General features: G+C 49.9%; 44 protein-coding genes (1 of these 44 only partly in view). 7 read left to right on the top strand and 37 right to left on the bottom strand.

Translation table 11 applies throughout. The features are described 5' to 3' along the window. The 9 genes from RB297_RS02640 to RB297_RS02600 all read right to left on the bottom strand — a co-directional run. Window positions 1-291, bottom strand: partial view of a DUF4253 domain-containing protein gene (locus RB297_RS02640; RefSeq protein WP_375119645.1) — the start only. The gene continues 471 nt to the left of window position 1, outside the view; only the first 291 of its 762 coding nucleotides appear in the window; it begins with the start codon at window positions 289-291; its stop codon lies off the left edge, out of view. 163 nt (window positions 292-454) lie between these two features. Then, entirely contained in the window at window positions 455-1,936 is a 1,482-nt protein-coding gene (locus tag RB297_RS02635; RefSeq protein ID WP_375119644.1) for an S-layer homology domain-containing protein, read from the bottom strand. Window positions 1,937-2,069: 133 nt separating this feature from the next. Further along, the gene (locus tag RB297_RS02630) at window positions 2,070-2,765 is read right to left on the bottom strand and encodes a response regulator transcription factor (RefSeq protein ID WP_375119643.1); all 696 of its coding nucleotides are present in this window, start codon (window positions 2,763-2,765) and stop codon (window positions 2,070-2,072) included. Window positions 2,766-2,768: 3 nt separating this feature from the next. Next, on the bottom strand, window positions 2,769-4,241 hold the full coding sequence (locus RB297_RS02625) for a sensor histidine kinase (protein WP_375119642.1): 1,473 nt from the start codon (window positions 4,239-4,241) through the stop codon (window positions 2,769-2,771). A gap of 7 nt (window positions 4,242-4,248) precedes the next feature. Further along, window positions 4,249-5,469, bottom strand: coding sequence for an amidohydrolase (locus RB297_RS02620; RefSeq protein ID WP_375119641.1), 1,221 nt, complete (start codon window positions 5,467-5,469; stop codon window positions 4,249-4,251). A 167-nt stretch (window positions 5,470-5,636) separates the two neighbouring features. After that, a complete protein-coding gene (locus RB297_RS02615) occupies window positions 5,637-6,398 on the bottom strand; it encodes a class I SAM-dependent methyltransferase (protein WP_375119640.1) in 762 nt (253 codons plus the stop codon). 32 nt (window positions 6,399-6,430) lie between these two features. After that, window positions 6,431-7,027, bottom strand: a complete 597-nt coding sequence (locus RB297_RS02610) for a hypothetical protein (protein WP_375119639.1) — start codon at window positions 7,025-7,027, stop codon at window positions 6,431-6,433. A 121-nt stretch (window positions 7,028-7,148) separates the two neighbouring features. Continuing rightward, a complete protein-coding gene (locus RB297_RS02605) occupies window positions 7,149-8,123 on the bottom strand; it encodes a phosphotransferase enzyme family protein (protein ID WP_375119638.1) in 975 nt (324 codons plus the stop codon). 36 nt (window positions 8,124-8,159) lie between these two features. Beyond that, the gene (locus RB297_RS02600; protein WP_375119637.1) at window positions 8,160-8,723 is read right to left on the bottom strand and encodes an SMI1/KNR4 family protein; all 564 of its coding nucleotides are present in this window, start codon (window positions 8,721-8,723) and stop codon (window positions 8,160-8,162) included. A 178-nt stretch (window positions 8,724-8,901) separates the two neighbouring features. Here RB297_RS02600 and RB297_RS02595 point away from each other — a divergent pair, with 178 nt between their 5' ends. Beyond that, on the top strand, window positions 8,902-9,687 hold the full coding sequence (locus RB297_RS02595) for a M15 family metallopeptidase (protein WP_096775568.1): 786 nt from the start codon (window positions 8,902-8,904) through the stop codon (window positions 9,685-9,687). Window positions 9,688-9,885: 198 nt separating this feature from the next. Further along, window positions 9,886-11,349 (top strand): 4-hydroxyphenylacetate 3-hydroxylase family protein, encoded by a 1,464-nt coding sequence (locus tag RB297_RS02590; protein ID WP_375119636.1) that lies wholly within the window; start codon window positions 9,886-9,888, stop codon window positions 11,347-11,349. A gap of 84 nt (window positions 11,350-11,433) precedes the next feature. Here RB297_RS02590 and RB297_RS02585 read toward each other — a convergent pair whose 3' ends face one another. Together RB297_RS02585 and RB297_RS02580 are read right to left on the bottom strand one after the other, a co-directional pair. Beyond that, entirely contained in the window at window positions 11,434-13,518 is a 2,085-nt protein-coding gene (locus RB297_RS02585) for a DUF5054 domain-containing protein (RefSeq protein ID WP_375119635.1), read from the bottom strand. A gap of 206 nt (window positions 13,519-13,724) precedes the next feature. Next, entirely contained in the window at window positions 13,725-15,284 is a 1,560-nt protein-coding gene (locus tag RB297_RS02580; protein WP_375119634.1) for a HEAT repeat domain-containing protein, read from the bottom strand. A 145-nt stretch (window positions 15,285-15,429) separates the two neighbouring features. On the opposite strand from RB297_RS02580, the gene RB297_RS02575 reads away from it, so the two are divergent. The 3 genes from RB297_RS02575 to RB297_RS02565 all read left to right on the top strand — a co-directional run bounded on the left by RB297_RS02575 (window position 15,430) and on the right by RB297_RS02565 (window position 17,589). Next, window positions 15,430-16,302: a helix-turn-helix domain-containing protein gene (locus RB297_RS02575; protein ID WP_375119633.1), complete on the top strand. Its 873-nt coding sequence runs from the start codon at window positions 15,430-15,432 to the stop codon at window positions 16,300-16,302. A 125-nt stretch (window positions 16,303-16,427) separates the two neighbouring features. Continuing rightward, window positions 16,428-17,279: a serine/threonine protein kinase gene (locus RB297_RS02570; RefSeq protein ID WP_375119632.1), complete on the top strand. Its 852-nt coding sequence runs from the start codon at window positions 16,428-16,430 to the stop codon at window positions 17,277-17,279. Between the two features lie 100 nt (window positions 17,280-17,379). After that, a complete protein-coding gene (locus RB297_RS02565; protein ID WP_009592958.1) occupies window positions 17,380-17,589 on the top strand; it encodes a hypothetical protein in 210 nt (69 codons plus the stop codon). A gap of 68 nt (window positions 17,590-17,657) precedes the next feature. Here the strand turns inward: RB297_RS02565 and aac(2')-IIb are convergent, their stop codons facing one another. From aac(2')-IIb to RB297_RS02505, 12 genes are all read right to left on the bottom strand, one after another. Further along, on the bottom strand, window positions 17,658-18,386 hold the full coding sequence (gene aac(2')-IIb, locus RB297_RS02560; RefSeq protein ID WP_375119631.1) for a kasugamycin N-acetyltransferase AAC(2')-IIb: 729 nt from the start codon (window positions 18,384-18,386) through the stop codon (window positions 17,658-17,660). A gap of 171 nt (window positions 18,387-18,557) precedes the next feature. Next, window positions 18,558-19,934 (bottom strand): Na+/H+ antiporter NhaC, encoded by a 1,377-nt coding sequence (gene nhaC, locus RB297_RS02555; RefSeq protein WP_096775561.1) that lies wholly within the window; start codon window positions 19,932-19,934, stop codon window positions 18,558-18,560. A 235-nt stretch (window positions 19,935-20,169) separates the two neighbouring features. After that, entirely contained in the window at window positions 20,170-21,255 is a 1,086-nt protein-coding gene (gene asd, locus RB297_RS02550; protein WP_096775560.1) for an aspartate-semialdehyde dehydrogenase, read from the bottom strand. A 655-nt stretch (window positions 21,256-21,910) separates the two neighbouring features. Then, a complete protein-coding gene (locus RB297_RS02545) occupies window positions 21,911-23,509 on the bottom strand; it encodes an amidohydrolase (RefSeq protein ID WP_096775559.1) in 1,599 nt (532 codons plus the stop codon). Window positions 23,510-23,638: 129 nt separating this feature from the next. Further along, a complete protein-coding gene (locus RB297_RS02540; RefSeq protein WP_374705853.1) occupies window positions 23,639-24,874 on the bottom strand; it encodes an RICIN domain-containing protein in 1,236 nt (411 codons plus the stop codon). Window positions 24,875-25,222: 348 nt separating this feature from the next. Beyond that, window positions 25,223-25,726 (bottom strand): VOC family protein, encoded by a 504-nt coding sequence (locus tag RB297_RS02535; RefSeq protein WP_228468942.1) that lies wholly within the window; start codon window positions 25,724-25,726, stop codon window positions 25,223-25,225. A gap of 15 nt (window positions 25,727-25,741) precedes the next feature. After that, window positions 25,742-27,085 (bottom strand): helix-turn-helix domain-containing protein, encoded by a 1,344-nt coding sequence (locus RB297_RS02530; protein WP_375119630.1) that lies wholly within the window; start codon window positions 27,083-27,085, stop codon window positions 25,742-25,744. Window positions 27,086-27,397: 312 nt separating this feature from the next. After that, complete coding sequence (locus tag RB297_RS02525) at window positions 27,398-28,192, bottom strand: DUF2935 domain-containing protein (protein WP_192572155.1); 795 nt, start codon at window positions 28,190-28,192, stop codon at window positions 27,398-27,400. Window positions 28,193-28,330: 138 nt separating this feature from the next. After that, window positions 28,331-30,715: a polyprenyl synthetase family protein gene (locus tag RB297_RS02520; protein ID WP_375119629.1), complete on the bottom strand. Its 2,385-nt coding sequence runs from the start codon at window positions 30,713-30,715 to the stop codon at window positions 28,331-28,333. 91 nt (window positions 30,716-30,806) lie between these two features. Continuing rightward, window positions 30,807-31,583, bottom strand: coding sequence for an alpha/beta hydrolase (locus RB297_RS02515; protein ID WP_375119628.1), 777 nt, complete (start codon window positions 31,581-31,583; stop codon window positions 30,807-30,809). A gap of 153 nt (window positions 31,584-31,736) precedes the next feature. Continuing rightward, window positions 31,737-35,201, bottom strand: a complete 3,465-nt coding sequence (locus RB297_RS02510; RefSeq protein WP_375119627.1) for a glycoside hydrolase family 2 TIM barrel-domain containing protein — start codon at window positions 35,199-35,201, stop codon at window positions 31,737-31,739. A gap of 265 nt (window positions 35,202-35,466) precedes the next feature. Beyond that, window positions 35,467-35,880: a YugN-like family protein gene (locus tag RB297_RS02505; RefSeq protein ID WP_009592953.1), complete on the bottom strand. Its 414-nt coding sequence runs from the start codon at window positions 35,878-35,880 to the stop codon at window positions 35,467-35,469. Between the two features lie 485 nt (window positions 35,881-36,365). On the opposite strand from RB297_RS02505, the gene RB297_RS02500 reads away from it, so the two are divergent. After that, window positions 36,366-38,162 (top strand): hypothetical protein, encoded by a 1,797-nt coding sequence (locus RB297_RS02500; RefSeq protein ID WP_375119626.1) that lies wholly within the window; start codon window positions 36,366-36,368, stop codon window positions 38,160-38,162. Window positions 38,163-38,249: 87 nt separating this feature from the next. Here the strand turns inward: RB297_RS02500 and RB297_RS02495 are convergent, their stop codons facing one another. The 8 genes from RB297_RS02495 to RB297_RS02460 all read right to left on the bottom strand — a co-directional run bounded on the left by RB297_RS02495 (window position 38,250) and on the right by RB297_RS02460 (window position 46,946). Beyond that, window positions 38,250-38,708 (bottom strand): hypothetical protein, encoded by a 459-nt coding sequence (locus RB297_RS02495; RefSeq protein ID WP_192572160.1) that lies wholly within the window; start codon window positions 38,706-38,708, stop codon window positions 38,250-38,252. Between the two features lie 202 nt (window positions 38,709-38,910). Continuing rightward, complete coding sequence (locus tag RB297_RS02490; RefSeq protein WP_096775550.1) at window positions 38,911-39,261, bottom strand: DUF2512 family protein; 351 nt, start codon at window positions 39,259-39,261, stop codon at window positions 38,911-38,913. A 146-nt stretch (window positions 39,262-39,407) separates the two neighbouring features. Next, window positions 39,408-40,829 carry a sensor histidine kinase gene (locus tag RB297_RS02485; RefSeq protein ID WP_375119625.1) on the bottom strand — a complete coding sequence of 474 codons (1,422 nt, stop codon included), beginning with the start codon at window positions 40,827-40,829 and terminating at the stop codon, window positions 39,408-39,410. 3 nt (window positions 40,830-40,832) lie between these two features. Further along, on the bottom strand, window positions 40,833-41,540 hold the full coding sequence (locus RB297_RS02480; protein WP_213578213.1) for a response regulator transcription factor: 708 nt from the start codon (window positions 41,538-41,540) through the stop codon (window positions 40,833-40,835). Window positions 41,541-41,634: 94 nt separating this feature from the next. Continuing rightward, a complete protein-coding gene (locus RB297_RS02475; RefSeq protein ID WP_375119624.1) occupies window positions 41,635-43,842 on the bottom strand; it encodes a M1 family metallopeptidase in 2,208 nt (735 codons plus the stop codon). Between the two features lie 24 nt (window positions 43,843-43,866). Then, window positions 43,867-44,232: a YxeA family protein gene (locus RB297_RS02470; RefSeq protein WP_375119623.1), complete on the bottom strand. Its 366-nt coding sequence runs from the start codon at window positions 44,230-44,232 to the stop codon at window positions 43,867-43,869. Between the two features lie 25 nt (window positions 44,233-44,257). Then, on the bottom strand, window positions 44,258-46,192 hold the full coding sequence (locus RB297_RS02465; RefSeq protein ID WP_375119784.1) for an FtsX-like permease family protein: 1,935 nt from the start codon (window positions 46,190-46,192) through the stop codon (window positions 44,258-44,260). Then, the gene (locus RB297_RS02460) at window positions 46,179-46,946 is read right to left on the bottom strand and encodes an ABC transporter ATP-binding protein (RefSeq protein ID WP_375119622.1); all 768 of its coding nucleotides are present in this window, start codon (window positions 46,944-46,946) and stop codon (window positions 46,179-46,181) included. The genes RB297_RS02465 and RB297_RS02460 overlap by 14 nt, the downstream gene beginning before the upstream one ends. Window positions 46,947-47,099: 153 nt before the next feature. Between RB297_RS02460 and glsA the strand changes: the two genes are divergently transcribed. Then, complete coding sequence (gene glsA / locus RB297_RS02455; protein WP_375119621.1) at window positions 47,100-48,041, top strand: glutaminase A; 942 nt, start codon at window positions 47,100-47,102, stop codon at window positions 48,039-48,041. Window positions 48,042-48,151: 110 nt separating this feature from the next. On the opposite strand, the gene RB297_RS02450 is transcribed toward glsA, so the two are convergent. From RB297_RS02450 to RB297_RS02425, 6 genes are all read right to left on the bottom strand, one after another. After that, complete coding sequence (locus tag RB297_RS02450; protein WP_375119620.1) at window positions 48,152-48,829, bottom strand: serine/threonine protein kinase; 678 nt, start codon at window positions 48,827-48,829, stop codon at window positions 48,152-48,154. A gap of 158 nt (window positions 48,830-48,987) precedes the next feature. Next, the gene (locus RB297_RS02445; protein WP_375119619.1) at window positions 48,988-52,713 is read right to left on the bottom strand and encodes a non-ribosomal peptide synthetase family protein; all 3,726 of its coding nucleotides are present in this window, start codon (window positions 52,711-52,713) and stop codon (window positions 48,988-48,990) included. 46 nt (window positions 52,714-52,759) lie between these two features. Beyond that, entirely contained in the window at window positions 52,760-54,532 is a 1,773-nt protein-coding gene (locus RB297_RS02440) for a methyl-accepting chemotaxis protein (protein ID WP_096775540.1), read from the bottom strand. A gap of 490 nt (window positions 54,533-55,022) precedes the next feature. Next, entirely contained in the window at window positions 55,023-55,355 is a 333-nt protein-coding gene (locus RB297_RS02435; RefSeq protein WP_375119618.1) for a thioredoxin family protein, read from the bottom strand. A 39-nt stretch (window positions 55,356-55,394) separates the two neighbouring features. Continuing rightward, window positions 55,395-55,733 carry a bacillithiol system redox-active protein YtxJ gene (gene ytxJ / locus RB297_RS02430; protein ID WP_009591778.1) on the bottom strand — a complete coding sequence of 113 codons (339 nt, stop codon included), beginning with the start codon at window positions 55,731-55,733 and terminating at the stop codon, window positions 55,395-55,397. Window positions 55,734-55,857: 124 nt separating this feature from the next. Then, window positions 55,858-57,477 (bottom strand): histidine kinase N-terminal 7TM domain-containing diguanylate cyclase, encoded by a 1,620-nt coding sequence (locus RB297_RS02425; RefSeq protein ID WP_375119617.1) that lies wholly within the window; start codon window positions 57,475-57,477, stop codon window positions 55,858-55,860. Window positions 57,478-57,671 lie beyond the last annotated feature (194 nt).

Genomic DNA, 57,671 nt, shown 5'->3' with positions numbered 1-57,671 from the left:
GCCTTCTAATTCTTCCGGTTCCAGCGCAATATCCGTATAGGATAATCGCGAAGCCACGATTTTTCCCAACACATCTTTCATGCTTAACCGCTGAACCTGCTCCAGCTCCTTGTTCACGTATTCAGAAAGGGTTTCTTCTTCGCAGATCTCCTCCATCATTTCCACCAGATTGTAGCCGGGAGCGATGAGAATCTTGTGCTCCCCTTCCTTTGGGACAGGGAGCGTTAAGCCATCCAAATCCAAAACTTCAATATCACGTTCGCTTAAATAATTGGCAAGCTCTTCGACCATATGTACACCTCGAATATAGCAGATTTTGAAACCAGTATAAGTTCTTACCCTTAATTTTACAAATGATAGAACCACTTAGATAGTCACTTATAAACAAGTTCAAGAGGACGAGCTTTACGCTCGCCCTCTTGTATATGGACAGACATGTCCATGCTGTAATGGATTAATTGACGGTCAGGGCCGCATCGGTTTCTCCTGCCCACTCGCCTACCGGTTTGAGGGTATACGTCGATCCCGGCTTCAATTTACTTTCCTGCGTCAAATCGAATATGCCTACGGCTCCTTTTCGGCTTGAATATTTATAGGTCGCAATGTGTTGATTGCCGTCAGCGTCGGTCAATTCCACGCTCCGGCCGGAGAACAGCTCATCCCCCGGATCCTCGGACAACGTGATGGCAATGGAACTGTCGCTGACTGCCTCGGCTTCGATGATGTCCAGCGGAGCAACCGATCCTGCAACGAATGACAGGTTGTCGATCTGTGCCCAGTCCGAAGAAACGGTGTAGGTAACGCCCGGCGTCAACGTCTGGCCTTCCGGCAATCGGAATTTCGGCTCTTGCTTGCCGTCGGTGGATTGGGTGAAGGGTACGTATTTGGCCACGATGGGTTGTCCGCCTGCAGGCGTAATCGTAACTTCCCTGGCTTGACCAGAAGATATGATCTGATAGACCTTGCCATCGGCGCTGTTATTCTCATCCAATACGAAGGCATTGGCTCCGCGGCCTCCGCTATAAGCGGAAATAACATAACCGTAGTCGACGACGCCATTCTCCTTGAGCGCCTCCAATTCAAATGTATCCTGGGTGACCTGTCTGGCCTCGGTCATGTCCAGCTTCGTGCTGTTTCCTGTAAATGTACCTGCTGTTTTCCCTTTATAGGTCAGCGTATACGATGTCCCCGGTTTTTGAACGGAAGTTGGAACGATATAGGTGGAAATAGAACCCGTCTTCAGACGCGGCATATTCGTCAGGGCAAGACCGTCGTTAAATTTAAAATCTTCTTTGGCTTTGGCAAACGCCTCATCGTCCGATGTCAATGGAGCATCAAAGGTGACGATCAAGGTGATGGCATTCAGTGCGCGGACGCTCGTGATTTTTGCTTTTTCCGACGGTATTGCGTCATGTGCAATGCTGATCAAATAGGCAGCCTGACCTCGAGTGGCATGGCCCTCCTCGGAATAAAAACGTTGCGCCCAGTAATCCACGGACTTCGCATCTCGTTTCAGAGCCTTAGACACCATCTGTACCAGTTCAGCATGGGTAACGCTTCCCCTTGGATCAAAACGTCCGTCCGGTGCCTGCATAATATCTAGTGCTACCAGCTCAGTTGCGTACCGCTCATACCACGCGTTAGATTTCACATCCGTGAAGCTTGGCTCTGTCTGCCCTTTGCCTTCAAGACCAAACGCAAGCACCAGCATTTTCGCCAGTTCTGCCCGTGTGATCGGACTTGTTATCCCCATCGTGCCGTCTTGGTAACCCTGCATCACGCGCAGCTGGGACAGCCCTTGAACGGCTTGCTCTATATCTTGGGCAGCGAGCGGCGCTTGTGCAGCTTCGGCCTGCAGAACATGAAACGGAAGCGTCGCCGTTCCCAGTGCGGCGGCCAGCATCATGGCCGCCAGTTTATTCGAATACTTCTTCATAAGTAAGTCCTCCCTATCTTCGATGAATATGAACGATAATCGTCATATCTCCATGATAGATGAGAGTCCTAAACTCCCAAGAAATCCGGGATTAAACGTTTCGAAAATATTTATTAACAATTTCTAAACTCATTCAGACCGAAAAACGATAGCCCGCTCCCCATACCGTTTCAATGTACTGCGGATTGGATGGATCCAGCTCCATCTTTTCGCGCAGCTTTCGGACGTGAACGGTGACGGTAGCGATATCCCCGCTGGAATCCATGCCCCAAATCCGTTCGAACAATTCATGTTTGTTGAACACCCGGTTCGGATGGCTCGCCAGAAATTCAAGCAAATTAAATTCCCGGGTCGTAAACGCGACTTCCTGATTGCGTACGAACACCCTTCGCGCCGTTTTGTCGATGACCAGGCCCCGGATATGAATTTCCGAGCTTGGACTCGGACTTTGCTTGCCCAGAAGCCTTACATATCTCATCAAATGGGCTTTGGCTCTTGCGACTAATTCGCTCGGGCTAAAAGGCTTGGTAATGTAATCGTCGGCACCGAGATTAAATGCACGGATTTTATCGATCTCCTCATTCTTGGCGGATACGATCAGAATCGGGACCTCCTTGTTTTTCCTGATATGGCTGCACAACTCGTAGCCATTCATGCTGGGAAGCTGAAGGTCCACAATGATGAGGCTGTAGTCCTCGTTAAGCGCAAGCTTCAAGCCCTCGTCACCCGTATGGCATAAATCGACGGCAAAACCGTTCAGCTCAAAATAATCCCGCTCCAACTGGGCGATGGTCGTTTCGTCTTCGATGATGAGAATGCGTGTGGCCATGGGTTACCGCGTCTCCTTCCTGTTCGCTCGTTTCAGGGTAAAGTACAGGCTTGTTCCGACGCCAAGCTCGCTTTCAGCCCAGATTTGGCCCCCGTGTCCTTCAATGATCTGGCACGCAATCGCAAGACCCAGACCGCTGCCGCCTGTTGAAGAGTTGCGGGATGGCTCGGCCCGATAAAACCTTTCGAATATATAAGGGATCGCTTCCGGTGCGATGCCTGTACCGTTATCCCGGATTTCAACCGTTACCCATTCCGGAGACAGCCGGATCGAGATGCCGATGTTTTTTTGCCCCTTGTCCATGAAATTCTGGGCATTTCCAATGATGTTGAGCACGGTTCGCTTTAATTTCTCAAGGTCGGCAATGACTTCGACAGGATCACCGGGGCGTTCCTTCCACTCCAGCCGAATGTCCTTCTCCTCCAGAACATAGCGCTGCTCATCGATGCAGTCGTCAATGAAACCGATGATATCGACATGCTCGAACATAAAGGGCACCTGCTTCAAATCCAGCTTGGAATACAGAAACAGCTCATCCACGAGTTTATCCAGATCGATGGTTTTGGTGTAGATGATATTCACGTATTTATCCATCTTCTCGGGCGTATCCGCGACGCCGTCTCGAATGCCCTCGACATAACCCTTTATATTCGTTATCGGTGTGCGCAGATCGTGTGAGATATTGGAGATCAGCTCTTTTCGGTTCTCTTCGTCCCGGAGCCGGAGCTGAATCGATTCGTGCAGCCGCTTTCGCATATTCTCAAACGTTTCGTTCAGCTGGCCGATTTCGTCCTTCGAATGCATATCCAGGGAAAACTGAAGATTCCCCTCCTTGATGTGTTCGGCCGAATTTCGGAGCAAGTCAAGCGGTTTGACCACGCTGCGCGTAATCCAGCGATATAACATCACGTTCGCAACCACGATGATGCCGACGAGACTCAATACAAGGATGGGCAACAGCTTGCGCGTTACCTCGCCGAAAGGACTTCGCTCTCGGATCACGTATACGCTTCCCTTCGTCTCGTCCGAGAACCGGAAGTCGAATTTGGCATAAGCATAAAAGCGTTCCCCGATGCTCAGCGTATTGCGGATTTGATTGTTGTTCAGGTCGAATGGAGGGAGATTCGCTTCCAGCTCAGGCTGGTTTAACGTATTGGACTCGTAAACCTGAAGGCTTTCCTTACGCACGTACAGGCCTGCCCGCACGGTTCTCAGCTTAAAATCATATTCCTTCAGCAGCTCTTGATCCAGCAGACCGTCCGGTTCGTTCTTGGCAAGATATTTTAATTCAAGGAAGATAGACTCCTCTTGCTCGGTCAGCGGGTTAACCTGGTAGTGAACTTTATAAAAATCCCGAACCCCGCGAATGTCCCCGGTAGCCGCGACGGTAAACAAACTGGCAGTCAAGACGAACACCAACAAGCTGATGACCAGCATGCCGGTAAAGGACAGCAGCAGCTTGATCCTGATCGACATGCGTCGCCTAAAGCGAACCGGAGACGATGCTGCCCTTAAACATCGTCGCCACGCGCTTCGATCTTCTGGCAATGGCTTCGGCGGAACAAGAAGCTTCGACAAACACGATGCTGGCGGCGTCCCCGACCTGCGGCCATATCTGCTCGCCATCCGGACCAAGCGGCGTCATGCCGCGAGTGATATATTGAAGCGTACGTGCCAAAGAGCGTTCATCCACCCATCGGGACACCTCAGCCAGCCGGCCCGCGCGTTCCAGCACGTCCCCGTTTCCGAAAGGCGACCACACGTCAAAAATGTTATCGCATCCGACGGCTACCTCTACGCCGCACTCATGCAGCAAACCGACCGGCGGCATGTTGCGACCGATCGGCACGCTCGAAATAATGGCAACCCCTGCATCAGCCAGCATTTCCCCCATTTCGATGGCTTGCGACGTCGGGATATCGCCGAGTCCGAATGCATGGCTAATCGCCACTTTGCCCTGCAGGCCCGCCTCGATGGTCAGCTGTGCCAACCGCTTCATGGTGAAGGTTCCCAGATGATGGGCATCGTGCAAATGCAGGTCAATTCCCGCATTCGCCTCCACGGCAAGCTCTACCATTTCCTGCAGGGAAGCTTCGATATCACCATCCACCGTCGCCGGGTCCACCCCGCCTACCAAGCCTGCTCCGCCGCGAAGTGCTTGTCTCACCCATTCCTTTGACTTCGAGCGCAGCAAACCATGCTGAGGAAAAGCTACGATCTCGTAGGATAACTTTCCTTCAAATGCGCGTAATGCTTGTTGAACCGCTTCAAAGTTAGCCAAACCCGCTTCCGGATAAATATCGACATGCGTTCGTACATGCGTCACCCCGGACTCCAGGTACATCTGAAGCAGGCGTTCCGCACGGTCCTGCGTCCGGGTATCCAGGGCCGGAAGCGTTGCTTTCTCGATATCCAAACGCTCGAAAATGCTGGAGACCGGCGTTACGGATCGCCACCGGTCACCGAGCAGCGTTTTATCCAAATGGCAGTGCTTTTCGGTAAAGGACGGCAGAAGCAATACACCCTTCACGTCGTGTTGCGGCCATGAATCCGTGATGGTCTTGTCGGATGACACGATCTTCGCAATGTTCCCGTCCTCTATGAATACGTGGCAAATCTCCGTTTTTGTTCTCGTAATAACGCCTTCTTGAACTTCATAGCCGCTCTCTAAACGAGCATTCGTTAACCAAAATGCGGTACTCATATCCATCGTTCCTTTCCTTGCCAGATATACGATTATGCTATCATAGGAACATCTATATGGATAATATTAAAAAAATAGGATTCACTTAAGTTTTACATATACATATAAAAGAAAAGCCACCCGTTGAGGATGACTCTTCTGGTGAAGACATGGAAGTAGGCATGAGGTTAAAGCTTTATGGCTCTTGTCGCAATAAAACTGTTTGCATAACGGTCCAGCAATTTCTCGCCTCCGAAGGAATCCTCGTATAGCCCGGCAATCATAAATCCGGATTGAATCTGACCTCCCATTTGCTGTTCCAGCGTATGTCCGAATTCCAATGCTACCCCGCTTCTCACAATCTCTTCTTCCGTCGCATAATCCAGTTCAGAATAGGGAAGGTTGTGCTTCACCCGAAGCGTGCCCTGTTCTTCCAGTTCCCAGTCGAATAAATAAAAGACCGGGTTCATAAAGCCGCTAATCATTATGCCGCCAGGCTTCAACACGCGATATGCCTCCTGCCAGACCGGCTGGATATCAGGCACGTAAAGGTTAGATACCGGATGAACCAACAAATCAAAGCTCTCCGATTCAAACATGCTTAAATCCGTCATCGAACCGAGAACCGTCCGAATGGACAATCCGTCCCGTTCAGCAACAAATCGATCCTGCTCCAATTGAGATTCGGAGAAATCCAGCACGGTTACATTTGCTCCCGCAGCTGTCAATACGGGTCCCTGCTGCCCTCCTCCAGAAGCTAGGCAGAGCACATTCTTTCCGTTTAGTTCCGGAAACCATTCTTTGGGCACAGGCTTGGTTGAAGTGACGATAATAGACCAATCGCCCATTCTGGCTTTCCGGATTTCTTCGCTGCTTACAGGAACAGTCCACTGATTTTTCTGTTTGACTTTAAGCTCCCATTGGTCTTGGTTATGCTTGATAATCTCCATATGCAGATCTCCTATTATTGAATCATGGGCTTTCAGCTTGTATTCTCGGACCTTTGATCCAGCCAGGCTTCAAACTGTTCCGGCGTGCTTACGTTGTCTTCGAGAACCGCTGTATAAATATCGAAGCTTCGTACACTTTTTCCATATTCAGCAAGGCTTGCCCAACGATTTTTGATTCTCAAAATAGCTTCCCGGCGTTCCTGAGTCAGCCGTCCAGGCATCGTTATGATATGTTTCAAGTCAGGTTGTCTCTCCGGTTCATCCACGAACCAAATGTCCAAGGCCCATTCGTTACCGCGCTGTGATTTATATTTTAGTCCGATGTACAATCCATCGGGATACGCGGGATCCGTATTATAATCACCGGTATCGTTGATGAACTTCAGCTCCCGTACACCGGCTTGCAGCATGAGCTCCGATGCGATGTGTGCAGTTAATGGTTGATTCAGCCGGGAACATTTTACCGTCATGTCCAGGTCTCTCCATACCATCAATCCGAGGGCTGAGCTGCCGACACGCACCGGTTCGCCTGCTTGACTTAACAACTCGTAAAGTCGAAGTTCATCTGCTACCTCAGAAGCTTCCTCCTGGAGAGCCTCTTGTTGTAGTTGAAGTTCGCTTTCCGCCATACGGTGTTCACCTCTAATCATATCGTTGATATCTCATATGGTATCACCCGATCAGCGTGCTTTCCAAGGGATTGAATGCTTATAATTATCTTTCACGGATAAAGTGTGATTCGACATCGAACTATACGGAATAAAATATCCGTGCACCCGACAAATAAGGCGTGCAAAAATCGGCGCATAGCTTCGGCATTCGTTCACGCATCCATGCATGCACGGATTCATTCTCCATCTGAAAGACATAGTAGCCGATAATGGCAAGCAGCATGAAACCTTCTAATAAAACGAGCTTATGTTGTCCCGTATGATCATTGCCATAATACCCTTTCAGGAATGTATCCCGAAGCTGTGAAGGAACCATCATGGCACCCATGGCAACATCCGTGTAATGGTACCCTGGTCCGAAAAAACCAAAATCGATAAAACTCAGTTCTCCATCTGAGGTCATGATGATATTCCCCAAGCTTAAATCACCGTGGATAAGCCCCCAGGCCTCAACGTTACCACTGTCCACAAGGCGCGCGTTAACCAACGATATCGTTTCTTCAATAACGGAAACATCGGAGGAAGTAAACAAATCTTTCGCCAATCCTTGCTTTATAACTTCAATCATATATAGATTGTAGGCTATCCCCTGACTCGGACGCTTGTCCAAGCCCTCCTGCTCGTATGAGCCATAAAATTTGTGTAGCTCTGCAATGCGAGTCCCCAGCTTCTCGACCAGTACCGGGTCGCTTACGTCATCCTTCTGCAAGTCTCTTCCTTCCAGCCAGGTAAGCACGGAGCTGTTCCAACGCTTCCCCTCGTGTTCGAAAATCGTGATCAATTCACCTTTCCGATTACGCATAGGCCTCTGGACAAGCAGATGATCCCAGCCTGACAAGTGCTCCAGCATATGCAGTTCGCCCAGCAGACCGTCGTAGGTATGCTGCTGACCAGCCATGCCTTCTTTTAGCGGTTGATGAATGCGCATCAGATATGTGCTTCCGTCATGGCCTTTTACCTTGTACGTTCGATTTTCATTATGCCGAATAAAGGCAATTTCCGGTTCCCGGATGTCGTATTCATTCAAAATTTCCTGCAGCTGTTCAGTTCGCATTTGAAACTTCTCCTTATACTTCTGAAATGGAACCCGTCAGCCCTCCAGGAACGTATCGTCAAAACACGCTTTGAAATCCGGGTACAAAAATACTAGCGACTCTTTAAGTTCGGCCCGATCCGTGTGTTCTTCATCCAGATCAAACAATATTTCATGTTCGATCTCATAGATGGCTCCGATTCCCTCGCCGGCCTCTCCACTTACATCGATACACCAGATCTTGCCGTATTCGGAATCCCAAGTGAAAGGGAGATATCCCAGCCGGCACAACAAGGGATTGTACATGTTCCTGACGTTCTCCAGCGGCTCGTCTACCGGCTGTTCAGGTATGACGTCAAAGTAATGATGGTACGTGGAGATGAATGCTTTATACCACTCGGGAAAATTCAATCCATACGCTGCTTCCATCTCCCCAATCTGATCTTCGCTCACAATGGAAGGGACCAATTTCCATATGGACCATTCCTCATCGGTATCAACGGTCTTCATCTCCGCGGGAACGTCCGGCCGCATCCACCTGCAGAACCCATCCTCCGAAATTTCGCCGTATTTAGCGTAATAGGCCTCAAACCCTCGTTTGATATAATCGCGTATTTCCATGTATAAAGTCTCCTTATGTAGAAAATCGTCCCTTTTTCATATATTACTATAATCTATTTTCGGGTTATGATTAGATTCAATCTATTCTATTTTGTTTACAATTCAGAAACAATCCGGAGATTCTATCGATATAACTCTCTTATATACTCAATAGACAGCTAACGAGGAGGGACTACACATGCGCAATACTTTTATCAAAACAATCCTGCCATCCGTCATCATCGGTTCAGTCGTAACAAGTTTGGCTTTATCCGGGTTCCCGAACGGTTCCGGCTTGGATAAGGCGGAAGCGGCCGCAGCATCTTCTGCCAGCCTATCATTTTCGAAGTTTTTGGATAACAACGCCCCTAAACGGACGCTGAGGTCGGTTAACGGGATAAATACGGTCACCAATCTGTCCAGCACGGTTGTGCTCGTCAACAAACAAAGAAATCTACCATCGAATTATGTACCGCAAGATTTGGTCGTACCCCAAATTCCGTTCAGCTTCTCGGGACCAAGCCCCAAAAAGCAGATGAAAAAAATAGCGGCGTCTGCGCTCGAAAAGCTGTTCGCTGCTGCCAAACGGGACGGGATCGACCTCAAAGCCGTATCAGGTTATCGTTCCTATGCAACCCAAAAAGCCATATTCGCGCGTAACGCCAGTATCAAGGGCGAGGCTGTCGCTAACAAAACAAGCGCACGCCCGGGGCAAAGCGAGCATCAGACCGGACTTAGCATGGATATTTCCAGTGCTTCCGTAGGCTATGCCCTGGAGCAAAGCTTCGGAAATACGAAGGAAGGCAAATGGCTGAAGGCCAATGCACCGAAGTACGGATTTATCATTCGTTATGGAAAAGGTCAGGAGAAATTAACCGGATACTCTTACGAGCCTTGGCATGTACGCTATGTGGGCGTCTACATTGCCGGAGAAATTACGAGACAACAACTGACGCTGGAGCAGTATCTGGGTCAAGCCCGGTAATCGCAAATTTTATAAAAGCGGGCCCAAACGGGTCCGTTTTTTTTCGTATGAAGTCTTCCGGTCGCGCCTTCTGAGGTACATCCGCATATTTTGCAGCGTTTCCTGCGGACAATGTACTCCGCTTGGACGAAGCACGTACATTAACAGCAGTAGACAGGTTAGTTAGAGCTTACGATTTTCGCAAACGGGGTGAACAATGTGCCTATCAAATCAGGGAAACAGTACATCGAACGGATCGATCGGCAAAACATCAACCTTCGGTATAAAGGGGAGCTTATCCAGGGACCTTTATCCAAGCACCCTGCATTCCAGGGTATCATTCAGACCCAAGCGGAGCTTTACGATATGCAAGGCGAAGCGTGTTATATCGAGCAGATGACGTACCCCTCGCCCGATACCGGAGAACGGGTGGGCCTGTCTTTTCTCCCGCCGAGGAATGCCGAGGATTTGCAGAAACGCAGATTGATGATGGAACTTTGGGCCAAGAGGCACAACGGCTTTTTAGGCCGCTCTCCCGATTATATGAACACGGCGATCATGTCGCTGTACACGGCTGCCGATATACTGGAGGAACACAATCCGAAGTACGCGGAAAACCTCAGGGCCTATTACCGGTACTGTCGAGATCGTGATATTACGTTATCCCATGCCTTCATTCAGCCCTATGCTTGTAAAATGTCCGGACAGCAAGATGCTGCAGAGGACACGATTGCCGCCAAGGTGGTTGAGATCAACGATCAAGGCATGATCATAACCGGAGCTTTCATGATGGCAACGCAGGGAGCCACGTGCGAGGAAATGCTGGTATTCCCGTCGCCTTCGCCCACGTTGTTCCATAATGTCAATCCAACCGCATTCGCCTTTGCGGTACCGAACGATTTGCCCGGAATGACGTTTATATGCCGTGAGAGCTATGGTGCCGCTTCTTCCTATGATTATCCCTTGAGCGCCAGATACGAAGAGATGGACGTTCTCGTCATCTTTGACCACGTATTGGTCCCGCATGACCGGATCTTTTATTATGGGGACGAGGCCTATGCCGGACGTTTATTCGGCGAGAGTCGCTTTCACACCCATATTGCCCATCAAATGGCCACCCGTTATATCGCCAAAACCGAATTTATGCTTGGTTTGCTGGAGAGCTTGGCAGACGAGCAGAACGTTGGGCTCGAGCCCCAAATGATCGCCAACGTTTCAAAAATCATTGCATATCTCGAGACCTTCAAAGCCCTGAGATTGGCTTCCGAACTGGGCGCCAGCCGGGATAGATTCGGTTATTTCGTTCCATCGGCGGGCCCGCTTACCGCATCCAGCATGTTATTCCCCCAACTTTATCCCGAGATGGTGGAGATGATACAGCTGCTGGGTTCCAGCGGCCTGATTATGATCCCTTCCGAAATGGACTTCCAGTCGGATTCAGGTCCTTACCTGAACCAATATTTAAAAGGCTCGACCACGGAAGCGTTGGATCGAATCGCCTTGTTCCGCCTTGCCTGGGAGCTTGGCGCAGGCTCTTTCGGGGGCCGTCAAACCCAGTTTGAACGCTTCTTCTTCGGAAATGCGCAGACGGTAGCCTATCGCATGTATAACCAGTTTGAACAGCATGAGCAGCTGCGGAACAGGATTCAGGATTTTATCGCCAAGAACGATACTTCATCATGATTTGACGGTTTGGATGATTAGGCAAGAAAAAAAGATGCGAGCCCATAACTCACATCTTTCCGTTTCATTACAAACACAATGAGCTTACGAATGGGAATGCAGGCTCAAGCGGAACCGATACCTCATGTCGTCTTCGAACCACATCATAAAGTTTGTCCCCCATACGTTGTTGTGCAGGTTGAAATGAAATCCGCCGGTCAACGGAGCATAGGAGTTGTCGAATTGCAGCAGCCTCGGTTCCCCCGGGCACACAAGCGGCGCGTCCAAGGATTCAATGACCGCCGTTCCGTCCGCCCCCTCATAATATAAGCCCGAATTGATGCCATGCATGTTCCGGTTGCCGTCCTTGACGACGGATAACGGAGATATCCGCATTCCCAGCTTATCCATCGACCATGCGTGAGGATTATCCACAAGCGGCACAAACGATAACCAGCTTGCTTCCGGTAGACGGCATGCCGGTTTGCCCATCCAGCTTAGGCATACCTCAATGACGGGCTCATTCGCATGGAACGAATAGAATACGTTAATTTGGCGTGGAGCCCCGTACTGATTGCTGAGAACCTCCGGCAGCTTCATTTCTGCGGTCACGATATCATAATCGGCATGCCTCTCCAGGTGCAGTGTTCGCAAGGACGCGGTGTACCGCTGATGCTCCGGCCTCGGTTTGACATACTCGATTCCCGGCTTGCCGAAATCGTTGTCCGCCCAGCCATGATGTATATCCAGATTCGTCATGTATTCTTTGAAGAAACGGTTGTAGTTTTCTTGGCCGAAGGTTTCATACATATAAGTGCCAAGTCTCTGATGCTCTCCCGCCCATGCCTTTCCGGATCGATCCATCAATCGGTTAATCGAACCGTCGGCAGCGAAGCTCACCTGAAACTGGCCTAATTCGTAAAGCTCGTTCGTTTCGATCGGCTGTTTATGCTGCACCGGCTCCGAGTTAAGGACGGTATGCTGCGGACTCATCCGATCCAGCTCGGTTCTCGCTTCAGCCGCTAGCGTCGTGGGCAGCGATTGAAGAGCTTCTTCAAGATAATCCCGCTGCTCCTGCCAGGAACTCTCGTAATGGCTGTACGATCTGGTGCCGTTTGCCTGCTGGCATAGGTAATCGAATTTCTTCCGTGTATTGTCTTCAACAATATCCCGTGCTCTTGCAGCGGCTAGATCAGCCGAGGAATAATTCACGAAATCGACGAGATACACGGAATTGTTCAGCCCCCAAGTATGCTCGGGAATCAACATCAGACGGTTGCAAAATCGAGCGTACGCCTCACTGTCCCTATCCAATCGACCAGCCTCGATCCAGCGATCCCGAAGCCTTAACAATTCGCGGTAGCGGGCGATTTTCCAAGGATCCGAGGCAATCCCGTGTATCCAGGAGTCCCCGATCTCTTCGCTGACGACAGGCAATCGGTCTTTCACCGCTTGAAGCCGCGCGGCAAAAGCATCCAATGTCGAGGCCATGATCTCCGCCCCCGGATATTCCCTTCGCAGCTGTTCGAATAATGCCCGGATCTCCTCCATCGTGGATGGACCATGATTATCGTGGGTATGGGCAAAATACAAGGCATCCTCCAGCCCTTCCATCTGATAGGGCTTACCATAACTATCCGCATAATGTACGATAATCTCCGAGCCGTCGGAAGCACGCCATACAAACATCTCCGGCACCTTGGGATTTTTGGAGACCATGTTAACGCCTAAATGTAAATATTGTATGCCGTGTTTTGCCAGCAGAGGCACCATGGCTAGGGTATGGCCCGGAACGTCCGTCATTTTTGCGGCAATCGTGGTTTTTCCGTACTTTCGGTCCAAATCGCCCGAAATGGACAGCCCGAATTCGAATAAACCGGCATCCATGATCTCGGTATGCGTTGTAAACGGCAGCCCGTGCCATACCATGCGTCCATCCCCAATGGCTTTTTCCATGCGCGCCCGCATGTCGGGAGAAGCCGTTTGCAGAAATTCATGGATTAACCATGAGCCGGTGGTCCATACGAATTTTACATCCCCCTCTTCATTCGCCAGCTGTTCGGACAGCTCCAAGGCCTGGGGTATGAAATGTTCCATATATCGGTCGATTACGTTCTTTCCCAAATCGGTAAACCCGATGTCCAGATGGGTCTTGAATACGACATGAACTCTTTTGATTGATGCTGCCATGCATGACCGCCTCCTTCAACAATGATCGGCTAATGCCGAACTTTGAGCCCATTTTACTAGAGCGCATCGAGCAAGTCTTTGCATGATAGGGTCATGCTTTTGCAAAATAAGGACACCTAGCGTGAATAGAGCCAGAGTACGGGCAAGCCGAAAAGCCCTCTCATTTCGGCTTGGAATGAGAAGGGCTTGTAAGGAAAATGCGGATATCAGAACGTGCTCGCCTTCGTTGTGTCCGGACACCATCTGGCCGGTCGGTAATATCGGATCAGGACCTCCATCGCTTCGGGTGTCCGCAGATGGGTAAGCGTTTCGAAGGCATACGCCCTGACGTAACGATCCTTGCTGAGAAGCGCTTGCTCTAGCGAATGGATGACGATGGGAACATCCTGTGGCGAGGCCGTTCGCAGCAATGACAAGGCTGCCGTATATCCGAGTTTGTTCAGGATATAACTTTGCTGCGTGTTGTCGTTATCCCGGGTTTCCGCTGTTCCGTCCCCCTCTTGCAGTATCGACTCTTCCAATATGTTGGCCAAGGCCTGGCACATTTCGCCTGCCTCACTCCCCATCATGCCCAGCGCTTCGATTGCGTTTCGACGAACCCAATCGCTCGGGTCCTGTAAGCATGCAATCAATGCAGACGAAACCTCACGCGTCGAAGGCACAATCGCCCCTAACGCAAAAGCAGCAAGCGCTCTGCGCTTCTCGTCCGAATGTTCGAGCAGTGTCAGCAGTCCTGGAACGGCTCCAGCGCCGGCACTCTGCAGTCCGTAAGCCGCTCTTTCCGCGATTTGCCTTGTACCTTCGGACATAAGGCGCAGCAATTCATCGGTTCCTGCGGATCCCAGCCGGCCAAGCGCATAACCGGCATTCAAAGCTACCGGCTCCTTGTCATTTAACATTCGGCCCAGTTCCGGAGCTAAGGAAGCGGCCTTCTCTCCTAACATTCCAACTTGATCCGCCGCCCTGGCGCGAATGACCTCGTCCTCGGATTTTAATTCTTCGGCCAATGGCTCGATCGGGACTTCGTCTTCCGTTGCCGAGAGGTTCTCCTGACCCGGTTCGCCGCGCATCCAGTTCCATACATCCCTCCAAAGATTCAAGTGCGCGTAAGGGGTTCCCCCCGTTAGGTTCATTTCGGTCCCTAGATGATTCCAGCTCGGCGATTCCGGCGCACGCAATCGAACGAATTGAAACTTCAGCATGTATCGATCCATGCCAGACACATTAAGCGAAGCTTTGTGCCACAAATCAAAATGCACCAAAACCATCGTCCCCGCTTTGCCGGTCGGGAGTATCGTCTCGCCTTGATCGCCTACGAACTTATCGTAGTATGCGGTACCGGGCATGATGGCGGTAGGTCCCATTTCCTCGGTGATATCCTGCATGTAATAAAATATCATCGCCCACCAAGGTCGGTGACTGCGCATGCTGGACCAGTAACCGTCTTTATGCCACTGCCCGCCCCCCGGCAGCGGATCGCCTGGCTGATTGTAATGGCAATGCCGATGCGGATGCATGTAGTATTCCGGTCCGAGCACGCTCGTCAAAGCCCCTTGAACGACCGGTGTTTCGAAGAACTGCTGAATCTCGGGTACGCGGGGCAGGATGTTATTGCCGGGATTTCCTTCCTCGTGCAGTACGGCGTTGATTTTATCCCTGACTTCAGCATGCAGCTGATCCGGCAATTCGTTATGAAGCACCACATACCCCTTCATGATAAACTGACAGATTTGTTCATCCGTCAACAGCCATTGACTGTCCAACATCTCAATTCCCTCCTCAAGCATGAAATGAATTAGTGTTAGTATAGCAATGGCCGCGATCCCTGTATTTACATAAACGTCAGGCTTTTGTACAATCGTCATGCGAATATTAATAGAATCTTTTCTTGAAGGATGTGGAAATGAATACGTGGATTTTGCCGTCTTCCATCCCTATGTGCTGTATGCCACCAGATACCCCTTTTCCAAAGGTCAAAGCAATAACAACCGCCACTGTTATTCGTCATCCCTTTATCTCATTACCGAGGGTCGGGGCATCGTTCGCACCCGTGGGCGAACGCACATCACCGACCCAGGTTCCCTTGTGTACATACCGGCAGGTCAGCCGCATGATTGGATAGCGGACAGAGTGGATCCCATGGTCCATGTGTGCTGTTATTTCGACTGGGCCCATGTGGACCGCAGGCATTTGGCCGATCACCCCAGCGTAATATGTTATGACATGGCCCAACTGAATCCTTCCTATGTAGGTCCTGCTTTTCCTTACGCCCTACCCGAGTTCATGAGAGTAGAGAAAGTCAGCCTATGGAGCGATTGGTTTGAAAAATTCTACACCGGGAACCAGTATGAAAATGAGCATACCTATATGCGCAGCGTGAAGACGCAGAGCCAATTCCTGCAATTCATTGAATACTTCCTTGCCTTCGCCCTGCAGGACGAGGCGATACCCGATCACAGAATGAACAAGCTGCTGCAGCGTTTGGATCAGGATATCCTTCACGGCAAACTGCGGCCATTGGAAGCATATTATGAGGAGCTCCGGATCAGCAGAGGTTATTTCTTCGAATTGTTCAAGCGTTCGACGGGGCTGCCGCCGACGCAGTATATTAACCAGTTTCGCATCCATCGTGCCAAGGAGGATCTGCGCAATACGGACATCAGCATTACCGAGATCGCCGAGAAGTTCGGCTTCTCATCCATCCATTATTTTTCGAAGCTGTTCCGTCAACTTAACGGACTGTCGCCCCTGGAGTATCGGAAACATCAGATGGAAGCCGACTGACGAACGAACTTCGCCCCAATCCGATGTATACCTCGATGCGTAACATCGCTTATAATGTACGATAATCAGGAATGGCACACGCTCAGAATGAGGCGAAGGACCTAAACAGGAGAGGTTGGAATATAATGCGCTTTTTATCGAACCTCGGCTCCTTTATCAACGCATGGCGGGATTACCCGGCTGAAGAGAATACGGTGCTGGGGAGTCGCTACACCGTCCAAGAAATGATTGGCGAAGGAAGTTACGGCATCATCTATCAATGTCGGGATCAACAGAGCGGTCATATAGTCGCCGTCAAACAGTCACGGCCAAGCAAAGGCGATTACGCCAACGAATTGCTGAATCGGGAAGCCGTGATATTAAGCACCCTTCAGCATCCGCAAATTCCGGCATATCGGGATTTTTTCACGGACAGCCGCCATTCGTATCTGGTCATGTCTTATATGGACGGGGATACGCTGGAGGATTTAATATTCGAACATGGCATGAAATACGGGGAAGCCGAATGTTTCCATATCGCGCTGCAGCTTCTGGAACTGGTCCGTTACCTGCACGAACAAGGCTATGTTCATCTCGACCTGCGGATTCCCAATGTGCTGTTTAAGGATGGCCGTATCCATCTCATCGATTTTGGGCTGGCACGTAGGATCGGTGAACCCCCTCCTCTCCGGCAGCCTGCCCGAAAGAAGTTCCGGCGCGGCGGCACGAGCTCCTCTGTTCAATATAAAGAGTCGAAAGAAATCGAGGATCTCCGCGACATCGGTCACTTTATGTTGTTCATGCTCTATTCTGCCTATGATCCGGACGACGACCCGAGCGCAATCGGGGATCGAAGCTGGCAGGAAGAACTGCAGCTCTCGGATGAACTCCGGGATATGATCAAACGCTTGCTGCAGTTGAGCAGACCTTACTCCGGTTCCTTGCAATTCATGAATGAGCTCCAGACGCTCGCGAATGCAAAAAAACCGCCCCTCTGATAAGACGGGCAGCGTTTTATTTGATTCCGGGGTTTCATTTATGTTACGATCCGATTAAATGATATGGAATGATTCCGAACAAGAAAGGAGGAAATTCCACATGTTACGAAAAATCATGAACAAATTTCTCCACTCGACGTCCCACAGTCATGGCCGCAAGCGTTACAGCAGTTCCGCGAAGAATTACGGAAGAAAATACAGCAGCAGTCACGGGTATTCTCGCCGCAAAGGATCGTCTTCCGATTATAAACGCAGGCATGGCAACCAAGGTCATGGCTATTATAAAAACAGAAGAGGCAGCTCAAGCTAATCATTCAACATCATATAGCACACTACCTCCTTCAACGTGGTTGCATGTTGAGGGATTTTTTTATCGTTTCACCGAATCGTGAAGTTGACGCCGTAATAGGACAATGCCAATTTACCGGCCACTCTCTGGGAAGAAGCATTATCCCATGAGGTACTGTACAGGGGCAATGCTCCCATTTTCCGCACCTCGATTGCCCAACCGGCAGCAACGGCGGCCGCATAACCTCTCCCTCGAAATTCGGCTAACGTCTCCAGTCCGGCTTCGTGCGCTTCCGCAGAAACGCGAACACTCCGGCAGACCGACACCACCCTCTGATCTTGAATGATCGCGACACAAGGCTGGGCGTAGTCGATTTCCGCGTTCAGCCATTCCAAACCGGCGAGCGAATACTCGGTTACATTGTCTCCGGTGATCGATACCGCCTGCATGTTCGGCGATGACGTTGTGATGTCAAGAATCCGATAACAAGGTCCGCTCGTATATTGATCAGCAGCCAGCAGATTCATGTAGTCATCGAAGTGCTTGGGTCTCGTTTGAAAATCTTCGTTAAGAGACGGTTCATTTTCAACCAGCGCCGTCAGTTGCTCGGCAAGTTTGTCCTGAATATCATAACGAAGCCGGCAAACGGCTGAACCGTCGATCGTTCGACCCAAGAAAAATCGGGGAGCCGGCTCCTCTCCCGGCCAAGGCTCGTTAATGGTTCGCATCCGACTATCCAGGTCATGCGTAAACATAACCCGTGCGTGCATCTCCATCAAATCCTTAGCGGTTGGCTCATGTCCTATCCGCTGGTTCATGCTTTCACCCCCATAAGAATTTCAACCATAGTTTCGCCTCATCCATCTCCATCGTAGCAGATTTTTCGAACAACGGGTTGGGCACAAATGAATATAAACGATAAATAAAAAGACCCTGTCTCCCTTTGTATCAGGGAAACAAGGCCAACATGGGATCGTGCCTATCTAGGATCATGCCTTCCTGCCAAGGGAGTTCCGCTGCAATCGCGGTATCAAAGCGTACGCAAACGTGAAGAGCGGGCTCAGCCACAGGAAAGTTGCATAAGGTGCGTACTCGATGACCGGTACTCCAAGGGTCGTGGCAAAAAAAGCACCGCTGACGCCCCATGGAATTAAAGGGTTAACCAGCGTTCCACAATCCTCCAATGTGCGTGACAGCGTCTTGGCCGGTATGTTTCGGCGAGTATATTCCTCCTTGAACATTTGACCGGGCAAAAGGATCGATAAATACTGCTCGCCCGTCATGCCGTTAACCGCGATGGAAGATGCACCCGTCATCACGACCACGCTGCTGCTGCGCTTCAGCGGCTGCATGACTTTACGGAAGAAGGCTTCGATGACGCCGCAATGCTGAAGCAGCCCTCCCAAGGATAATGCAATCAAGATCAGCGATACGGACCACATCATGGATTGCAATCCGCCGCGGTTGACAATGGAAGCAACGGTTTCGTTGGCAACCGTGCTCTTGTAGCCGCTCTGCATCACGCTGAACCAGACATCGACGGCTGCCTGCTGCTGAACGAAGGCCGTCACGATCAGTCCTGTTACAATGCCTGCGATGAGCGTCGGCAGGATCGGCATGCGCTTGACGGAACAGGCGATAACGGCAAGCGGCGACATCAACGTCAGCCAATGAATATGGAATCCGTCATGAAGCGCCGCCTTGATTAGATTAATCGAGGACAAATCCAGCGCGTTACTTGTGGGCGCAAGCAGGAAAAAGACCGTTGTCACCACAAGGGCCGGCACTGTCGTGTAGATCATATTGCCGATATGGGTGAATAAGGATATGCCGGCGACCGCGGGAGCAAAGTTCGTGGTGTCGGAGAGCGGCGACATTTTATCACCGAAGCAAGCGCCGCAGATCACCGCTCCGGCAGCCAGCGTCGGAGAAATTCCTGTCGTTACCGCGATTCCCATAAAGGCAACCCCAACCGTACTGACTGTCGTGAAGGAGCTTCCGGTGAACATCGAGACCACGATGGTCACATATAATGCGCTCACGGCAAAATAATGCGGTTCGATATAATCCATGCCATAGTATAAAATGGTCGGTACCGTGCCGCTCATCATCCATACCGCAATCAAAATGCCGATGAGCGAAAGAATGAGAATCGGCATAATCGCCGTTTGAATTCCTTGAATGATGGCGGATTCGAGCTGCTTCCAGGAAAACCCGAAAAAACGCAGCAAGGCCGCCGTACCGACGGTGGTTGCCAAGAGCGGAAGATGCGGTTCTGCTTTCAGCAAAAAGATGGAGACAAACAGCAGCGCCAGAATAAACGCGATAAGAATGATGCTTTTTGAGAAACTGAGATGTCGTTCCATGATGCTAAGACTCCTTATCCATTGTCGTGGCGGGAGAAACCTCCCGTCCATTGATGATGAATGTTTGACTTTTTTGCTTTTATGCTTTTCGGCTTTTTGGCTTCTTTGCATTGAAGCGCAGAGTAACACTATAAACGATATGGGCGGACGCCGTCAATGTAGGAATCATGAACAATCACCAAAAAAAAGACGACTGCTTGCTGCAGTCGTCTTTTATCATATATAGGATGTATCGTTATTTCGCTTGAATGTAACCTTCCGCTTTCAACAGTTCCGCAATCAGAACGGCTCCGCCGGCTGCACCGCGCAGCGTATTATGCGAGAGGCCCACGAATTTATAATCGTAGAGGGAATCCTCGCGCAATCTGCCAACCGAAACGCCCATTCCGCGCTCAATGTCGCGATCCAGCTTCGTCTGCGGCCGGTTCTCTTCTTCGAAATACGTAATGAATTGCTTAGGCGCACTAGGGAGTTCCAACTCTTGCGGTCTGCCTTTAAACCGCTGCCAGCGTTCCAGGATTTCCTCCTTCGACGGCTTGTTCTCGAACGAAGCAAACACGGTAGCTAAATGGCCATCGGTTACGGGAACGCGTATGCATTGCGTCGTAATCAATGGGGATTCAGCTTTCACGATCTCCCCGTTCACAACGCTGCCCCAGATGCGAAGCGGCTCCTGCTCGCTCTTCTCTTCCTCGCCGCCGATATACGGAATCACGTTGTCCAGCATATCCGGCCAATCGGTGAAGTTCTTGCCGGCCCCGGATATTGCCTGGTAAGTGGAAGCAACGACATTCGTAGGTTTGAAATCAAGCAAAGCGTGCAGCGCAGGCACATAACTTTGAATGGAACAATTCGGCTTCACCGCAATGAACCCGGTTGTTGTTCCCAGACGTTTGCGCTGTGCGGCAATCACGTCGATATGACCCGGATTGATTTCCGGAATGACCATCGGAACGTCAGGCGTCCAGCGATGGGCGGAGTTGTTGGAGATGACGGGCGTGCCCGTTTTGGCATAGGCCTCTTCCAATGCCTGAATCTCGTTCTTCTTCATGTCGACCGCGCAGAATACGAAGTCAACCTCTGCGGCAACCTGTTCCACCTGCGATGCATCCTGAACGACAATGCCTTTCACCTGCTCGGGGATCGGCGTAGCCAGCTTCCAGCGGCCCTGTACCGATTCTTCATACGTTTTGCCGGCCGAATTGCGGCTGGCTGCAATGGTGGTCACTTCGAACCATGGATGCCCATCCAGCAATTGCATAAAACGTTGACCCACCATTCCTGTTCCACCGACTATACCCACTCTAAGTTTTTGTAACATTCGCTACTCATATCCTTTCAATAATGGCGTCATGTTCCCATACATCGATGTACCGTACGGACAAAAGCATGCAATAAATAAGCTACTACTAGATAATTATTCAATCCGGCAAGATCCGTGTAGGTTTCCCGCCTTGTACCATCGTATTTCTTTAGATATAAGAAAAGTTTACTTTCTCAGAAGACGGACCGCTTATATCAGAACGGTTACTTACGATATAAGAACGGCAAGCCACTGATGTCTAACCTTTTTGATCACTTAACAAAAAAATCCCACCCCCAAGACCGTAAGTCTCAGGGACGAGATTGTTATACTCGCGGTACCACCCCAAATTTGCCAATATGTCACCATATTCGCCTCATCGAGTACGGCATTACACTGGAATGCAGATACTCTAGCTCTGTAACAGGAGCTCCTGGCACACCATCCCCCTCCGTTGAGAGTTCCTTGTGCTGCTCAGAGTCTTTTTTCAATAAAGAACGCTTCGCCCCTTTTCAGCTGCCGGAGCTCTCTGTACAAGAATTCGTTTATTTACTCGTCTCGTCATCGCATTTGTTATGATTATTATATATAAAACCATTTCGTCGGTAAACCATATTTATAAAATTTTCACGAGAATGATCAAGATGGTTAAGACCTGTTCCTGTCGTGACACCTACTCGGCATAACCGATTTCCCCGTTAATGACCGTCATTCTAACCTTCGTCTCCAGCAACTCGTCCGGATCCATCCCATCATGCAAGCAGCGATCCACCACCGTGAAATCGGCATATTTGCCCAATTCCAGTGTTCCTCGTTGATCCGCTTCTCCTGCTGCCCCAGCGCTGCCGAGCGTAAACAGCCCAATCGCTTCCGTCAGGCTGAGCTTCTCCTCCGGCAAATAGCCTGCGTGATGCTCCTCCGGCTTGCGTCTGGTAATGGCAGCATGAATCCCGAGCAGCGGATTCAGCGGCTCTATGGGAGCGTCGCTGCCGCCGGAACAAGGCAGCCCCGAACGCAGCCACTTCTTCCATGCATACAAACAGCTTGTCCGATCAGGACCTACGCGCTCCAGCACCCATGGAAAATCGCTGGGCACAAACCGAGGCTGCAGGTCCACGGCCAGCTTCAGCTTGCTCATTCGCTTAACCGTATCGGGATGTACAATTTGGGCATGAATGAAGCGGTCGGGAAGCTTCGCAGCTCTGCTAAGCGGAAGGATTTCAAGCACATCCGTCATCATCTCTGCCGCGCCGTCACCGATCGCATGAAAAGCAACGGGATAACCCAGCCTGCGCGCCCTGCCAACAATCTCCCTTAGCTCCTCTGGCGAATGCATGGCCAGTCCGCGGGTATGCGGCGCATCATGGTAAGGCTCCTTGAGCAGCGCCGTTCTTCCTCCAACCGCCCCGTCCGCGAACAATTTAACCGCTCCGATGCGATTCCATTCGTTCCCGCTGCCTGCCTTGACGCCGAGCTCCTCCATTTCATCAAGAAAGCCATGGAACATCAGCTGATGGGTACGGAAGCGCAGTCCCTCCTCGCGCAGTTCACGATGGATCCGCTGCATCGCTTCCACGCTGCCCAGCAGGCGGAGGTCTTCCGTATGCGCTGCCGTCAGGCCGAGCCGTAGGGCATCACGGCATGCCTGAAGCATCGCAGCTTTCAGCTTGGACGGGTCAGGCTCCGGCTGGACCATGGTAAAAGGCACCGAAGCATTCTCGTAGATGCAGCCGTTCAACCGGCCATCGGCATCCCGGCCGAAAGCGCCGGACTCCGGATCGGGCGTGTCTGCAGTGATCCCCGCTCTTCGAAACGCTTCCGAATTACCGAGGAAAGCATGGAAACAGGTTCTCGTCAGATATACAGGATGCTCCGTAGTGATGTCGTCAAGCTCCATCATATTCGGGATTACCGGGTCCGGAAAATGGTTCTCGTTCCAATTCAGCCCCATGATCCACTCCCCAGGCGGCGTTACCGCAGCCCGAGCTCGCAGCATAGCCAGCATCTCGTCTTTCGAAGCCGCCTCGGTGAAGTCCAGCATGCCCAGCTTGAGTCCGTGCATGCCGAGATGCATATGGGCATCCACCAGGCCTGGCAGCACGAAAGCCCCCTCCCAATCCACCGTTCGATAATCCCGTCCCGATAACTGCAGACGCAGCTCGGCCGCACTTCCCATGGCACGAATGATGCCGTCTTCTACATATATCGAATCCGCAGTCGTTGCAGCGTGCGGTGAATAAAGAAGACCGTTTGTAAAAAGGACAGGTTCCATGTGTCTGATTCCTCCGGATTTTTCCCATCATTATACCAGACATGCCTTCAGCTCGTCAGCCGGCGCAGCCCCAAGGCAACCCTCCCCAAAATGAAACAGGCGGTCCCAAACGGGACTGCCTGTCCAAGCTTAATTGATTTTGGTGAAAGCCCACTTCTGCGCATCCGTGCCATTGTCCGTCCATTGCTGAACGGCAGCCCCGTCCGCGGTGGAGGCACTGGCTACATCGACTGCAAGCCCGCTCGCTTTGGACACAAGTTTATAATAACCGCCTCCAACATCAATGATCCTCCATCGCTGTGCATCCGTACCATTATCATTCCATTGCTGCAGCTGAACGCCGGCGGAAGTGGACGAATTCGGCACATCGAGAACTTTGCCGCTATGCACGGCCGTGAGTTTGTAGTATCCGTCTCCCGTGCTTTCCACCCGGAACCTTTGGTTATTGGCGACGTAGTTGGTCCACTGCTGGATTTTGGCGCCGCTGGCCGTGGACACATCCACGACATCCATCACTTTGCCGCTCGCCTTGGAAGCGATCGTATAAATCCCGTCGCTGATGACATTCGATGCACCCGTGTCTTGGTACACGCGTACGTAATCCACCAGCATCTGCGATGGGAACGGCGTGGAATTGTTCGGACTACCCGGCCAATTTCCGCCAACCGCCAAGTTCAGCAATAAGAAGAACGGACGCTGGAATTCCTCGGTATTGCCCGTTCCGTTCTCAATATAAAATTCATTGAACTGCTGACCGTCCACAAACCAGCGGATGTATTTAGAATCCCACTCAATGCTGTAGACATGGAACTGGGAAAAATCCAGATTGCCGGATACCCGACCGAATTCGGCGTGACCTCCTGCATCCCAGTGAACGGTACCGTTCACGTATGGATTCAGATTTACCCGTTCCATAATGTCGATCTCTCCGCTCTTCGGCCAGCCGACCGTGCTGATGTTGCTTCCGAGCATCCAAAACGCCGGCCACAAACCTTGGCCCGACGGCAGCTTGATTCGAGCCTCCACTTTCCCGTAAGTAAAGCTCTTCAAATCCTGGGTTTTGATCCGGGCAGAGGTGTAATTCATCCCGCCATAGGATTCCTTCTGCGCCGTAATGACAAGGTTACCGCCGGAGACCTGCAGGTTCTGTGCGCGATCGGTATAATACTGCAGCTCATTGTTTCCCCATCCGCCGCTGCCGGTACCGATTTCCGGCGTCCAATTGGATCTGTTGAGCGAGGTCCCGTTAAACTCGTCACTCCATACCAAATTCCAGTTCGGCGCCGCATTGGTTTTGTTCACAGGCAATAGAACGACCAGAAGACTAAACAGCAGAACTACACATATTCCTTTTCTTAGCATCATGTTCCCTCCTATTTTCATCGGATTCAGGTTTCATGGATACCTAGTGTGCCAGCATCGTGCGGACCGTCTACTGAAGCTTCGTATCACCTCTCTTTCTCGTTCTCTCGTCTTGCCTTAAACCAATCTATGATGGAAGATTCACTTGTTGTTCTCCTATAAAGCACCGTAAATAATGCGCTTACATTTCCATTATATTCCTGTAGTATGCCACTATCAACCTAAATTTATATTATTTTACATTCGTATTTTATTTCTTACATTAAATTCCTTACGCTTCTCTCCATATCAAAAAGCCGGCTGCTAGAGCCGGCTTCTGTCACTTCCCTATTTCCTCGTACAAATTCTAACTTATTCACGACATATCATGAGTTTATTCCCATCGGGATCCTTCACGACGAACCAATGGTTGTGCTCGATTTCCGTCACGAGTTCCACGCCGAGCTTTTTCATATATTCCAAAGAACCTTCCAGGTCCTCTGTCATCAGCATGAAGGCGGGAGTATCGATAGACGGTGCTCCCTCGGGCTGATCTCCTCCCCACTTCGGCATCGTATCCAGAATCACGCCCGTACCTTCCATGGGCAAAGGACATAAATGTCCGTTCATAATCTGGCAATCGGCCTCTGGGATGCCCAGCACGCGGCAGTACCAGCTGCGCGACGCTTCGATATTCCGTACCGGAATGAATATGCTGCCCACCTTGTTCTTAATGGGGCTTGCCTGTGTATGGTTGTCCGTATTCTGTATGGATTCGTTCATGGTTTTTCCTCCCTGGATCATCTTTAGCACGCGTGGTGCCTTAAACGGTCGATACCCTTCCGGCAGCTCTTTTCCGACAGGCCATCTGCTCATGAGCTCCCTCCATTCTTATGTCTGCTGCTTGATTTTAACCGGAACATAACACTTCGCTTGGATCATTCCATCATCTGACGCCCCCTCCAGGTCGTAACTGGCATACCACCGGCGTTCTGGATCCGGCGTAAACTCGCTTGAAGCATCGAGCCATCGATAAATTCGATGAAGTACGCCTGTCATCGCGCCATAAGCACCTGATTCCAGGCAGGCATAGGTACCGCCTTCCAACTCAACCTGCATGTCCTTATCTTCAAGGGTTGGAAGGAACTCCTCCGGCGGAACTATATAAATCTCGTAGGCGGAGCTTTGCTTCAGCAGAGCGTGGTCACAGCGCATGAATACGCGAATACGCGAGTCGCCCCTAAACCCGTTACGCGATAACCAGGCAATCGAAGCTTCATCCGCTTGTTCCACGCAGTCCGGCCCCTTTCTACGAAAGGCTATCGCCTTAAGCGTGGACAACTCCACAATTTCGATCTTTCCCATCAACTTGCTTCGTTCCACGGGAAGGTAAAGCTTCATGCGAACGATTTGATTCTTGTTCAGTACATATTCTTCCATGAAATGATGCTTTCCTTGCTCAAACACGCTGCTGGGCAGCCATTCGGAGAACAAACGGTTCCATGTGTTCTGAATGCAGTCTTCCGCCACCGATGGCGTTCGGACCACTGCATACAGCCCGCCATCAAGAACGATGGCTTGCAGTTCCGGATGATTCATCATCCGGGCCCGCTCCTTCACGTCAACAGCGAGCAATTGATATCCGCACGGCTTGCTTTCATCCTCCAGATCCACGTTCCAACCGAAGATCCTCAGCTCATGGATATCGATATGGTGAGAAGACATAAGCGTCCGGAAATGCTCGATCGCAGCGGTTTCTATCCCTTTCTCATGCTCTGCAGCAAACAGGCAACCAATCCCTTTCCGGGGAAGCAAACGGGTAACCCTTACTTCAGGAAAGCGTTCAGAAGCATCCCGCTCTCCCATGAATGTTGTCCGTTCATTCAGGTTCATCCGTTCAAAACTGTAGACCAGCCGAGCTTTCCGGTATGCTCCTGGAGTTAGTCCTGTGCACCTTTTAAAGGATTTCATGAATGCCGGGTAGGACTCAAATCCACAGCGGTACCCGATATCGATGGTTGGCAGATCGGTATTGCGCAAACAGCTGGCGGCTTCGCTGATCCTGCGTTTTCGTATGTACTCCTTGACGGGGTGTCCCGTTATACTGTGAAACAATCGGTAGAGATTCGGCAATGACATGGCTGCCACGCCGGCAATTTCCTCGAGTGCCAGCGGTTCCGTGAGATGATCTTCGACAAAATCAATGGCGCGTTGAACGATTTCACCGGTCTGCATTTCTTGTCCTTTCTCTCACTTATGATTGTAGCTTCCTATGAAGACATCATACCAAATTTCAGCGAAGGCGAACTGTACTTTTTTATCAAAAACTCGATCTCGTCATGGCAAAATCAAAAAAGCAGCCTCTTCATTGACAGCAAGAGAACTGCTTTCCATTCAAATTGTTAACTTGGTCGGCTTGCTTGGAGATGCTGCTCCCGTAGATCGCCATAAGTGCGACGGGGCCCTTTTTCCAGTGAATGTTTAGCCCCATGAGAAGAAAGTAAAGATTGCCTTTTTTAACTCGAGAAAGAGCCCATCCTTCATCCATCAACCTGTGACTCTCGGCTTCGTCGGATCGCAGTTCGGGCTCTGTACTTCGCCCAGAGCAGCCAGCTTGGACAGATAGTAGCATTCTTCCCGATACATATGATCCGGCATCAGCGGGTTGATCCGGTCCAGCACTTCCCCGCGCAGCTCAAGCTCCTCGAGTTCCGACAGAAAGTGCATGAACACTCTCATTTCCAGGTTTACATCGGCATGAAATTTGCGCAGGGCGGGAAAATCCTTCAGGCGGGTCCGCAGGTACCCTGTCATTTCAACAGCCTTCAGATAAAACCCTTCAAAATCTTTCTGGAACGCCATGCTTTTGGCAATCAACGGCTTCTCGGCAAAATCCAGATCGGCGGCCAGACTTGCCGCATGACCAAAGGCATCCTGCAGCCAGACCATATCATAATGCAAAGGATGGAACAGCGGCACTCCCTTCCCCTCTTGCAAGGCCTGCAAAATTCGCAGGTATTCCTCCAATTCATTTACCATGTGGTTGATAAAGGACGGGGTCAGGAGAAAATCTATGGTGCCTGCAAGCTGCCGTTCTAATAAATTCAGCTTGAATTCGCGCAATTCTTGCGAAGCACGAAGGGCTTCTTCGTTCAGTTTAGCGATGAATGTAGATGCATCCGGTCGCCGAGATTCACTGAGAAGCCTATCAAATCTGGTCATTAAGGATTCTGCGGTAGCGATGTCCGCTTTTTCCTTAGGCGACAGCGCAGTAAAAATAAAACGGCAATGGTCCCCAAGAATCTGCAACCAAAACCGGTGCTCATACAATGGATCACTCATTGGCCTTGCCTCCTCCGGCAGCTTTATTCTCAGAAAATATATGCAGCTGCCGTGGGAGTAGAACGATTGACGACTCCAGCCGGAGCAATCGCTTGCCTTCGTTTAGACTACCGACAATCTACGCGTTACGGGACCATCTTAACGTTCACGATTAACCATATAGTTCAATAGATGCTTGAGAAACGCCGTATTGCGCGGCATTTCCTGCAGCGCCTCCATCGCCTGGCAATAATGATCCCACATTTCCCGGCTGGCCCCTTCCTGCCCCAGAATGCTCACGAAGGTCGAGGTGTTGTTCTCCGCATCCTGTCCCCCGGGTTTGCCAAGCTGCTCCACGTTCCCCTGCACATCCAGCAAATCATCCTGAATCTGAAAAGCAATGCCTGCGTGGTAAGCAAATTTCTTCAGGATTGCGATTTCTGTCTCCTTCACCTGAGCCAGAATGGCGGGCATAACCAGCGATGCCTCGAACGCGATCCCCGTTTTGTAGTAACAAACCGTATTCAACTGCTCCAAGGACAAGGCCTTTCCTTTTGAATTCAAATCCATCGCCTGGCCGGAACACATATCTCCCGCTCGCTGGGACGAATACCGTATCAGCTTCAACACCGTTTTCGGGTCAAACCCTTCCAGGGAGGACTGCTCTTCGATCGCTTTCTGTATTAGGAACAAACCGGTAATTTCCGCCGTGGCGCTATCGTGAACCTGATGCAAGGTCGGCCGCCCTCTACGAGTAGAGGCGTTATCCTGGGAAGGCAAATCATCGAATATCAAGGATGCGGTGTGCATGTATTCAAGCGATCTCAGCAGGGGCACGATGGCTGATGCCTGCAGTCCATATTCCTTCACGGCCATTACCCAAGTCAGAATGGGTCTCAGGCGCTTGCCATCCCCTTCGAGCGAATAATTGGCCGCATCGATCAGCGACTCTTTCATCGGCGGTATGCCGGGAGTCTTGTCGATTTGCAAATGTTGGTTAATCTCATCTCGAACGGATTTAAACGTATCGATAAAATAATCCTTCTCTTTCCGCTCGTTTCTAAGTACGGTTACCATCTGGTCACGCAGCAATTTATCAAGGAAATCCACCTGATCGGCTTTGGAAACCATGTGCTGGATAAGACGATTGAATTCCGGGTTCCCGGAAGCGAAAATATCCATAATTTCGTTGTATTTCTCGGTGCCGACACGTTCTTTGCAGCGCTTCAGGCCATTGATGGCCCGGTCGAGCATCACCTCTCGCGTCTTGGCGTCCGAATGGTACACGTTATGAATCAGGTGGGAAATCACCGCCCAGTATAATTCAAAAGGATTGATGAGGTCCTGGCGTTGGCCGCGATATTTTAGATAGTAAGTGTAAGGTGTTACCGCCCCGTCATTCATGTCTTGAAACATATCGGCAAAATCATCGGCCAACTGGTTGTAGATCCCATAATAGAACGTTCGGTCCTCAAAGCCTTCATCCGCCGCTGCGCTTATAACGGAACGGACAATTAATCGCGAGGAAGAGGATTTCAGGATGATCGGCAGATATAATTCTTCATTGGTATAATCGGGATTCGCAAGGTCCTTGATACGGTCAATATGCTGCGAATGAAAAAACACGTTGGATTGCTCGAAAAAAGTTTGCTGCGTTTCCGGGCGCTGCCGCCCTTGAATATACTCGAATGCATCCCGGAGCTCCTGATGCACGAAATGAACGAGCTCCATGTTTTTACCGCTCCACTGGCCAAGTTCCGGTACTTTCCCGGTAAGCAGGGCCTGCCGTATCATGTGGGAGTACTGTTCCTTCTCCTGGGCGTTCAAGACCCCTGAATCGAGCAGGTCGTCTATGAAAGGATAGGTTAATCCGTAGGAATAACCCAGCCGGATCGCATCGTCAAGACGCGCTGAGCGTTCCGCTGGCGATGTTTCGCCATTCAAATCTTCCATAACATGCATGACAACCCCGACGATAATTTTGATTAATTTGCGCTGGGCTTGCTCTGCATCCATCTTGTCCGGGATGTGGGAGGCTACATGCTTCAGTTTGTTGATGACCCAAATCACGGCTGTTTCAATGCCTTCCTTCTGCGCCCAACGGTACAATCCCGCCAGACTCATAAAATCCGGCGTGTCTCCCTCTTTTGCTCCGTTTGAGCGAACCAGAAGTTTTCGGGTATTCGCAACAACGCGTCGTATTCTCTCTTTCGTATCAGGGGAATCCAGCGCCATGCCCAGATCCCTCATATAAATATAGGAAATGCTTCGATCCAAATAATCATCCAATTCGCCTGTATAGTTGAGCCATCCGATGTATCTATGATAATCCCGGTTATCCGGCTTTTTCTTCGCCGGCAAAATAGAGGACAGCCATGATTGACGTTGAACATGCTTTCTTTTCCATATGAGAATGTCTTCAGTCAGTATAGGCACATAACTCTTATCCTTTACCTGTACATGGAGCGATGCAAAATACTGAGCAGCCTTCTGCTCAGCCTGCCGATATCCCGTATCGGCGTAATCTGTATATGCCACATTCATATGATGGAATCCCTCAACTTCTTTAAATGTTAAACATGCATCCATGTTTATAACCTTTATACGCAGAAGTTTCAATCGGGTTACATTTCAGTTACAGGGAATCATCCATAGACTGAAGCCAACGCCCCATGGCTTCCGACACTTCGTCCAGCTGCTCGGCATCGGTGATGGCGGGTTCATGGTCTCCTTTTTGCATACCGTAAGCTCCGAATTGCCCGTGATTTCCGCCCTCAATCTCTACATAGGTGGTAGCGTCCGGCAGATTCTTTTGGGCAGCCTCCCATTTCGTTCGATCAAGAACGCCGTCCTGCGTACCGGTGATCTGAAGCGCGGACAGGTTTAATCCGTTCAGACTACCTCCATCGTCAGCGTATGAGGCCATGAAATATACGCCGTCAATGACATCCGCATGTTCCTTGGCATATCTCGCGGCAAAAACGCCGCCTAGGGAATGCCCACCGATAACATATCGGTTGTCTGGATGCTCCGCTATGAAGGAATCTGCCTTGTTCTGTCCGAATATGGCAAGATTCAGCGGCATGGAGGCAACATACACGCGATGCCCTTTCTCCGCCATTCTCTTGGCAAAAGGCGCGTAACTTTCGGGCTCCACCAATCCGCCCGGATAAAAAATAATGTCGGGCTGAATCACTTGCCCATCCACGGGCTCCAAGCGATAGCCGTCTTGGAGACGTTCAACCGCTACCTTCGCGTCGCTTTGAAATACCGCTTTCGCTTCATCCAGCGGCTCGTAAGTAAGTGAATCCAGTATGGCAAGACCTGCGATAATTATGATGGCCAAGATGGACAATATCCAAACGAATGGCCTGATCCATCTTTTGCTCCTCGGTTTATGGGTTTGCTTCATGTCTATCACGGTCCCTTCAATCCAAAATATGATATCATTTCAAATTATACCGCAGGGTTAATTAAATTCCTACGCGCCTGTTCGGAAACCCTTACATCCTTCATAACGAAACCAAGCTGCCGAGTTGATCGGCAGCTTGGTCTATCTCGCAAATTATGAATCTGTTCGCACAAATCGGAACCAGCCAAAATCAAATTGGCTTCCCGGCAGGAAGATGAACGTCACCTTCTGTTTGCCGGCCACGGGCTCCAGATCGAATACCTGCTCTTCATATTCGTAGGCTTGCCTAAATTCGACCAGCCGGTTGCTTTCGCCATCCGGATGCGCAAACCGAATATGAATCGTATTTTTATCTAAGGCGGATCTGCCGTACACCACCAGTTTCGATGCACCGTCGGCTAAAAAATCCATCTCGTCAAACTCGAGGGAGACGTTATTTCCTATCCCTTGAACAAACCTGTTGTCCAACACCGTAAAGGTATCCCCGTAAATCCGGTCGCAATCGGCGGCAAAGTTGGGCTCAAAGGCTCGATTCCCCGGTTGAAAATAAAACCCTTTGATGTGCACCTTCTGGCGAAGGACAAAGCAAATCGACGTAATGCCGCGCAGCTTCTTGGACAATCGGTAGGTTTCTTCCTGATACACGTTCCATTTGGACTCCTTCTGATAAATGCAATCGGCCAGCAGGGAGCTGCCCTCTTCGCCAGGCATGCCCTCCCAGATTTGCAAAGCGTACGCTTCGCTTGAAAGAGCGAATATCGGAATCGTAATCGTATCCGAGCCATGGGGGCCAAAATCGATGTCCCGGAACCCGACCTGCGTCTCGCCGTCTCTGCTCGTGGCTACGCCTCTTTCGTTTCCGTTCCCGACTTCACCTTGACTGTAATCATATAATCCTGCAGATATGAAGGAGTATGGATCCTTGTATGCTGCACCCAAACCGTCGACCTTAAATTCAAGCTGGGAGATGAGCCGGGTTTTACCTGTCCCGTTCCGGCTCGTACATCTTAATCGAAATTCCCCGTCGCCAAGGGCTGTTACGATGGCAGCATGGCCATTGGCCTCGACGCTCGCAATATTGGATTCGATGCCGGCATCGTTTACGACGGCCCATTCGACTTCCTGATAAGAAGCTGCCAGTGGATGCAATATGGCCCGAACTGTCATTTGTCGATTCGCCGGATCAAAGACCTGACCCTTTTCGCTGATCAGCTCAATCTTACGAAGCGGAATCTCGTCCCTGTTTCCCGTCAGGCATGGTCCCTCCTCATTCCTCATGCTTGCGGATATTCCTTGCGTCACATCATCCTGTACGGGTATGGAAGTCAAATGAAGGGATTGACGCTCCATGCCTGTGGAGGACACCTCGATCCCGATTCCGCCGGGCTCCAACGTCGAACCGATGATCGCCATCAGCTTGCCGCTGAACAATCTTCTGCTTAGGCCTTTGTACGGATCGTAATCCGTGCTGTCCCCATTATCGAGACCCAGCAGCCGTCCCGCCCCCGTGACATGGACCTCCACCCGGTTATTGGCATTCTCGACGGAGTGCCCATCCTCATCTTCCATGGTGATCTCAACGAAGATGAGATCTGTTCCATCGGCCCTCAGCTCTTCTTTATCCGGACGCAGGACGATCCGCTTGGCATCGCCAAACGATCGTTTTGCATCCGTGGCTACGATACGGCCTGTTTCGTCATAAGCGATCGCTTTCAATTCGCCTTTGACGTAAGGAATCTTCCACCACCCAACCAGTTCTCTTCCTCGTGCATGGTCAATGTCATGCGTACCCACGGTTTCCCCATTGAGTCGTAATTCTACTTTTGGCGCATTGGAGCAGATGCGAACATCTATCATCTGACCGTCATTGAAATCCCAATAGGGCAGCAGATGCACCATGGGCTTCGTTTTGTAATCCGTCCAAGCGGCTTGATAGATATAATAGGAGTCCTTCTTGAAGGTTGCCGTATCAATCTGTCCGAAATAGGAGTTTTTAGTATGGTACGGCGTAGGCTCTCCAATATAATCGAACCCGGTCCATATGAATTGACCGAGCGAGAAGGGCGTATCCCGTTCAGCCAGGATGCATGCCTCCGCCGATTTCGCTCCCCAGCTAGTCGAGCTGTTGCCGAGGGAAGAACACTGCTCGTCATCATCGGCCAGGATGGATTTTTCGAACGGGAAATGGTAGATGCCTCTGCTTTGTACGACGGACGCGGTCTCACTGCCATATATGATCCAATCCGGATGTTCCCGGTGATGGTTCTCGTAATATTTCTCGGCATAGTTATATCCTGCTACCTTGACAATATCGGCACATTGCTGCGCGATCTCCCAAGGCATATAATTCGATCCGATGGTAACCTTTGCATTTTGCTTGGGATCGTATGTATAAACCTCATCCATCAGCATTCTTGTGATGTCCTGGCCCCTCTCGTCCGCATGAGTATCATATATCTCATTCCCGATGCTCCACATGATAAGGCTCGGATGGTTGCGGTCCCGTTTGACCCAGCTCTTCACGTCACGCTGAACCCATTCCCGAAAGAACCTGGCATAATCATAAGGCGTCTTCGGCCGCTCCCACATATCGAAGGCTTCCGATACAATCAGCAGCCCCATTTCATCCGCCAGCTCCATCAGCTCCTTGGCCGGCATATTATGGGCGGTGCGAATCGCGTTAACCCCCATTTCCTTCAGAATCTTAAACCTTCTCGCCAATGCGGTTTTGTTAAAGGCTGCTCCCAAAGCGCCGAGATCATGATGCTCGCATACGCCGTTCAATTTGAATTTGCTGCCGTTCAGCAGGAACCCTTGATGAGGATCCAGCCGAATGTGTCGGAATCCCACGCTATGAGTGACGGCTTCCAAGATTGCATACTGCGAAACTGCGGAACGCTTGGTTCCGCTCAGCTTCATTTCGGTCACCAATTGATACAAGTTAGGTTCTTCCGGACTCCAGAGCAGCGGATCCTTGACAGCTAATGTTTGCGTATTTATGATGCTGCCTGCACTGCTGCACGTGCGATTGGCGTCGACCCGGTCAGAAGCCTCGGCGATGATCTGCCCATCCTTCAAAATCACATGCTTGATCAGCACATCATCCACGACCTTCATTTCCGTCTCGACTTCAACCAGCCATCCATCTTCCCGATGCTTAGTCGCTATATAAACGCCGTCCGTGACGATGTGGTTGGATTCCCTTGTCTTTAACCATACATTCCGATAAATGCCTGCCCCGGAGTACCATCGGCTGTTCGGGCTTTGATGCACAACCTTTACGACGATGACATTCTCACCGTCCCGGAGCGCATCCGTGATCTCGTGTTCAAATGAAGAATAGCCATACTTCCATTCGCCCATAGGACGACCATTGACATAGACGGAAGAATCCATGTACACACCGTCAAAACAGAGGAAGACCTGACCGCCGTCATTATTCCGCAACCATTCCTTCCGGTACCAGCCAATGCTATTCTCGTATAAATCCTCCGTGTTATGTATGAGCCAATCATGAGGAAGATCAACAGGCTGAAATTGTAGATTCTCCGAATCTTCAACGTCCAAACCGCTTTTTGCAAACGTCCATCCATCATTAAACAAAGCTCTTTTATTCATGGGTGATATCACCTTCTTCGTCTATTTATTAATCAATGAGGACCGCATATTCAGTCAATCTTACTATATCAGGATGCTTTATCATTTGAGCCTTCTCCAAAAAAGTTCTAAGGTTTTCAAAGGATGATCTTTAATTTTTGTATATTCTTGCACTGAACAAAAAAAGAGCCCTTCGCATGCAGCATGCATCAGAGCCCTTGCTTCATTATATTGCAGATGTGCCAAAAGAGACCAAGCGTCCCGAATCTCTTAGGATATCTTAATGTTAATGCAAATACCCCGTCTCCACCTCGTCCAAGACTTTTCTCGCTTGTTCAACCCACATATCGTCCACCGAGGCGTCAGGGTCGATCGGCGACTGGAATTGATCGAAGAGAGCTCCCAATAAACGTGGTCTCGCATGCTTATCGGTCCCCTTATTATATATATGCCTGAAGACAAATGGTCGGCCAAGCTTGATCGTTGCATGGCATCCGCCGCATTCGCCATCCAAGCTGCCCTTGGTTACGTGAAAGGGAATGCGAAGCCACACCATCCGCTCCTGATCCAATCTCCTATCCAAATAGCCATGCTTGTAATCCCAATTGCTGGCTAACGTAAAATCGTGTTTGCATAGATAAGTATCGATGTTTACGAAACGATCCTCCATATTCTCCAGTCGCGATTCCAAATTAATCATGTTAACGCCCACCTTCACATTTTAGTTCTAGGATGGACGCGAACTCCCGCCTTTATACGGTTCGCTGCTGCTTGCGGTATCCTGATGACCGATTGTGTTCGGGTGCTGAAGTCGCTTATGCTTGCCCACTGTCTTAAATTACTAGTCATGATGACATAGCTCTCCCATTCTGGATCGCAGCTATTAAATATAATGCTGACCTTTCCCAAAACAGTGACACTGGACCAACCAAGCGCCAAAAACGCAACTTTCTTCCTGAGCTGTTAGCCTTATTCTTGTTCATATTCATATAATTTATGTCATTTAGTTATATTATTCCATTTTGTATCTAGTTCCTTTTATACCGATCACCCGTTCGATTGATTGGTGACTATAATGTCCTGTAAGAACTTGGGCTCATCTTTTTTTGAACTATCAATGCTATAATAACCCCGTTTACTAAACAGAGAATACGTGGAGTTCTCGCAGAGAAACGGAGGGAAAACATGAAAGTGAAAGGTTACCAGAAGCTTGCTAGCCTCTTGGTTGTTATGCTTCTGGTGGGGCTGCATACCCCGGCTTACGGCGAAAATAATTCAAAAAAAGCGACTTGGATATGGCAGACGGACCTGATACAGGATGGCGGCGAAGAGCTGCTTGATTTTTCCCGCGAAGAAGGCATTAATCTGATCTACTTGCAGATCGATCGTCAGCTGTCGTCGGAGATATACGAGGCGTTTATAGAGCGTGCGCATGAGGACCAAATCGCGGTCCATGCCTTGGGCGGAGACCCTAGATGGGCGCTCACCGAACATCTCGATGACATGCTCGGTCTCGCTGATTGGGTAATCGACTATAACGGCAAGGTTGCGGCAGGTGCCCGATTCGACGGGATTCATCTGGATGTAGAACCGTATGTGCTTGCCAAGTGGCAAACTGAACAGGACCAAATCATCACCACCTGGGAACAAAATCTTAAGGCGTTCCTGAGCCTAGCTTCCGGAAAGGGACTCGAGCTTGGGATCGATATTCCTTTCTGGTTTGACCAATACGCCTTGGCGGATGGAACCGGACTTAATGAATGGCTGATCGGTGCGTTTGACCATGTTACCGTCATGGCTTACCGGAATGAAGTGGAATCCGAGCATGGGATTCTGGACTTGACGCGGGCTGAGCTTGAGCTTGCCGACAGGCTTGGGAAACAGATTCTGATCGGAGTTAATACCAAAGAGATGCCAGGCGAGTCTTATACCACCTTTTATGGACACGGGAAGGACAAGTTGAATCAGAAATTGGATCATCTCTCCAGTGCGCTCGGTTCTTATCCATCCTTTGCCGGTGTCGCAATCCACGATATTCGCAACTGGCAAAGCATGTCTGCTGATGAGATCGTTCCCCCTGGAAGCACGGATCCCGTTTCCCCGTCACCGGCCCCGAAGCCGAATCCAGAACCAGAACCCGGTGAAGGCGAGCGCGTGCCGGATGCGGATCCGGTGACGAGGGATCCTATGGTAAGAGGCACTTATATATGGGAAGCCCATGAAGTCGTTCAAAACAGTCAGGAAATTCTTGATTTTGCCAAAGAGAAGAAATTGAACTGGCTATATGTACGCCTTGATCTGGAACAGCCGTACAGCTCGTACTCGTCGTTTGTTAAACAAGCGGCTGCGGCAGGAATCGAGGTTCATGCCATGGGCGGACATCCGATATGGGCCCTTGAGGAGAACCGGCCGAGAATGATGCGGCTCGTCAATTATGTGAAGAGCTACAATCGCGCCGTTGAAGGCGATGAGCGTTTCCACGGCATTCACCTGGACATTGAGCCCTATGTGCTGCCGGCATGGAAAGAGGATTCGCAGCAGGTTATTTCAGAATGGACCGCGAATCTGGATGCATTCGTTACGGAATTGAAAAAGGATTCTTCATTGGAAGCCAGCATGGATATGGCCGTGTGGCTGGATAAATATAAAGTCACCGGCGAAGACATGTCGCTCAGCAAGTGGATGATCAATCGTATGGACCATGTTTCCCTCATGGCCTTCCGGGATGTAGCGGAGGGGTCCAACGGCATCGTCGGGGTTTCCAAGGAAGAGATTGCATTTGCCGATGAGCTGGGCAAGCCCATCAAGATATCGGTAGAGATCAAAGCCAGTCATGAAGGCGATCATATCACCTTCCACGAAGAAGGTGCCGCCTATATGGAGGAAGAACTTGCCAAGCTGCCTGCTTTATTAAAGGATTCACCTTCCTTTACCGGCAGCGTCGTGCATGCTTATGCGTATTGGAAAAGCGCGAAGCCGTAAAATGTAAGAAAGAACATAACCCCATTGCTCATAAAGGAGCGATGGGGTTATTTCATTGACGTTTCAGCCGGTGTGACTTGACTCTCTTCATTGCATCGTATATTTTGCTTGTACGGATGGTAGTATCGTGGCCATCTGGATCATCAAACCAAGCATGGCATATACCAGATGTATGAAGGAAACGGAATCCAGGATATACACCTGAACCATAATCCAGATGATTAACTCAAAACCCGAATATAAAGAAAAGGTCCAGGACCAATGCTTTTCTTTGAAAATATTGAATCTTTGAGCTGCGTCCCACTCCCACTTTAGAATCAGTCCGGAAGCCGTGATCAGAGGCAGGATGCCAAACACGCAGAATAAAAGAATGCCTGGAATTAAATAATCAGGAAAGAAAGAGTCCTGCAATAATGAGCTGGGCATCCCAATGAGTTCACCACTAGGATCCGTTATAAGCATCGTTCCCCCTGCCAACGCGCCGATCGCCAAGAATGCTTGAAGGCCAATCAATGCATGGGATCGCTTCCCTTTGATATTGACCATCTCCTAACAGCCTCAATTCTCTTTAAGATTCGAAGGTCGCCTACATCGAATCTATTCCCTCTTCTCTAAGTAAGAAATAATATTTGTCACAACGCCACGGCAGCTGGTCCAAGACTCAGAGAATAAAAAAAGCCTGATTACTCAGGCTAAATTGATATTGCTTATAGAAGCGCAAGTCCGTGATTCATTACGCAATGCGCAGTTACGAGGCTCGCTGTTTTTTGTTAAGAAGATGCTCGCCCCTGATCCAGCTATGAAAGAAATACTCAAATGCCCCCGCAAGTACTGCCAGCAGCAGAATCTCCGAGAAATCAATGGTCCAGTTGGCAGCGGCGCCGATGATCCACAGCATGACAAATACCAAGCCGGCATCCGCTATCGTGGCGATCATATTGCTGGTGCGAGGCAGAATATATAAATCCCCTACCAAGTAAGCAATGATGGCGATCCCCACTGCCGTCAATAGGGCACCGATGAACGAAGCATCGGTTAGGGAAACCAACAGAGCCGTTATCATAACCCCATGCACCAATAACTTAACAAGCAGTTTCATAATGATACACTCCTTTTTACGGTAGTGTATCCAGCTTGCGCAATGATTACTCCGGGTTATTCCCGGCCGTGAGGGATTTGACGAGCCTCGGGAAACCTTGGCCATCGTCCGCATAACGACCCTATCTGGAAGGATAGCCTTTGTCTCTACGCAAGGCGAAGCTTGATTTCCGCTATCGTGCCTTGGCCAACCTCGCTGCGAACCTTAATCTCCCCGCCATGGGCGATGACGATATCACGTGTAATAGCCATGCCAAGCCCCGATCCCTTATGGAGCTCTCCCGTATTCGTCCCCCGGAAATAACGGTCGAAGATTCTTCCGAGTTCTTCCTCCTTAATGCCTTTCCCATTGTCCTCCACCCGAATAAGAATATGATCCTCGTTCTTCTCGACTTGAACCTTGATCGCAACATCCTCGCGGTTATGAACGATTGCATTGAAAATCAAGTTGCTGATCGCCCTGCGGATCAGGATATCGTCAACCTCGACTTGAATGGCTTCATGGCTGCTTCCAAATTCAATGTCCCGATTGGAATAACTTGGGTTATTCAAGGTATCGATCACGGCATTGCGGACCAGACTAACAATGTTTATATGCTTCTTATTCAGCATCAGCTCTTTGTTCCTCAAGCGGGTCGACAGATTCAAATCCTCAATCACGTCCCGCAAATAGATGGATTTACGTTCAATGATCCCGGCATAATCCCTTATTTCGTCTTGCGAGAACTGGTACTCCGTATCCTTCATCATTTCGGCATAGCCTTGAATCGAAGCCAGGGGCGTTTTGATGTCATGCGAGATATTGCCGATCCACTCTTCCCTCATCGCATCCAATTTTTTTCTTTCCTTCTCGCTTGCTTGCAGCTCTTGGGATAGAAGATTGATGTTGGCAAACACATCCTTGTACACCCCTTTAGGCTGGTGATAGATGTGATAATTACGGTTCGCCAGCCGCTTAATGCTGTCGATCAGCATAAACATGGGTTTGGTCAGCCGCTTGCTGAAGATATATGCGATACATAAGGCGATGAATCCGTCAACGATGATGAGGATCAAGCTAAAGATCTTGAACGTTTGTACAAAATTTCGAGTGTCGATCGTGAGCACTTGCCGCTCCAAGTATGGAGAAGTGAAGCCAACCAAGTAACTGAAACGATGATCGGAGTATGTTTTCTCGCCGATAAAGACGGTTGATAGCACGTCCTTCTCGATGTACTTATAAATTTGCACCATATCAATCGGAGTGTATTTCGTTTTCGCTCCTTCAGGAGCCCGATAACGGTAAATTTCCCTGCCATCCTCATCCAAAACCTGAAGCCAGGCCTCATTCTGCTTCAGAATGTCCTTGCCCTTCTCGCTCACGGAAGCACCGGATTCCGAAATCACGATATGCTCCCTGAAGGATCGGGAAATCGCCTCTGCCGAGGTTTGCCTGCCGGTGGTCAGGAAATCCTCATTCATCGATTGCATAACAAACAAGCCGATGACAACGATGATATTCATAATAATCACGATGACGACAATAAGCACGACGGAGACCAGATACCTGCCGGTAAGCTTCCACCTCATGCCTTATTCTTCCTCTACGGCCAGCTTATAGCCAAGGCCTTTTACCGTCAGCAGATAACGCGGATTCGAGGGATCCTCCTCGATTTTCTCCCGCAGTCTTCGGATATGCACCATCACGGTATTATCGAAACCGAAAAATTCCTCGCCCCACACCTGATCATATAAACTTTCCTTGCTCATGATCTGGCCCGGGTGCTTGAGCATCAGCGTCAGCAAGCCAAGCTCCTTCGGTTTCAGCGGAATGACCTTGCCGTTCTTCTTCAGTTCGATCTTTTCCTCATCTAATTCAAATGGTCCTACTTGAACAAGACGATTCGGCTTTTCCTCTTGCTGAGGCATTTCCGGTCTGCGAAATCGGGCTTTTATCCGGTACGCCACTTCTTTGGGGCTGAATGGCTTCGTAATGTAATCGTCACCGCCGATGGCAAAACCCAGGATTTTATCAATCTCCTCTGTCTTGGCCGACAAGAAGAATATCGGGACATTGGAGATGCTGCGAATTTTCTTGCACACCTCGTAACCTTCTCCGTCGGGAAGCATGATATCCAGGATAACGATATCGGGCTGACGCTGCTGAAATTCAATCCATGCTTCCTCTGCCGTAGCTGCGGTGTACACCTGATCGATCCCCTCTTTGATCAGCACGGTTTGAAGCAGCCTGACAATATCGGCTTCATCATCAACCACTAGTACTCTTTGATCAAACGCCATTTGATTCCCCCCTTGCTATAACAACCATCTTTCCCACTTGGTAAGCTGCTATTCAATTAAGCCAGCCTGCTTGAACTCGTAATGATATCGGCACTTATTCCGCCGAGAAAAACTTCGACAATGGATTCTCCACTTGTTTATCTAACAACACCTTCCCCGTCTTGTCCAACACATAGTACTGATAATAAGCGCTCGTGAATCCGAGTGATTCCTGCATTTTTGCCATGTACGTCTCCATGGCCTCGTCTGTTATATGATCACCATTCCAGAAATAGTGCAGCAATAAGCGATTTTGATTAAATGGATGCTTGATCACGTACGCTCCGGAAGCACTCGGTTGATTCATGGTATCCTTCCAGGCAAAGCCCATTTTGTTGGCCCGATCGACGATACCGGATTTCAGGGCTTGGATCACCCCGTTCGTTTTACCGTTGCCGATCACGATCAGGTTGTTGGTCCCCAGTTCCTTTTTCATTTTCTTTTTTAATACCTGGCGATCCCGAATGACCTCGTATTTCACTCCGCTGATATCCAGAAGCATCGAGAGCTGGTTTACCATGGCTTCTTGCTGTTTGCGTGTTCGCCTGCTTGCTTGATCGCTCAGGACGATCGATAACGGCTCTCCCTGAAGAGCCTTATCCATGATACGGCTCATCGTTTCGTAGGGCAAATCTGGAATTTGGGTTAAGGCCGATTGATACAGCAATTGAAACTGGTCATGCATATAGGCGGTTTTCTCTTCCTCTGTCAGCTGGTATTCTGGCTTTAGCACAAAACCCGGTTGATATAGTGCGGCGGCCATTTCGTTTCGCGCCTCATTTCCGAGCACGTCGTCTATCGTTTGGAGCAGCCCCTCAATCGTAGCATTTTTATAGACATAGCGTTTGAAATATTCCCTCATCATGCGGTCAAACTTCTCTTCGCCCACGGAACGATACAATTGGTAGATCGCTTGGCGGCCTTTATCGTAATATACCGGACTAGCCATATCCCCCACCTCGTCATTGTTTGACGCTATAGCAAGTTCCAGCGAGGAATCGTCAACTTGAATGGATCTAAAGCCATTCAGCTTATCCCCCTGCTTCTCGGCAAAATACACCTTGGAAAAATCGGCGAAACCTTCATCGAGGAAAGACTCCGTCTCCGAATCGTTCCCGATCAGCGCGTGAAACCATTGATGAGCGATTTCATGAACGAATACCGTATCCTGCGCCGGATCAGCCTGCCCCTGAACTTGCCCCATTTGAATGACACGCGAATATTCGATAGCCACGCCCTCTACATATGACTCCACGATGCGAAAATCTGGATATGGATATGGGCCGTATTTATCACCAAAGAATTGAATGGCCTTAAATGCTTGATCAATATACCGGTCAATGATCTGTTTCTTTCCCGGTTCGTTATCAAAATAAAAATATTCGATCGTCAACCCGTCACGCGTAACGCTGTCCACCTTGAAATTGGGACTGGCAAAGAATACGAATTCCCTTGTATTATTGGCAACAGCCGAAACGACTTTGCGGCCGGGTTTCACGTCATTCCGTGTCGTTATCGTGCCTGGCATCGCCACTTGATAAGCATCAGGAACATTGATATCTACTTCATAATCCGCAGAAGTATAATAATCGGTCTCGAACGTTGAACTGTAAGGGGTAGTATTCCATTGATGCTTATCCTCGTCATAGACCGACATGACCGGAAACCAGTGAGCGCCATTCACAATATCCCGGTAATACGATAAGCGCTGTGAGCCATACGGAATCTTCAAAGAAAAATCCATATATACCGTGATCGATCCGCCAGGCGGCAAGGGCTGCCTCAATTGAACGGTCAAAGCCTGTTCTTTATCGCTGAAATCAAGAGCTTGACCGCTGGAGGTCACATTCTCGATATCAATGCCGCCAAGAAAATCCTCCGGTTGTTTATCCGGATGGTTCTTGCTGATTTCTTCGTTTGATCGTTTAAACATGGACGTCTGCGTTGATGCCGAGCGGTTAGCGTTGGCATATGTATGGAACGCCAGCTCACTCAGCGTATCTTGGCTGGTGTTTCGATACGTGATCCTGCTGCTTCCCTGCATGGTCATATCCTTCTCATTCAGCCTAGCCTGAATATCGTAATGAATCGGTGCTTGCGCTTCAATATCCGCGGCGATTGGCGCAATCGTTGAAGCTGGCGCAGCTTTCGCCGCCGCACTTCCCGGTCCGATGACCGGGCCCGCCGCCAAAGTCAATGCGAGCGAGCCGATGATCGTTTTTTTGGTCAAATTCGCCGTTCTACTTCTCAATGAATTCATCATGTTATCCCCCTTAGATACGATCCCTTATTTCCCTAAAGCATCAAGCTTCAGCTTGGCTGGTCCCGGCAGCTCGCTGGCCTGTACCTCTTGATAGGAGCTGACGCCTGTTTTTTTAACATAGACACGCAAGTAAGCTTCCTTACGCAGCTCTTTATGCGCTGTAAAGGTTAACGTCTTTGCCGCTCCCTCTTTATCAAAGCCCTCCAAATTGTATTGATAGTAGACGTATTTTTCTCCATTATCAGACTTATCTTCTACTCGCGTCCCTTCTTGAACTTGCACAAAATATTGATCCGTACCGAGACGGTTCATGTTTACGTTCTGAATGAAGATGATGAATCCGATTAGGAGGACGGCTAAAACGCCGCCGAAGATCATTGTTTTTTTCATGGTTACTCTCCTTTTCTTGATAAACCTATTTGTTTTTCGTTACGATTCTATAGTAGGCATTCACGGTGACTACATAGTAGATGAGATAGATGCAAGTATATACGCCCATACAGATCACGACCGGTATCACCAGATTCATGTTTAGAAGCCTGGACAAGGCTACCAATGCTACCGAGCAGTGGGCAATGCCGGCGATGAGCGGCAGCGCAAAGATAAACAAAACCTGGTGGGCGATGGTTTTTCTGACCTCGCGTTTGTTCACGCCGATTTTACTTAATATCCGGTACCTTGCCTTATCCGAGTTCGCTTCGGTTAATTGCTTGAAGTATATGATGCTGCCGGTCGCCGTGAGGAACACGAGCCCCAGGAATCCTCCCATAAATATCAACAGGCCCGACGATTCCATTCCTCTTGCATAATCCTGATAATAACTGGCGAATCCCGCGCTTTCCGGCAGGACGCCCTCAATTTCCTCCGTTATCTGCTTTGCTTGGTCCTGATTCGATATGCCGTATGCTTCCAGGCTAAAAGATTTATTTGTCTCCTTCTCCAATTTCGCAAATAACTCATCGCTTAAGACGATGGTGGAGTACACCGTCCCCATGTTCAGCACACTGAATTTCTTCAATTCCTTAAAGGTGATATCATGCTCCTGGTTGTTCTGCATAAGCTTCACCTTCGAGCCCACATACGCCGGCGATATGCCTTCGTAATAAACCGGGTCCAGCACAGCAGCCTCATCGCCCTTTAATTCCATGGCTTCCTTGCGGCCCTGCAGCTTCGCCAGCTCGTTAAAATCCTGATTGGATATGGCGCTGTAGATCTGCATGTCATACGAAAATGCCGCATCAAGTCCGCTGACATCGGCATCCACTTCAAGGACAGGCACGGTTGCATGGTACAACAGCCCATGGTCCGATGAGGAGGCGATCAGCTCGTCGATTCGTTTGGTTGTCACGTCATCGCCGCTAATAAACGTCATGCTGTTCGGGTTTGCTAGCGAGGCATTAGCTGCATTGCTGTAATAAAAGCTGTAAGCCGTTCCGACGGCGGTAAGCGTCGTTGCGCTTAGCACCGCAATGATGGTTAACGTACGAGCATTGCCTTTGATGCGATATAGAAGCTGGGAGATGCTGATGATGTTCATCCCGTTCCAAAATCTGTTCTTGTTATTCCTGGATAATTTCAACAAGGTTACGGTCAGGGTGCTGAACAGCAGATACGTGCCGATAATCACCGTTATGAGGATGACGAGCGGCGTCAGCATGAATCCCATCACTGCCCATACCTTGGATTGCAGCAAATTCTGCAGGGCCAGCCAGTAACCGACGCCAACGAACACCAGCGACAATATGGCGGTAATCCATGAAGCCTTGGGTTCCTGTTCTCCCTCCTGATCCGCATGAAACAATTCAATCAATTTGAACCGGTAGATCAATCGGTAACCCTGCAACGACGTAATAAGCGTTATGATCATGAACACGATGGTGGTGTTGATGATGGCCTCGGGGGATATCGAAAAGCTCGTTATCGCGTCGTAACCCATCACCTTCATTAACAGGGAAACAAAAAATCTGGCGAGCACGGATCCGAGAGTTATCCCAGCCAGCAAAGCCAGCACGCCCATCAGAAAGTTTTCATAAAATAACATCAGCCCGATCTGTTTCTTCCTAACGCCAAGCAGCGAATACAGTCCGACTTCTTTCTTGCGTTTGCGGGTAAAGAACGAGTTGGAATACCAGATGAAAACAGCCACGAAGATGATCAGCACGACGGCGGCAGCGCTAAAGGCCGAACTGATTTTGGTCGACCCCTCCGCAGCGGACTGTATCGCCGTATCATATTTCAATGAAACAAAAGTGAAGTAAATGACGATACTAAAAATCATCGAGGCGAAATACAAAAAGTAATTTGCGAGATTTTTGCGGATGTTTTTTCTGGCAATGCTAAACAGTGTCATCATGTTCACCCCCAAGCGCGGCCAGCACTTCGAGTATTTGATCAAAAAACACCTTGCGCAATTGGTCTTCTCGATGGAGCTCCTGGTACAGCCGGCCGTCTTTTATGAAAATGACGCGTTTGCAGAAGCTTGCCGCATAGGCATCGTGAGTGACCATCAGGATGGTGGAATGATGAAACTCATTCAGTTTCTTTAAACTATGCAGCAGGCTGGCCGCCGACTTGGAATCCAGCGCCCCTGTCGGCTCGTCCGCCAGGATCAGGCTAGGATGGGCAACGATGGCGCGCGATGCTGCGGTGCGCTGCTTCTGGCCCCCCGAGATGTGATAAGGATATTTGCCTAAGATATCGCGAATGCCGAACGTGTCGGCGATTTCGTTAACCCGCTTCTCAATCTCCGCGGCAGACACCTTGGACAATGCCAGCGGCAGTACAATATTTTCTTTGACGGTCAGGGTATCCAGCAGGTTGTAGTCCTGAAATATGAATCCAAGCTGATTCCGGCGAAAATCGGATAACTGCTCCTCGTTCATCGACAGGATATGTTGTCCGGCAATGGTAATATCGCCTGACGTCGGTGTATCGATCGTCGAGAAGATATTCAGCAGCGTGGATTTGCCGGCCCCGGAGGGTCCCATAATGCCGACAAACTCGCCTTCCTGAATCTCAAGATTGATATCTTGCAATGCCGTATATGAATTTCCTTGGATACCGAATATTTTTTCTACATGTTTTGCCTGTAATATGGTTGTCATATGGCTTCTCCTTCAAGTCGTCGTTTGTTAAGCACAGATGTAATTATAGAAGGCGAACCTTACACGATTTTTATACGAACCTTACATAAAGCTTAACAAAACAGCAGTAACGACTCGGACTCATCAATATGTATCCATGGAGGGGTATAAACGATGACATCTCCCGACCTCGAAGCCATCCGGCAGCGGCTGCCGGAGTGGCTGAAAGCAAGCTCGCCATGCTCAGACAGAGGTAAAGTCGCCTCTTACATTCCCGAACTGTCCAAAGCTCCACATGATGCCTTGGGCATTACCCTTCTAAGCGCTCAGGGAGAATCCGTCACAGCCGGGGACTGCGGGCTTCGTTTTACGATGCAAAGCATCTCCAAAGTATTCACGCTGATCCTGGCACTGATGGACAATGGAGAGGAAACCGTTTTTGGCAAGGTTGGCATGGAGCCGACCGGAGACAACTTCAATTCCATGCTGAAGCTGGAGCTGGTTCGGCCCGGCATTCCCTTCAATCCGATGATTAATGCAGGCGCGATTACCGTTTCTTCCTTGATTAACGGAAGCAGCCCGTACGAGAAGTCAAGTAGAATTCTTCAGTTTCTTAAAGAGCTATCCGGGAACGTCAACTTGGATTATGATATGGGCGTTTACCGCTCGGAATCGGATACCGGAAATTTAAATCGTTCCATAGCGTTCTTTTTGAAAGAAAACGGGGTTCTCAGCGGAGATGTTGAAGAGGTGTTGGAGGTATACTTCAGGCACTGCTCCATTGTTGTGGATTGTGCCGATTTAGCCCGGATGGGCTTGGTCCTGGCCTGCAGCGGTTTGGATCCGCTAACCGGCAAAACGCTCATTCCTCGCAGGTATGTTCAAATCGCCAAGACGTTCATGACGACATGCGGGATGTACAACGCGTCGGGCGAATTTGCCATTCAGGTAGGATTGCCGGCCAAAAGCGGCGTTTCAGGAGGCATCTTAACATTAGTACCGGGACGTTACGGCATCGGCGTGGTAGGCCCGGCACTGAATGATAAAGGGAACAGTTATGCCGGCGTGCATCTCCTGCAAACCTTGTCCCGGGAGATGGACTGGAGTATGTTCTAAATAAAAATCCCCCTGAAGCAAGAGCATATGCTTAAGGGGGATTGATTCGCAGCCTTTTTCTCAAAAATAATAACGATAACATTCCTGCCATCTTCGTATGAATCCAACTGCTATTTTCTGAAAAACAATCTGCCGATCCGATCCGCGAATTCCTGCATGTTCACGCTGGATGGATCAAGACGGTAATATCCGTTCTTCACGGCTTCCAATACCCAGAGCGGCAGCTTCTTGCCCTCAAGCAGCGGATATACATTGTCGTAAGCCCACATGAGATGCTCCCATCGCTTGTCGTTGCCATCCTGAACATACTCGGATACATCGAGCACTTTCCCTCTGCCGTCCTGCAGCAGTACATTCTTCAAATGAATGTCCCGCGGGTTCAAGCCCTTGCTACGCACGAAGGAGCGTGCTGCTTCGACATCCTCTATGACCTGCCTAGGAACGGGCACACCATAGAGCAAGCAATCGTACAAGGTTAATCCGGATTCATGGCTGATCGCTACATAACGCTCGCCTGTCCCATAAAATACAGGAAAATAAGGACTGCCCATCAGCTCTTGATAGACCTTGATCTCCGCTTCCTTCTTGGGCAGCGCCTCCACAGCATACAATTTATAAGCATATGCCGGCATAGGTTCATAGACGAATACCGCAGCATCCGTGCCGATTCCGACACAGCGCAGGTCATCCGATTCGCCTTCAATCGTTACCGGGTCGTTGGTGCCATTCTTGATCACTTCCATGCAAGCCAGCGCGGTTTCTGCCTGCTTCCATTGTTCGTTATTCATGGGCCACCTCATTTGGTGATTATGGACTTAAATCAGTATGATCGTACCATAATCGAGCCCTAAAAACATCTTTGCCGCCTTGCCGTACCATACGCACAAAAAATTACAAAGAAACCGCGAAAGCATTCGCGGTTTCTTGCTTGCTAACCTGAATATCGTTACTCAGGCTTCACGAAATATCCAATGCCAGCGGCATAATCCATCATCTTTTCAAAAAACGGCTTGTCCGGCACAGCGCATTTCACGCCCGTGTTACGGAGGAATTCCGAAGTTTGCGGACAAGTATACCGGTAAACGGAATTCTTCGCCCCGTCGCCTTCAAACTGTGCCATGGCCAGCTCCAGGCCTTCCTTGTTCTTCGGCTGCTGCGGATCCAATAACCAGGCCTCGTATTCCTTCCAGTCCATCAAGGCAATGTCATATCCATAATCTTTAAAATGCTCCACCATGTCCTCGTAAGGAATGGCAACCGGATTGCAGATATGGAATACTCGGCCGACGGTCTCTTGCTGAAGCAGCAGCGCAGTAATCGCTTCCCCCGCATAGTTAATCGGCGTAATATCCACTTGCCACTTCACGCTAGGCGCTTTCTTCAACAGCACCATCGCTTTCAGCATGCGATAAAACGCGTTGTTATCTATGTTCTTCTGAAATATTCCGTTCTCGGAGTGACAGGACAAATTGCCGACCCGGTATACCGCTGCCGGAATGCCTCGTTCCTTACCGGCTTTGATGACCAGCTTCTCGGCTTCCAGCTTGCTGTTCGTATAGACATTCTCGATGGACGACTCCTCGTAGCCCGTTCCGGCAACGATCGCCTCCCATTGGCCGCCCAGCGCCAGGTCCTCCGGAATGCCAAGCGTAGATATAAAATGGAAGCGGGTATTAGGTTTCTTTTGGGCCAAAGCAAGTAGTCTGTCCGTGCTCTCAACATTAACTCGGGCAAAATAGTCGGCATCCCCGAAATGCTTCACCTCAGCTCCGCAATGAATGATGGAATCGATGCGCCCTTCAATCAGGGCCAGGTCTTCTGCCCCAAGCCCCAGAGACTCCTGCTCCAAGTCGCCCTGAATCGCGATCACCCGCTTGTCCATTCGAGACTTTATGTCTTCGCCAAAATATCCCGTCATGACCTGCTCCAGGCGGATATACGGCTCCATCAGCTTTGACGGCCGAACCAGGCAATATACGGTTGCGGTGGATTGATACAGCAGTTCGTGCAGCAAATGAGATCCCAAATACCCCGTTGCGCCGGTTAGCAGAATATGCTGCTGGGTATACACTTGTTCCGAAGCATGATTGACAGGAAAAGAAATCGGATACTCCGCCAAATCCTGAATCGGCAGATCCCGTTCCTCCAATGGATCGACCAAGATATCCTGGCTGCCTAATTCCGCAACTCTCTCCGCTAGTTTCGCTATGGTTGGAAAGACAAAGAAATCATTGATCTTCAACTGCGGATATCGAGGCTTAAGGAGGACCAGAATCTCCAGGATTTTCAGCGAATAGCCGCCGATATCGAAGAAATCGTCGTGGATGCCGATTTTGGTTTGTCCCAACGCTTTTTCCCAGGCTGCGGCGATATCCCGCTGGGTATCGTTAACCGGGGCTTCGTATGGGGAGTTATCCTCTTCCGCCTCCATCGACAGGTCGTATATAGCCAGCTTCTTGCGGTCTATTTTACCCGTCGGGGACAACGGCATTTCTTCCACGAAACCGATGTATTTAGGTACCATGTAACTCGGCACTTTCCGGCTTAAGAATTGTACCAATTCCTTGGCGGGGACGGCCTGTCCATCATGTGAAGTGTAAAATGCCGCCAGCATTTTGCTTCCGTCCTCATCCGTTCTCGGAATGACTGCGATGTCCTTCACGCATTCATGCTTTGCCAGATTGTCCTCGATCTCCCCGATCTCAATCCGGAAGCCTCTGATTTTCACCTGTGAATCTTTTCTTCCCCGGTATTCCACCTGCCCGTTCGGCAGCAGCCGCACCAAGTCGCCCGAACGGTAGTACTGTTTGCCTGATTCGGGCGTTATCGGATCCGGAATGAAGGCTTCCTTGGTCTTCTCGGGCTGATTCAAATATCCCTTGGCGACGCCTACCGAGCAGATGAGCAATTCCCCCGTTACGCAAGTCGGACATAATTCATCATGTTCGTTTACGATATACAATTCATAGTTGGCAAAAGGCGTACCGATATACACGGTGGCCAGATCCTCCGAAATCGGATAATCCACGACATGCCCTGTTGCCACGACGGTCGTTTCGGTAGGGCCGTAAAGGTTCACGATTGGAATCGGAAGCTTCTTCCGGAACATGCGAACGGTTTCTCCCGCCAAAGCTTCCCCGCCGACCACGATCGTCTTGATGTTACGGTATTTGTGTGTGTCCTCCATCGGCAAATACGCTGCCAATTGATTGAAGAACACCGTAGGCAATATCGCGACGCGCGTTGCGTTGGTGTCTGCCACCGCTTCCGTAAAGGCATCTATGGAGAAGCGCTGCTCATCCGATAGGAGATGCAGACGCGAGCCGCAAGCCAGTGAGCCGAATATATCGTAAACGGAAGCATCAAAGCTGAATGTGGAATATTGAAGAATAATATCCTGTTCGCTCATCTGCAAATTCTCCCGATTGGCGAGTGCCAGATTCACGACGCCTTGATGGGCGATCAATGCGCCCTTCGGTTTGCCTGTAGAACCGGACGTATAAATGATGTAGGCCAGATCATCGCCCGTCACGCCCACGCCGCAAGCTTCTGCCGGATAGGAATAGACATGGTCATCGAGACAGAAATATTCCGGTTTGGTTTGGACTTGGGCCAATAGTCCATTCAGTTTCGCCGTGAAATCCGGATGCGTCAGAATGATGTTTGATGCCGTATCCTCGATAATATAGGCATTTCGTTCATCCGGATGGGAAGGATCCAAGGGGATATAGGCTCCCCCGGCTTTGAGGACGCCGAGCATGCTGATAATCGTATCGAGGCTTCTCTTCATAAATATCGAGACGAACTGGCCTTTGCGCAGCCCCTTGGCTATGAGCATATGGGAAATTTGGTTCGACTGCCTGTCAAGCTGTTCGTACGTGATCTGCTCCTGGCCGGAAGATAATGCAATTCGCTTCGGATATTTCTCCACAACCGCAGCGAACATTGCCACGAGCGTCGGATCTTCCGGAAGCTCCATCTTCGTGTCGTTGAGGATTGCATAGGCATTCCGGTCCTCTTCCGTCAGCATAGGCAGACGGCTAACCGGCATCTCCTGATGTTCAAGAGCGGCTGCCGCAAGCAGCTCGAAATGCCTGCTGAATTTTTCAATCGTTTCTTCTTCGAACAATGGCTGGGCATAGGAAACATAAAGTGTCCATTGATCCCTTTCCTCCTCCTGAACCACCCAGTTCAGCCCGCTTTCACCGTAGGCATAGCCGTTGCCGTTCCGGCCGTAAATCGTCCGCAGATGGAGCGGCTGACCGATAAAACCTTCGATGTCAGAAAGGGAAAGGATGCTTGCTTCAATCTGCTCCATCTTGGCCGAAATTTGCTCATACAAACGAGCAAATGAATCATTTTCGCTTATGCTCACTCTTAGCGGAAGCAAATTGCCCTTCTCATTGTTCACGCCGATCAGCAAATCCGAATCGTGCGTCATGCGGTACAGAAACACCGCATAGCTTGTCAGCATCCATGACTTGATGTTATACGCGTCGCGGAACCGCTGGATTTTACCGGTTTCGATACGAAGGGGAATCGCCATGCGATCGAAATCTTGATGCTGAAGATGCGCTGGACCATCGGTGTACAGATAGAATCCCGGTAAAGGTAGCTGCAGTTCATTCAACCAATATTCTTTGCCTTGTTCGATCATCAACGTAGTATTCAAAGGTTTCAGCTCCATCTTTTTCTATGCTTTTTCTATTCCGGCGTCATTACACTCGCAGTCTGTTTACGAGAGCCTCCAGTTCGGCGGACACCTGATTGATCTGCTCGGCAGACTCGAAGATTTTGGCGAAGGAAGCCTGCTGCTCCTGGGCGCTGATCCGGATCTCGCCCGACACGGTCGAGTTCTTCTCTGCGAGCTCAGCCAGTTGTTTAATCGCAGCGGTGATCTGTTCGGTCTCGGCCACCATCTGCTGGGTTGCTGCAGACACCTCTTGAATTTGGCTGGTTACCGTATCCGTGGCCACCAGCATGCCTTTGAACAGCTCGCCGGTTTCTTTGACAACTTCCATTCCCTTGGCGACGTTGTGTTCGCCTTCGCTGATGGCTTCTACCGCGGATGCCGTCTCCTCCTGGATGTAACGAACCAATTCAATGATTTGGTCTGCCGATTTTCTCGATTCCTCCGAGAGCTTCTTCACTTCGCTGGCAACGACGGCAAAACCTCGGCCCTCTTCGCCCGCTCTGGCCGCCTCGATTCCTGCATTGAGCGATAACAAATTCGTCTGAGAAGCGATCTCGGTAATAACCTGTACGATCTGTCCGATCTCATGGGAGCGGTTCTGCAGCTTTTCGATGATATGCACCGAATTTTTGACCGAATGATCAATCGAATTCATCTGCTCGATCACCTGTTCCACATTGTGGTTCCCTCGTTCCGACTGCGCCTTCATCTGGATGGATATTTCGGATAAATCCGATGTATTGCCGGCAATCGTCGATACGCCGGATGAGATCTCCTCAAGCGACACCACGCTTTCCGTAATGGAAGTGCTCTGGACAGCGACCCGATCGGACATTTCCTCCATGTTCTTGGTAATCGCCGAAGAATTGTTATTGTTGATTTCCACGGCCGAGAAGAGGAACTTGGACTGCTCAGCGGATTGCTCCGACACCGATTTGATCGTGGTAACAAGCTCATTGATATGATTCACCGTCGTATTGAACTTGGCATTGACCTGCCCGAGTTCATCGTCGCCTGCTTTTAACTGAACCGTGAAATCGCCTTTGCTCAGCTTGTCCAGCGCTCCCATTAAAGCCTGAATCGGGGCGAATGTGCGTCTAATCGTGAAGTACTGCAGGGCCAATACGATCAGCAGGGTGATCAACAGCGCAAAAAGCGTGTTGGAGAGCAGTTCCTGCTTCCCGGAGGCGATCAAGCTGGCATCCACGTCGATGCCCATGTAAGCGAAAATTTCTCCGTTCGAATTCTGGAAGGGATGCAGCACGGTGATCCACGTCCCGTAATTGTCTGTATACGCTTTGGTATAAACGATTTTTTTCGTTTTCATCATTTCACGGACCGCGTCGGCATGAATATTCGGCTGTTCATATAGGTCGCCCAGATTCAAATTCTCTTCGGCAAACATGTCGAGCACCGCCGTAGGCATAGCGATAATCGAGGTCTTGTTCCCGTCCTCCAGCTCAGGTCCAAAAATATATCCTTGCGCGATGTTAGGATACGTAACGGACAGCTCATCAAACGTGCCGGTTAGCTTCTTCTGGATGTCCGAATTCCGGTCGGTGGAGCCTTTAACCGCTTCAGCATCTTGAACGGATACGGACTTGACCAAAGTATCCATGATTTTCCCCGAATCGGATTGCAGCTGCTTGGTCAGCACGTTGTCCTGGATATAAAAGCTTGCACCAATGACGATGGCGCCCGTGATCATGATATAGAGACTTGTCCATATCATGTTTCTTGTAACAATGCTAAGATTTTTGAAACGCATACCTTTAGAGAACGTTTTTGTCTTACTCACTCGGTGTCTCTCCTTTGATAACTCATATGTATTTTCATATATAACAGGGATCCCTTTTAACTCACTTTTCGCATCACCTACTTTCCTGGATACAATGAAAATTTCAGGAATTTTTCGTTAATACATGACCGTTTTCAAAATTATTCAGATGTAAAGAAGCGCATTTCTTCCTCCGTTATGATTCTGGTAAAGGGGTGTTTCTCGAAAACGTCTTGTTATGCGAAACGGGGAACAACGATGCATTTGCTCTACATGGTTCCATAAACCTCACATCTTTTGTACTATTAATAGATCGGCTATTCCATGTCGATTTTTAATACTTTAGTAACATTCGTGTGCAAATAAGTCCCGGTTTCCGACAATTATTCGAACTTTCATCCGTAGGGATTGCGTGAAGCAGCATCACAAAACAAACGCAAAAAGGCGAAATTCCGGTAAGTCAGAAGACTTTGGAATATCGCCTAATGCATTCATTGCATGAAAAAGAGGCCTAGTTAACGAAATTCATGATTTGATTTAATTTTCGCTCTAACTCCCCGAACTGTACGAATCGATCTTCCCTCACAAGCTCTTTGCCCTCTACGAATAGGAGGAGCGCTGGTGCGGTGAATATCAAAAATCTCGAAGCGATTTCCCCTACCGCTTCGGCCTGGATACGGCCCAACGAGATACGCGGGAACTGCGTTAACAGTTGTCTAAGTTTGGGTAATATCGCATGGCATACGCTGCAATCTTCCCGGGATACATATACAAAACTGAAGGTGTGATCTTCAATAAATCGTTCGATCGCCTCGATGGATGTCAGTTCTTCCAGATCTTTCATGATGAACACCTTGCTTTCCGTCGACATGCAGGCTGTTGTTCAGTCCAGAACGGCTGTGATGTGCTCCGTTGTTACCGCCCAATGGGAAGCCGTCCAGTACTTCGCTTGGTCCTTGACGTAGATGATTTGCGGCGATTCATGCTTCACGTTCAAATCCTCGGCGATTTTATTGGAAACCGGACGGGATTCGATGACTTTGACCAAGGTGTAATCCACATCGCCGTTTGGCGTCTTTTTCAAATAAGATTCAAACTCAGCCAAAGCGTTGGCGCTAACCGGGCATGTCGTGCTGTGCTTCAAAATGACTTGACCGCGTTCGGAGGATTTTTTCAGAATGTGGTCCCATTCTTCCAGTGTCGTGATTTCATTCCATAACATATGATTCTCTCCCCTTAGATGTGATATATCGCATTGCATTCATTATACAACCAATAGCTATTATACACATAGATTCCGCTATTTTTCATATGAAGGTTCAATTGAGCCTGAGTCTATGCTGGTATTACTCCTCATCCGACACCCGAACCGTGTTCCGACCGGAGCGTTTGGCTTCGTATAGCGCGCGATCCGCCTGCTTCAATACCTTCTTTAATTCAGTATCCCACCAAGCTTCTTCTGCTTCCGCATCGACTGTGCCGTTATGGGAGCTTGTCTTTACCGCGGCAACGCCGAAGCTGGCTGTAATCATCAGCGGTCCTTGCGGCGTAGTCATCGGCTGCGTTAGCAGCTTGGCACGGATCCGCTCCGCAGCGGCAGTTGCCTCCGATGTCGAGAGACCGGGCATGGCAACGGCAAACTCTTCGCCGCCATAACGGGCGAACAGGTCCTCAGCCCGCAGAGTCTTCCGCGTTAATTCGACGATGTGCTGCAGGGCTTGGTCGCCAATATCGTGGCCGTAAACATCGTTGATTCGTTTGAAATGGTCGATATCGAACAGCAGGAAAACGAGCGGCTCACGATTCCGAACCGCCTGATTCAGAAGGGCGTAACTGAGTTTCATAAAGTGCGAGCGGTTATAGATTCGGGTCAAACCATCGTAGTAGGCCATCTGTCGCAGCTCCTCCTGAAGACGCGCCTTATCGGTCACGTCGATCAGGACGATTAATCGTCCGGCCTCTCGTCCTCTCTGGTTGCGAACGGTAGAAGACCTGATCTGATAATGAAGCGAATGGTTACCTAATTGCCAGCGAATCTCTTCAATGTCCGCTTCCCCCGTATCCGGACCTTCCCGTTCCACCATACCGAAAATGGGCTCTGCGGTGTGAAGCTGCCACATCTCATGTAACGGTTCTCCAATGGCCGAAGGGCTCAGCTCCGGCATCATGGCTGCCGCAGCCGGATTGAAGTCAACCAAACGGTTGTCCAGATCCAATACGAGGACGCCCTCCCGCATGCTCGTAAAGAGATTGTCCCTTGCAATCGGCGCAACATGAAACAAACCCTTGGATGTCAGCGCCCAGAGATAAAGGGCCGAGGTCAACGTCATGATGACGGGGATCGGGTCCATTCCATCGGGCGTGAGCCCGCCAAGATAGAGAAAATCGCCGATAAGGGGCAGGACAAGACCCATCAGCATCGTGCCCAGCTGAAAGCGGTAGGATGGCATCTTGCGCCAGCTTCGAAGCAGCAGTACGACCCCGCCTATCAAGCAGGCGAAAGTGTAGGCGCCTTGAATGATATACCAGGGTCCGGCCACGATATCCACCTTCAAAGCGGAAACGTCCGGCCGTAATAGGATATCCCGATAATATAGATGATGTCGTTCGTTGGTCATAACAAGCAGCAGGGTTACGACCGGTATGATAAACATTGAAATCAGCAGGCCGGGTCTCAAATATCGTTCCATGCCCAAATAAGTCAGAATGATCAATAAATTAAGGGGCGGTAAGAACGGCATCCCTAGATATTCAAACTTGATCCAGAACTGAATCTCTTGAAGCGAACGGCTGGACAATTCGAGTGCAGCACCGAATGTATAAATCGCGGCCAGCATGCTGAAGATGAAGAAGGTTTTTACCGTTGCAAGCCTAGAGCGTCCTGTCAGCACGTAAAGACCCATGATAATGTTCAATACGCCTGCCGTGACGATCAGCGTAATAACAGCGGAGTAAGGTGTTCCCATTATGTAGGCTCCAAATCTGCGTGTGGTGAATCGGCCATGATCACCGATCGAATCTTATTCCGATCGTACCATAGTACACCTATCGGAACAATGTTCCATCTGTTGGAAGCTTGATACCTACTGTTGCAAACGATGCGCTCTCGTGAAAGGTACCGCTGACTTCGGTCCTCTTGCCCGACGCTCCTCCATGCGGG

The organism is Paenibacillus sp. CR_12 (assembly GCF_041953985.1).
Taxonomy (GTDB): domain Bacteria; phylum Bacillota; class Bacilli; order Paenibacillales; family Paenibacillaceae; genus Paenibacillus_AQ; species Paenibacillus_AQ lautus_A.
This window is presented reverse-complemented; position numbering and strand designations above follow the sequence as displayed.

Coding starts and splice junctions, on each gene's coding strand:
- RB297_RS02530 (WP_375119630.1), bottom strand. CDS start 27,085: ATGCAGACCGGTGAAATCGTTCAACGCGCCATTGATTTTGTCGAAGAT.
- asd (WP_096775560.1), bottom strand. CDS start 21,255: ATGTTACAAAAACTTAGAGTGGGTATAGTCGGTGGAACAGGAATGGTG.
- RB297_RS02510 (WP_375119627.1), bottom strand. CDS start 35,201: ATGAATAAAAGAGCTTTGTTTAATGATGGATGGACGTTTGCAAAAAGC.
- RB297_RS02485 (WP_375119625.1), bottom strand. CDS start 40,829: ATGAGGTGGAAGCTTACCGGCAGGTATCTGGTCTCCGTCGTGCTTATT.
- RB297_RS02540 (WP_374705853.1), bottom strand. CDS start 24,874: ATGATGCTAAGAAAAGGAATATGTGTAGTTCTGCTGTTTAGTCTTCTG.
- RB297_RS02580 (WP_375119634.1), bottom strand. CDS start 15,284: ATGTTGGACAGTCAATGGCTGTTGACGGATGAACAAATCTGTCAGTTT.
- RB297_RS02470 (WP_375119623.1), bottom strand. CDS start 44,232: ATGAAAAAAACAATGATCTTCGGCGGCGTTTTAGCCGTCCTCCTAATC.
- RB297_RS02535 (WP_228468942.1), bottom strand. CDS start 25,726: ATGAGCAGATGGCCTGTCGGAAAAGAGCTGCCGGAAGGGTATCGACCG.
- RB297_RS02635 (WP_375119644.1), bottom strand. CDS start 1,936: ATGAAGAAGTATTCGAATAAACTGGCGGCCATGATGCTGGCCGCCGCA.
- RB297_RS02515 (WP_375119628.1), bottom strand. CDS start 31,583: ATGAAGCAAACCCATAAACCGAGGAGCAAAAGATGGATCAGGCCATTC.
- RB297_RS02625 (WP_375119642.1), bottom strand. CDS start 4,241: ATGTCGATCAGGATCAAGCTGCTGCTGTCCTTTACCGGCATGCTGGTC.
- RB297_RS02475 (WP_375119624.1), bottom strand. CDS start 43,842: ATGATGAATTCATTGAGAAGTAGAACGGCGAATTTGACCAAAAAAACG.
- RB297_RS02460 (WP_375119622.1), bottom strand. CDS start 46,946: ATGACAACCATATTACAGGCAAAACATGTAGAAAAAATATTCGGTATC.
- glsA (WP_375119621.1), top strand. CDS start 47,100: ATGACATCTCCCGACCTCGAAGCCATCCGGCAGCGGCTGCCGGAGTGG.
- RB297_RS02605 (WP_375119638.1), bottom strand. CDS start 8,123: ATGCGAACTGAACAGCTGCAGGAAATTTTGAATGAATACGACATCCGG.
- RB297_RS02435 (WP_375119618.1), bottom strand. CDS start 55,355: ATGAAAGATCTGGAAGAACTGACATCCATCGAGGCGATCGAACGATTT.
- RB297_RS02425 (WP_375119617.1), bottom strand. CDS start 57,477: ATGGGAACACCTTACTCCGCTGTTATTACGCTGATCGTCACGGCAGGC.
- nhaC (WP_096775561.1), bottom strand. CDS start 19,934: ATGGAACGACATCTCAGTTTCTCAAAAAGCATCATTCTTATCGCGTTT.
- RB297_RS02465 (WP_375119784.1), bottom strand. CDS start 46,192: ATGACACTGTTTAGCATTGCCAGAAAAAACATCCGCAAAAATCTCGCA.
- RB297_RS02545 (WP_096775559.1), bottom strand. CDS start 23,509: ATGGAACCTGTCCTTTTTACAAACGGTCTTCTTTATTCACCGCACGCT.
- RB297_RS02630 (WP_375119643.1), bottom strand. CDS start 2,765: ATGGCCACACGCATTCTCATCATCGAAGACGAAACGACCATCGCCCAG.
- RB297_RS02495 (WP_192572160.1), bottom strand. CDS start 38,708: ATGGTCAATATCAAAGGGAAGCGATCCCATGCATTGATTGGCCTTCAA.
- RB297_RS02570 (WP_375119632.1), top strand. CDS start 16,428: ATGCGCTTTTTATCGAACCTCGGCTCCTTTATCAACGCATGGCGGGAT.
- RB297_RS02505 (WP_009592953.1), bottom strand. CDS start 35,880: ATGATTAATTTGGAATCGCGACTGGAGAATATGGAGGATCGTTTCGTA.
- RB297_RS02500 (WP_375119626.1), top strand. CDS start 36,366: ATGAAAGTGAAAGGTTACCAGAAGCTTGCTAGCCTCTTGGTTGTTATG.
- ytxJ (WP_009591778.1), bottom strand. CDS start 55,733: ATGTTATGGAATGAAATCACGACACTGGAAGAATGGGACCACATTCTG.
- RB297_RS02480 (WP_213578213.1), bottom strand. CDS start 41,540: ATGGCGTTTGATCAAAGAGTACTAGTGGTTGATGATGAAGCCGATATT.
- RB297_RS02450 (WP_375119620.1), bottom strand. CDS start 48,829: ATGAATAACGAACAATGGAAGCAGGCAGAAACCGCGCTGGCTTGCATG.
- RB297_RS02520 (WP_375119629.1), bottom strand. CDS start 30,715: ATGAATGTGGCATATACAGATTACGCCGATACGGGATATCGGCAGGCT.
- RB297_RS02585 (WP_375119635.1), bottom strand. CDS start 13,518: ATGGCAGCATCAATCAAAAGAGTTCATGTCGTATTCAAGACCCATCTG.
- RB297_RS02525 (WP_192572155.1), bottom strand. CDS start 28,192: ATGAGTGATCCATTGTATGAGCACCGGTTTTGGTTGCAGATTCTTGGG.
- RB297_RS02595 (WP_096775568.1), top strand. CDS start 8,902: ATGCGCAATACTTTTATCAAAACAATCCTGCCATCCGTCATCATCGGT.
- RB297_RS02490 (WP_096775550.1), bottom strand. CDS start 39,261: ATGAAACTGCTTGTTAAGTTATTGGTGCATGGGGTTATGATAACGGCT.
- RB297_RS02620 (WP_375119641.1), bottom strand. CDS start 5,469: ATGAGTACCGCATTTTGGTTAACGAATGCTCGTTTAGAGAGCGGCTAT.
- RB297_RS02565 (WP_009592958.1), top strand. CDS start 17,380: ATGTTACGAAAAATCATGAACAAATTTCTCCACTCGACGTCCCACAGT.
- RB297_RS02600 (WP_375119637.1), bottom strand. CDS start 8,723: ATGGAAATACGCGATTATATCAAACGAGGGTTTGAGGCCTATTACGCT.
- RB297_RS02610 (WP_375119639.1), bottom strand. CDS start 7,027: ATGGCGGAAAGCGAACTTCAACTACAACAAGAGGCTCTCCAGGAGGAA.
- RB297_RS02615 (WP_375119640.1), bottom strand. CDS start 6,398: ATGGAGATTATCAAGCATAACCAAGACCAATGGGAGCTTAAAGTCAAA.